The following is a 57671-nucleotide window of genomic DNA, read 5'->3' as shown; positions in this document are numbered from 1 at the left end:
ACGCTGCCGCATGAGGGAGGATCCGCGGCGGTCGTACGAGCGGCGTTCAAAGAGGTCGGTGTCGACGTTAGCATCGAATTCATGCCGTGGACCCGCGCGCTCAAGACCGGCAGCTACGGCAAGGGTTATGCCGGTTACTTTCCGGCCTACCGCGGTGATGAACGCTCTAAAGTGTCGTTGATCTCCGAACCCATCGGTTCCAGCCCGCTCGGCATGGCGCGACGTGCGGATCGATCGATCACCTGGCGTAACCTCGATGAGCTCGGTTCGTTTCGGTTAGGTGTGGTCTCGGGCTATATCAACACCGCCGAGTTCGATCGGCGCGTCAGCGAAGGATTGCTGCAAACCGATATCGCGCCATCGGACGAAAGCAATTTGAAAAAGCTAATCGTCGGCCGCATCGATCTGGCAGTAATCGATCGCAATGTGTTCGATTATTTGCTCCGCACCCAACCGACACTGACGACGCACCGCGAGGAGCTGTTGTTCGACGGGCCGCTGTTGGAAGACAAGCCGCTGTTCGTCTACTTCCAGCGCAACGCCGACGGCGAACGGCTGCGCCAGCTATTTCACCAAGGACTGACGCGCATCAACGCGAATAAAGTGTTCTACAGTGCCGTTGCCGAGATTCACTGACCGGCAACCAACGGACGCCCGGCGGGCCCACGGATAAGCGTCCAAAGGTCCGAGGTATCGGTAAGCCGTAACAATTCGCTAAAGTCGTCGGCCGAAACCGCCTGCGAAAAGTAAAAGCCCTGCGCCGCCGAGCAACCGTGCGACCGCAGGAACACCGCCTGCTCCACCGTCTGTACGCCCTCGGCGACCACGTTCAACCGTAAACTATCGGCCATGGCAATTACGGTAGTGACGATGGCGGTGTCGTTACTGTCCTGACCGATGCCATCGACGAACGACTGGTCGATCTTGAGCGCATGAATCGGGAAACGCTGCAGATAGCTCAAGCTCGAATAACCCGTACCGAAGTCGTCGACCGACAGCCGCACACCCATCGCCGCGAGTTGTTGCAACGTCGCAATGTTCTCCGGGCTCTGCATCATCAATACGCCCTCGGTAATCTCCAGATTCAACGACGACGGCGGCACACCAGTCTCGTCGAGGATACGCGCCGTCAGATCCGACAGATCGGCATGGCGGAACTGGTGCGGCGACAGATTGACCGAAATACAAAGATCCGGGAAGCCGGCATCGTGCCAACGCTTGAGCTGCAGACACGCCTCGCGCAACACCCACGCCCCTATCGCCAGGATCAAGCCGCTCTCTTCGGCGATCTTGACGAACTCGCTAGTGCTAATGACCTCGTCATCGGGTTGACGCCAGCGCAGCAACGCTTCGGCGGCGAAAATGCGGCCGCTGCGCAGATCCACCTGCGGCTGAAAGTGCAGAAAAAGTTCATGGCGGTCGAGCGCGTGATACAACCGGTTGGCGATGATGAGCCGGCGCTGCGCCGCTTCGTTCAGGCGCGGCGTGAAGAATTGGTAATTATTTCGGCCGTGTTCCTTGGCGTGGTACATGGCGGTATCGGCGGCGCGCATCAACGCCTCCACGTCCTCGCCGTCGTTCGGATAAAGACTGATACCGATACTGCCGGTCACGTGTAGCTCTTGCTTGTCGACCAGGAACGGTCGGCGCAAAGATTCCAAAATCTTGCCGGCAATCAACACCACGTCGTCGTCATTGACGAGGTCGGGCAAGCTGATGACGAACTCATCGCCGCCGAGGCGGGCGACGCTGTCGCCCTGGCGCAAACAACGTTGTAAACGCCGCGCGGTAATGCGCAATAACCGGTCGCCGACCGGGTGACCGAGCGAATCGTTGATGTCTTTGAAACGATCGAGATCGACGAACATCACCGCGACCGCGCGCCCCGCGCGTCGCGCCTGCACGATCGCCTGACTGACGCGATCGCGGAACAATAAGCGATTGGGCAAACCGGTCAGCGCATCGTGCTGCGCCAGATAACGAATACGCTCCTCGGCGTGCTTGCGCTCGGTGAGATCGAGCACAAACGCTACCGCCTGTTTTCTCGACCCTTCGAGCAGCGCCATACCCATCAACACCGGCACGCGCGTACCGTCCTCACAGATATATTCCTTTTCGTACGGCGTACAGCTGCCGGTGCGCAACGTCTCCTGGATGCCGAACTCGTCGGCCGCGCGATACTCCGGCGGCGTCAACGCCGACCAATGGATCTTCTGCGCCAACAGATCGTCGCGGCTGTAGCGCAGCAACTGCAGAAACGCATCATTGGCGTCCGAGATCAGTCCGCCGAGATCGAAGAAAAATACGCCGATGATGTTGGATTCGATTAAGCGGTGGATGCGCGCCTCACGCTCGCGCAGCGCCGATTCGGCGCGCTTACGCTGATCGACGTCTTGCACCGCCCAAATCACACCCTTCGACATATCGGCGCAATCGACCGCGGTTAACGTACTGGTGGTCCAAAAAAAAGTGCGATCGCGCCGGCGCAACTCCTCGTCCACCACGTGCGAGCCGCCGCGCTCGACAGCGGCATAAACTTCAGCACCGATCACCTCGTACTGTACTTCCGACTGATACAACATTTGCGTCGACGCGCCGACGAGCTGCTCGGTTCGGTAACCGAACATGGCGGCGAAGGTTTGATTGCAACGAACGATCCGGCGCTGCTTGAGGAAAGCGATACCGACGCCGGCGTTTTCGAAAATGCTTTGTTGTTCCGCGGTTAGCGATTCGAGGGCACGGTTATTCGTTTCGAGCTCATTGAACAATGTCTGTAACGACTGGCGCGTACGCTCGAGACTGTCGCCGAGCATGCCGAGCTCGTCGTTACGGTACCAAACAAACGGCTCCATCAGCTCACGTCGCGCCAAGCGTCCGGACTCCTGCATCAACCGCCGGATCGGCGCGAGCAAGCGTACCTGGAACACGACTAGGATTAGAAACAAGCTCAGCAATAATTGGCCGAGCACGGTCGCCAAAAATATTTGCCGGTTGCTGACGATCGCGGCATCGAGTTGGCCGGTGTCGATCTCGACCGACACGTGCCCGACCACTTTATTATCGCGAAAGATATCGCGATCGATTTTGAGCTGGTGTCCCAGCCGCCGCTCGGGATGCTGTTGCAGCAGGAATACGTTTTCTTTCTCGTCGCGCACGACGACGCCGATCACACGCTCGTCCTCCAACGCCGATTCGATCAACGAATTACCCGTATCGGCATCGAAATTCCACAACGGCTCGCGCATGCCGAGCGCCAGGCTCTCGGCCAAGCGCTCGTGGTCGGACGATAACTGGCGAATGAGTGCCGCTTCCTGCTGACTTAATGTCAGCCAGATGCCGACGACAGCGGGAATCAACAGTCCGCCGATAACGGCGAGGACGATGGACGAACGCAGCTTGAGACGTATCACTAATCGCTCCGCTGCTGGTTACCGATACGAACCCGGTACATTCATGACTATCGGTCGCCTAGGTGATGCGAGCATCCCATCGTTGCCGTCTTATGGGCCACTACGTTTAGGCCGTCCTTGGTATGAATACCGCTCAAAAATACACCTATTTGCTGCGGAGCGTCCGCAGCAAAATCGACAAAAGTAGACTACAGAATTTAGATACGACGCAACAAATTTAGTCAATAAAGGTACAAGATTGGGCTTATGAAAGTGATGTATTGCCAGATACTGGCCGTCGCATACCCACAATAAACGTGGCACAAAAATCGCCTTGGTCAATGTCGATCCCGGATTTTGGTGGAGGATAGATCTGTCCAGGTCGCCTTTGAATAACTGGACCGACCGTCTATCGCTGCCATCCACCCGGCTATAACGCCGAATATCGCCGCTACTTTCTGCGCGGCGGCAATAAATCGGTACAAGTTCCCGCAAATACCTCGGCCGCAAGACCGACTGACTCGCATAACGTTGGATGCGGGTGAATCGTCTTGGCAATATCCACCGGATCGCAACCCATTTCGACCGCCAACGCCAGCTCGCCGATCAAATCGCCGGCGTGCGTACCGACGATGCCGGCGCCGACGATCCAATGGGTCTCTTCGTCGAACAGCAGCTTAGTGAAACCCTCGTCGCGACCATTTGCGATCGCGCGGCCGGAGGCGGCCCACGGAAACACCGCCTTACCGATTTTGCGTCCGCTTTTCTGCGCTTCATCCTCAGTCACGCCGACCCAAGCGATCTCCGGATCGGTGTAAGCCACCGCCGGAATGACGCGCGCATCGCAGAACGATTTGTGGCCGGCGGCGACTTCGGCGGCGACATGGCCTTCGTGCGTCGCCTTGTGCGCCAGCATCGGTTGGCCGGCGATATCGCCGATGGCGAAAATGTGCGGAACATTGGTGCGCATCTGTTTATCGACGGTGATGAAACCACGATCGTCGACGGCGACACCGGCATTCTTGGCACCAACGCGCTTGCCATTGGGCGCACGCCCGGCGGACACCAACACCAAATCATAAAGTTGCGGCTCGGCCGGCGCTTGCTCGCCTTCGAACCAAACCTTAATGCCCTGCTCGTGCGCCTCGACTTTGACTGTCTTGGTTTTGAGCATGACGCGATCGAAGCGCTTCGCGTTCATCTTGTTCCAAACCTTAACCAAGTCGCGATCGGCACCGGCCATTAGACTGTCTAGCATCTCGACGACGTCAACGCGCGTACCGAGCGCTGAGTAAACCGTGGCCATCTCCATGCCGATAATGCCGCCGCCGATAACGAGCAACTTCGCCGGCAGCCGCGGCAACTCGAGCGCGCCGGTGGAATCGACGATGCGCGGATCGTCGGGCAGGAATTTCAGCTTCACCGGCTGCGAACCGGCGGCAACGATCGCTTTGGCGAAACGAATAATCTTTTTCTCACCGGTCGGCTGCGCCCCGTTACCGGACGTGAGTGCAACTTCTAGGTGCTGCGGATCGAGAAACCAACCGACGCCGCGCACGACGTCCACTTTGCGCCCCTTCGCCATCGCCGAGATACCGCTGGTGAGCTTACCGACAACTTTGGATTTCCAGCCGCGGAGCTTGTCGAGATCGAACGTCGGCTTGCCGAAGCTGACGCCGTGATCGCCCAAGCGTTGCGCTTCCTCGGCGACGGCGGCGACATGTAGCAACGCCTTCGACGGAATGCAGCCGACGTTCAGACAGACACCGCCGAGCACGCCGTAGCGCTCGACTAATACTGTCTTCATACCGAGATCAGCGGCACGGAACGCCGCTGCATAACCACCCGGGCCGGAACCGAGCACGAGCACTTCGCATTCCATATCGAACTTGCCGGTGTGCTTGGCGGCTGGAGTCATTGGAACCGTCGTGCCCTCTGCTGTTTCCTGCGCCGCTGCGCGCGCCGGGGTTGGCGTGGGGGCCGCGGACTTTTCAGCGGTGGCATCGGCACCTTCTAGCACCAACACCAAGCTGCCTTGCGACACCTTGTCGCCAACTTTGACCTTGATCTGCTGCACCGTGCCCGCCGCCGGCGACGGCACGTCGATCGTCGCCTTGTCGGACTCGAGTGTGATCAGCGCATCTTCAGCGTTGACGCTATCGCCGGGTTTGACCAGGACCTCGATCACCGGCACGTCTTTGAAGTCGCCGATGTCGGGGATTTTGACTTCGATCGGGTTGGACATGTTGTTCGCTTTCCTATGACCGACTGAATAACGCGAATTAAAAAACGCGTGGGCAGAAAAACGCTGCCCACCCTACATTTTTATAAATTCAGAAATTCGCCAACGAGACCGGACGCATCGCTTACAACATCGCCCGGCGCATATCGGCCAGCACTTCCGCTAAATGAGCGATGAAGCGCGCGGCGGTGGCGCCGTCGATCACGCGATGGTCATATGACAGCGACAGCGGCAACATCAACCGCGGCCGAAATTCTTTGCCGTTCCAGCGTGGTTTGATCTCGTTCTTCGATACACCGAGGATGGCGACCTCGGGAGCGTTGATGATCGGCGTGAAAGCGGTGCCGCCGATACCGCCGAGACTCGAAATCGAGAAACAACCACCCTGCATCTCGGTCGGCGCCAATTTGCCGTCGCGTGCTTTCTTAGCGAGTTCGGCGGTCTCGCGCGCGATCTCGACCACCGATTTCTTGTCGACATCGCGGATCACCGGCACGACCAAACCATTTGGTGTATCGGCGGCGAAACCGATGTGGAAGTACTGCTTATAAATGAGATTGTCGCCGTCGAGCGAGCTGTTGAACTCGGGGAATTTTTTGAGCGCGGCGACGCTCGCCTTGATCAGGAACGCAAGGATCGTGACTTTGACGCCGGTGTCAGCCATCTCCTTGTTGATCGACACGCGGAACTGCTCGAGATCGGTGACATCGGCTTCGTCGAACTGCGTGACGTGCGGAATCAATACCCAATTGCGAGCGAGATTGGCGCCGGCAATTTTTTTGATGCGCGCCAACGGCTTCGCTTCGATCGGACCGAACTTGGCGAAGTCGACCTTCGGCCACGGCAATAAATCGAGCCCGCCGCCGCTGCTGGCAGCCGGTGCTGCGCCGGTGAGCACACCCTTCACATACGCCTGCACGTCTTCTTTGAGAATGCGACCCTTCGGACCGGAGCCTTGCACCTTGGCGATATCGACGCCAAGTTGGCGCGCGTACTGACGCACCGCCGGGCTTGCATGCGACTTGTAACCGCCGACGACCTGGAACACGAGATCTTCCGGCGTCGGCAACGGAATCACCGGCGGCGCTTCGGTCAACTCGGCCATCGGCAACGGCGGCGCCGAAAGATCCGCCCGGGTTGCATGACTCCCGTCCTTGTTCTGTCCCGCTTCGCGGGCCGGGGTTGGGGCACGTGTGGCGGCCGGTGCCGCAGGCGCCGCCGTGATTACGCTTGGCTTGACGGCCGGTGCGGTCGCGCCGTTGGTGGCATCGCCCGTTTCGAGTAACAACACCAGCGCGCCTTCGGAAATTTTGTCGCCCACCTTCACGTTGACTTGCTTCACCTTGCCGGCGGCCGGTGACGGCACGTCAATCGTCGCCTTATCGGATTCGAGCGTGATCAGCGAGTCTTCGGTGTTGACGGTGTCGCCGGGTTTAACCAAGACTTCGATGACCGGCACATCTTTGAAGTCACCGATGTCGGGGATTTTGACTTCGATCGTTTTTGACATGTTGTTCTCGTTAAATCCTGACCTTCCTTAATTTCCTCTCGCCATTCGGCGAGAGGAAATGCTCAGAGAGAAGCTCTCAAACCTTTGTCGGGTTCGGCTTCTCTGGATCGAGCTTGTACTTCTTGATTACCTCGCCCACCTTAGCGCGATCCACTTGGCCTTCGTCGGCCAATGCCTTCAATGCCGCCAACACGATCCAGCGGCGATCCACTTCGAAGAAATGACGCAGCTTCTCGCGCGTATCGGAGCGACCGTAACCGTCGGTACCGAGCACCGAATAACGCCGTGGCACGAACGGACGGATCTGCTCAGCGAAGGCACGCACATAATCGGTCGAGGCGATCACCGGGCCGTTGGTGTCCTTCAGGTTCTGCTCGACGTACGTCAACCGCGGTTCCGCCGTCGGATGCAGCAGGTTCCAGCGCGCGACGTCGTTACCGTCGCGCGCGAGCAACGTGAAGCTCGGGCAGCTCCAGATGTCGGCATCGACGTTCCAATCCTTCTTGAGCAACTCGGCGGCGGCGATCACTTCACGCAGAATCACGCCGCTACCAAGCAACTGTACGCGCGCACCCTTACCGGCGGCGCCCTTCTTCAGCAGGTACATCCCCTTCAAGATGCCCGGCTCGACACCCTCCGGCATCGCCGGATGCTCATAGTTCTCGTTCATCACGGTGATGTAGTAATAAACGTCTTCTTGCTGCTGCAACATGCGGCGCAAGCCGTCGTGCATGATCACCGCCAACTCATAGGCGTAAGTCGGATCGTACGGAATACAGTTAGGAATCGACGCCGCCCACACGTGCGAGTGACCGTCTTCATGCTGCAAGCCTTCGCCATTCAACGTCGTCCGGCCGGAAGTGCCGCCAAGCAGGAAGCCGCGTGCGCGCGAGTCGCCCGCCGCCCACCACAAATCGCCGACACGCTGCACGCCGAACATCGAATAGAAAATAAAGAACGGAATCATTTGCACGCCGTGCATCGAGTACGACGTCGCCGCCGCCAACCACGAACAGGTCGCGCCGGCTTCATTGATGCCTTCCTGCAAAATCTGACCGGTCTTTTCTTCCTTGTAGAACATCAGCTGGTCTTTATCTTGCGGCGTGTACAGCTGGCCGACGTGCGACCAGATGCCGAGCTGACGGAACATGCCTTCCATGCCGAAGGTGCGCGATTCGTCGGCCACGATCGGCACGACATGCTTGCCGATTTTTTTGTCTTTCACTAACACGCTGAGCAAGCGCACGAACGCCATGGTCGTGGAAAATTCGCGGCCTTCGCCGGACGCCTTGAGCAATGCGTCGAATGCCGACAATGCCGGCACTTCGAGCGCCGGTGCTTGCGGCCGGCGTACCGGCAGGTTGCCGCCGAGCGCCTGGCGGCGGTCATGCATGTATTTCATTTCCGGCGAATCATCGGCCGGCTTGATGTAATCGAGGTTTTCCAATTGCGCGTCGCTGAGCGGTAACTTAAAGCGGTCGCGGAACGTCTTGAGCGAAATCGTGCCCATCTTCTTCTGTTGATGGGTGATGTTTTGCGCCTCGCCCGACTCGCCCATGCCGTAGCCTTTGATGGTCTTCGCCAGGATGACCGTAGGCTGGCCGGTATGATTCATTGCCGCGTAATAAGCCGCGTACACTTTGTGCGGATCGTGGCCGCCGCGGTTCAAACGCCAGATGTCGTCGTCCGACCAGTTGGCGACCATCGCCTTCAACTCGGGATACTTGCCGAAGAAGTGTTCGCGCACATAAGCGCCGTCTTTCGACTTGAACGTTTGATAATCGCCGTCGACGCACTCTTCCATGCGCTTGCGCAGCAAGCCTTGCGTGTCGCGCGCTAGTAGCGGATCCCAATAGCTGCCCCAAATGAGCTTGATGACATTCCAACCGGCGCCGCGGAATTCGCCTTCGAGCTCTTGAATGATCTTGCCGTTGCCGCGCACCGGACCGTCGAGCCGCTGCAAGTTGCAATTGATGACGAAGATCAAGTTGTCGAGACTCTCGCGACCGGCGAGACCGATGGCACCGAGCGACTCGGGTTCGTCGGTTTCGCCGTCGCCGACGAAGCACCAGACTTTGCGGTTCTCGGTGTTGGCGAGACCGCGATCGTGCAGATACTTCATGAAGCGCGCTTGGTAAATCGCTTGAATCGGTCCGAGGCCCATCGACACCGTCGGCATCTGCCAGAAGTTCGGCATCAACCACGGGTGCGGATACGACGATAAACCTTTGCCGTCGACCTCGCGTCGGAACTGATCCATCTGCTCGGCCGTTAGCTGGCCCTGCAAAAACGAACGGGCATAGATGCCCGGCGCCGAATGACCTTGATACAAAATCAAATCGCCGCCGTGCTCCGCCTTCGGTGCGCGCCAAAAATGATTGAAGCCGACGTCATAGAGCGTCGCCGCCGACGCGAAGCTGGCGATGTGTCCGCCCAAACCGGAATCGTCTTTGTTGGCCTTGAGCACCATGGCGAGCGCGTTCCAGCGCACGTACGAGCGGATGGTGTGCTCGAGCTCATGGTTGCCGGGTGAACGAACTTCTCGTTCCGGCGGGATAGTGTTGACGTAGGCGGTGTTCGCGGAATACGGAAAATTGATGCCGGCGGCGCGCGCCAATTCGATTTGCTTCTCGATCAGATAATGCGCGCGCTCGGCGCCTTCCTGCTGAATGACCGCGCCGAGGGCGTCGAGCCATTCCTGGGTCTCTTGCGCGTCCGCATCGGCATGCAACGGAATACGGGGAACAGCGGCCATACCTCTTCTCCTGTTCTAATAACTGATCGGGTCGTTACTGCTAACTATATATAGAATGCGTGCCAAATGGGCAGATCCAATATTGCGGTTTACCGCGGCGAAGTTAGGTTTGCACGGTATGATTGTCTCCATCGGCGAGTGACAGTTTCTTGAAAGCTTTACGACGGCGAACCCGCCTCCTTCAATCTTCAGATCGAACCATCGACACCTATGCAAATAAGAGTCCCGAAAATTCGCCCCGCCGCCGGCGCTATTCGCGTCGACGATTACGAAAGCTGCACCCATTTGGCGCTGCTGGTGGCCGCTGATGGTGCAAACCTACGCACCCTGCCCTGGGGAGATTTGATCGCCGAACGTATGCGCCGCGCCGGCCATAAGCTCGGCGATGCCAAGCCCTTTCTCATCGATCTACCTAACCCGGCCGGCACGCGGTTGGCGATCGCCGGCCTGCCGGCGGATACCAACGCGTTCGACCGATTAACGCTCGCGCGCAAACTCGTCGGTGCCCAACTCGAACAAAACCCGGCGAAGCTAATGCTCGCTAGTCATGCGCTCGGTGACGATGAAACGAATGCGCTCGAAGCGCTCGTCGCCGCCGCGCTGGCGGCCGACTTCGAGTTGCCGCATTTCAAAAGCGGCGACCGCAAACCGCGCGCGCTGCGCGAGCTGATCGTGCGCGGCACGCTGCCGGCGGCGACACTAGCGCGGACTATTGCCGGCGCGCGCGGCAACAATCTGGCACGCTACCTGACGGTACTGCCGCCGAACGAATTGACGCCCGGCAACTATCGACGCCGCACTGAACAACTGGCGCGGGCGAATCGCTGGCAGAGTGAGTTCATCGATCTCAAAAAATTACGTCGGCTGGGCGCCGGCGCATTCATCGCCGTTGCCCAAGGCAGTCCAGAAGCGGATGCCGGTATCTTGCGCTTGCGCTATACGCCGCGCAAACGCACAAGGCATGCGGGCATTGCACTTGTCGGTAAAGGTATTTGTTTCGACACCGGCGGCACCAATCTGAAAAGTGCCAAGCACATGCAAGGCATGCACGAAGACATGGAAGGCAGCGCGGTTGCGCTCGGTACCTTGCTCGCGCTCAGCGAATTGAAAGTCGATTTCCCGGTCGAGTGCTGGTTGGCGTTAGCGCAAAACCATATCGGCCCGAAGGCTTATCGCCAAAACGAAGTGGTGAAAGCCGCCAACGGCACGACCATCGAGATCGTGCACACCGACGCCGAAGGTCGCATGGTGTTGGCCGATACACTGACGTTAGCGACGCGCGCAAAACCGAAGCTCGTCATCGACTATGCGACGCTCACCGGTTCCTGCGTCGGTGCGCTCAGCACGCGCCTGTCCGGCGTGCTGACCAACCGACCGGCGTTGATTGCGAAATTAATACAAGCCGGCGACGCGTCGGGCGAACGCGTGTGGCCGTTTCCGTTGCCGGCGGATTTCGCCGAGGTGTTGAAAAGCGATGTCGCCGATGTGAAGCAGTGCACCATCGATAGCGAGGCCGATCATATTCTCGCGGCGTTGTTCTTGAAACGCTTCTTGAACCACGATCCCGATTGGATACACGTCGACCTCGCCGCCGGCAATCACAAAGGCGGGTTAGCGCATATCCCCACCGATACCACCGGCTTCGGCGTGCGCTTCACGCTGAATCTGTTGCTCGATCAGAAACTCGCTAGCTAATTAATGTAGGGTGGGCAACAAATTGCCCACCCTACATTTTTAGAATGGATTCTTTCCGAGTAACATCCGCCGATGCCAACTAAATTCAACGGCGTCCGCCGGATCGGCGTTATCTCGGACACGCACGGTCTGCTGCGGCCCGAAGCCGTCACCGCCCTCGCCGGCGTCGATCTCATCATTCATGCGGGCGATATCGGCGCAGCGGAAGTACTCGAACAGTTACGCTCAATCGCCCCACTCGTGGCGATACGCGGCAACAACGACACCGAGAAATGGGCACGCGACATTCCGGAAACGGAAGCCGTCGAAGTCAACGACTCCCTCATTTACGTGCTGCACAACATCCGCGATCTCGACATAGATGTGGAGGCCGCCGGCTTTCACCTCGTCATCGCCGGCCACTCGCACCAGCCGTCGATTGAACGACGCGGATCTGTGATGTTTTTAAATCCGGGCAGCGCCGGACCGCGGCGATTTACCTTGCCGATCGCGCTGGCGCTACTGCATATGAATACCGAACCGTTCGGTGCCGAGATCGTCGAGTTAGTGCGGTAGGATTTTCGACAGAAACTGCTGCGCCCGCTCCGAGCGCGGCGAGTTGAAGAACGCTTCCTTGGCATCGTCTTCGACGATGCGGCCCTGGTCCATAAAGATCACACGCTGCGCCACCTTCTTGGCAAAGCCCATTTCGTGCGTCACGACCATCATCGTCATACCGTCTTTGGCGAGCTGCACCATGACGTCGAGCACTTCGTTGATCATCTCCGGGTCGAGCGCCGACGTCGGCTCGTCGAACAGCATACAGATCGGGTCCATGGCGAGCGCGCGGGCGATGGCGACGCGTTGTTGTTGGCCACCGGAAAGTTGACCGGGAAATTTTTCCGCCTGCGTTATCAAACCGACGCGATCGAGCAGCTTGATCGCTTTGGCGTGCGCTTCGTCGGCGCTGCGACCGAGCACGCGAGTTTGGGCAATGGTCAGGTTGTCGATCACCCGCATATGCGGGAACAGCTCGAAGTTCTGAAACACCATGCCCAAGCGCGCACGCAATGTCGGCAAGTCGGTCGCTTTGCTGCCGACGGAAATACCGTCGACAATGATCTCGCCTTTCTGGAATGGCTCAAGGCCGTTGACACATTTGATCAATGTCGACTTGCCGGAACCCGACGGTCCGCAGACGACGATGACCTCACCGCTCTCCACTTCGGTCGAACAATCGGTCAGTACCTGAAAGCTGCCGTAAAGCTTGCTGACGTTTTTTATCGATATCATGCACCCGCCCTCTTCTGCAGCCACCGCACCAGCAGCGACGCGCTGTAACAAATCACGAAATAGACGGCACCGGCGAACAGCAACAACTCGACGATACGACCGTCGCGTTCGCCGACTTTATAAGCCGCACCGAAGAAATCGGCGAGCGCGCTTACATACACCAGCGACGTGTCCTGGAACAGAATGATTCCCTGCGTAAGCAATAGCGGCACCATATTGCGCAACGCCTGCGGCAATACCACCAGCCGCATGGCTTGGCCGTAAGTCATGCCCAACGCGTAGGCGGCGCTGACTTGGTCCTTGCCGACGCTTTGGATTCCGGCGCGAATGATTTCGGAATAGTAAGCCGCTTCGAACAACGAGAAACCGACCAGGGCCGACGCCAAGCGCACATCGGTGGTCGGCCCCAGGTGGAGCGTCGATTGCAACAGCTGCGGTACAAGCAGGAAGAACCACAACAACACCATCACCAGCGGTATCGACCGAAATAAATTCACGTACGTCACCGCGAACCACGACAGTGGCGACATGCTCGACAACCGCATCATCGCCAACAGTGTGCCCCAGACGATGCCGACAACCACCGCAATCGCGGTGATCTGCAGCGTAACCTTCATGCCGGTCCAGAGATACGGCAGCGCTCCGGGTATCGAGCTCCAGTCGAAGCTTTGCATCATCGGCCGCCGATGTAACCGGGCACGCGCGCCCACTGCTCGACCCAGCGCGCCAACACCATGACAACCACGTTGATCAACAAATACAGCACGGTTACGGCGATGAACGACTCGTACGGCTGTGAGGTGTAATCGACCAGCTGCCGACTCTGCGCCGCCAGCTCGAGCAGGCCGATGGTCGAGCACACTGCCGAGTTCTTGAACAAGCCCATGAACTCCGACGTCATCGGCGGAACGATGATGCGAAACGCCATCGGCAACAGCACGTAGCGATAGGTCTGCGGCAAGGTAAAGCCAAGCGCCAAGCCGGCGTTCTTCTGACCGCCGCCGAGCGAATGGATACCGGCATGCACTTGCTCGGCAACACGGGCGCCGGTGAAGCAACCGAGCGCGATGGTGGCGGCGATGAATTGCTGCACCATCGGATTGGATTGCTTGATCGCGTTGCCCAACGTCTCGGGCAAGAGCTCAGGAAAGACGAAGTACCAAATGAATAATTGAATCAGTAACGGGATGTTGCGAAAGACTTCGACGTACACCGCAGAGCTACTACGTAGCCAACGGTTCGGCACGGTCCGCAACACGCCCATGAGCGAACCTAAGATCAGCGCCAAGATCCAGGCGCTGAGTGACAACACGACTGTGACCGTCAGGCCCGACAACATCCAGTCGAGATAGGTGGCGTTGCCGGATGGAGCCTGTTGTAAGAAGACGTTCCAGTTCCAGTGGTAGCTCACGGAAAGCACCTCTCCTACAACCTGGCTCGCGGCAACTCCCTCCCCCTGGGGGGTAGGGTCGGGGTGGGGGTGGGTTTAGCGTCACTGCGAAAACCCATCCCCATCCTGCCCTTCCCCTTGAAGGGGAAGGAACCTGCTAATCAGCTTTAGTGCTGGTATTACGTTGGCGACATAAAAACTACTCGAACGCCTTATCGTTCGGATTTTTATAAAGCGCCTTCACGTCGTCGCTCATCGGATAGTTGAGGTTCAAACCCTTCGGCGGCACCGCCGACAGGAACCACTTCTTGTAAATCTTCTCGGCCTCGCCGGAGGTCTGCACCTTAGCAATGGTCTTATCGACCACTTGTTTGAATGGCGCATCATCCTTGCGCATCATGCAGCCGTAAGCCTCACGCGATTGCGGTGTACCGACCACCGCCCAATCGCCGGGATTGCGCGCCTTCGCAATCTCGCCGTACAAAATTGCGTCGTCCATCATGAATGCCACCGCGCGGCCGCTCTCCAGCGTCAGAAACGATTCGCCGTGGTCTTTGGCGCTGATGATGTTCATGCCCATTTTCTTTTCGTCGTTCAACTTGCGAATCAGACGCTCGGACGTCGTGCCGGCAGTGGTGACGACGTTCTTGCCGGCGAGATTGGCAAAATCGGTGACGCCGGAATCCTTCTTCGTCAGCAGCCGCGTGCCGATGACGAAGATGGAATTGGAGAACGCCACCTGTTGTTGGCGCTCGGTGTTATTCGTGGTCGAGCCGCATTCGAGATCGACCGTGCCGTTTTGCACGAGCGAGATGCGATTCTGCGACGTGACGGGCACCAGCTTGACTTGCAGATTCGGCAGGTTCAGTTGCTTCTTGATCTCATCGACCGCCTTGAGCTGGATCTCCTGCGAGTAGCCGATCACTTGCTGCTTATCGTCGTAGTAGGAAAACGGAATCGACGATTCGCGGTGACCGAGCGAAATGGTGTTGGTCTCTTTGATCTTCTTCAGCGTGCCGGTGAGGTCTGCGGCCGCTACCGGTCCGGTAGTGACGATACAGGCGAGGAATATTCCGAGGGCGTGCCTTGCGTACATACGGTGTCTCCTTTCAGTGGGTCTTATGTGATTTGATTTAAAGCAGTGGCCAGCTGCTGCTGGCAACACGCTAAAGTAACACGTTACAAACACTTACCGTCTCGCTGACGCTATCCCTATACCGACCTATGCTTGCGTCGTGCAACTCGATCGCTATTATCAGTGACCCGGCCGAAGAATTTAGAACGGACCATAATCATAAGTCAGCAATACCCATACTTCTCACCGGAAACATGCGCGACAAAAAACGGAAACCCTCATGAAAGTGCTTGTCCTCGGCAGTGGCACCATCGGCGTGTCGACCGCGTACTACCTGACGAAGGCCGGCCACGAAGTCACGGTACTCGAACGGCAAAACGGGGCGGCGCTGGAAACCAGTTTCGCCAACGCCGGTGAAGTATCGCCCGGTTACTCGGCGCCGTGGGCCGGGCCGGCGTTGCCGCTGAAAGCCATCACCTGGTTGTTCATGAAACACCGGCCGCTCGTTATTTGGCCGAAGCTCGATCCGGCGATGTGGCGCTGGATCGCCAGCCTGCTACGCAACTGCACAACCGCCCGCTACGAGCTCAACAAGAGCCGCATGCTGCGACTCGCCGGATACAGCCGTGATTGTTTACGCGAGTTGCGCGCACAGACCGGCATTCAGTACGACCAGCGCACGCAGGGAACGCTGCAGCTATTCCGCACGCAGAGGCAATTCGACAGCGTGCAGACCGACATGAGCATTCTCGATCGTTTCGGCGTGGCGTATGAAAAACTCGATCGCGATTCCTGCATTCGCGTCGAGCCGGCATTATCGTTAGTCAAAGAAAAATTCGTCGGCGGCCTGCGGCTACCGGGCGACGAGACCGGCGATTGTTTTAAGTTCACGCACAACTTGGCGGCATTGGCGGAAGAACTCGGCGCAACGTTTCGCTTCAACACACGCATTCGATATATCCGCAGCGATGGTGCGCGCATTACCGGCGTCGTTACCGATGTCGGCGAATTCGTCGCCGATGCTTATGTGGTTGCGCTCGGCAGCTACTCGCCGCTGTTGCTGCAGTCGCTCGGCTTGCGGCTACCGGTCTTTCCTATTAAGGGGTATTCGATCACCGTGCCCATCGCCGATGCCAGCGGTGCACCGGAATCCACGGTGATGGATGAGACATATAAGGTAGCGGTCACGCGCCTGGGCGATCGCATCCGCGTCGGCGGCACGGCGGAGCTCGCCGGCTACAGTCTCAAGTTGCGCGACGCACGGCGGCAAACGCTGAACTACGTGGTTAACGATCTGTTCCCGCGCGGCGGCGATCTGTCGCGGTCCACTTTTTGGACCGGGCTGCGGCCGATGACACCGGACGGTACGCCGCTCGTGGGCAAGACACGCTACGCCAACCTATTTCTCAATACCGGCCACGGCACATTGGGCTGGACCATGAGCGCGGGCTCGGGACGTGTGTTGGCCGATGTGATATCGGGGCGGCCGGCGGACATCGACCTCAGTGGGCTGACGTTAGAACGCTACCGCGCCTCGGCATAAATAATATTTCCACCTTCGGTCGCTTGTATCGACGGCGGCCACGGATGCATCCGGCAGAGGTGCTTTTGGTAGTACTGCCGCTCTGCGTCGCGATAGACCGTCGGATCGTATGCCTGACCGGCGGCGTGTTGTGCCATCGACTGCTGTAGCGTCAGCGGCAGTTCCTTAATATATGCCTGACTATCCTGCTATCTATCGATTTTAACCGACTCTCGTGCATCCGACGCGGTGGGTTCGTTACCGCAGGCTTCACATCACATGACGGACGATCTCGTCGATACCGGCAAAGTCGCCTTGAAATAGAGGCAGTTTGTGCCGTACCCTAACGCCGCCTTGAAAGACTCAAGCACCGTATAACAACCTTCATACCACGCACTTGAGGAAATCTATCAATGAAGACACCGTTGGATTCACTCTGTGGCACCATTATTTCGGGATTGGTCCTCACCGTCGTTCTGTACGTGATCGTCGTCAATTTCTTGCAGCACTAATCGCTGACGCTCACCAATAACCGCTTAATGGGGGAAACATGGAATTAATTCTCGATCGTTGGTTGCACATTTGGGCCGGCATTACCTGGATCGGCTTGCTGTACTACTTCAATGCCGTGCAAATACCCGGCGTCGCCGCCGCTAAGGCCGACGGTACCGCTGCTGGCATCACCAAGCATATCGCCCCGCGCGCGCTGTTCTGGTTTCGTTACGCGGCGTTAGTCACCTGGCTAACCGGCGCCTTCTATTTAATGAGAGATCCCGATCGCCTAGGCTTCGTGAACGCGTTCTTGCTCAAAGGTTCGGCCGCCCCGATCGGCATCGGCGCCTGGCTCGGCACGATCATGCTGTTCAACGTCTGGTGCCTGATCTGGCCAAATCAGAAAAAGGTGCTCGGTATCACGCCGGCCGACGACGCCACTAAGGCCAAGTCCGCCCGTATCGCCTTCTTGGCCTCGCGCACGAACACCATGCTGTCGATGCCGATGTTGTTCTTCATGGTCGCCAGCGGCCACGGCTTGCCTGTCTTTTAAGCAGCTGACACACTGTTGTCTGACCGAGCCCGGCACTCCGCCGGGCTTTGTCTTTGGTGCCCGCGGCGCTTGCGTTGCTAAGCTAAAGGGCTAAAATCGTTTCCATTCAACGGATGGCGCCTCGCGCCGGAACGGTCAGGTTCAACGACCTGTCGTGATTGTTCCAGCGGGGGTGCCTTTATTATTTTGTATGACACACTTAATGCAAACATATGGGCGGCTACCGGTCGCCTTTGTCCGTGGTGAAGGGGCCTGGCTCTGGGATACTCAGGGCCGCAAGTACCTCGATGCGCTCGCCGGTGTCGCCGTGTGCAGCCTCGGGCACGCGCATCCGGGCGTGACCGAAGCGATCCGCGAGCAAGCGGGCCAGCTGCTGCACACCTCCAACTGGTACGGCATCCCACTGCAAGAACAGCTGGGTGACAAGCTTTGCCAACTCGCCGGCATGGAGTCAGCGTTCTTCGGCAACTCCGGTGCCGAAGCGAACGAAGCCGCCATCAAGCTCGCGCGCCTCTACGGCAACAAACGCGAGCGCCGCAATCCGACGATCATCGTCATGGAAGGCAGTTTCCACGGCCGCACACTCGCTACCCTTTCCGCCAGCGGCAACCGCCGCATTCAAGCCGGCTTCGAGCCGCTGGTGTCGGGCTTCAATCGCGTGCCCTACAACGATCTCGCCGCCGTTCGCCAAGTCGCCGAACATAATCCGGACGTGGTCGCGGTGCTGGTCGAACCGGTACTCGGCGAAGGCGGCATCGTCATACCCGAGCGCGGTTATTTAGAAGGATTGCGCGCACTGTGCGATCAACACGGCTGGTTGTTGATGCTCGACGAAATCCAGACCGGTCTGTGCCGTACCGGCCGCTGGTTCGCCTATCAACACGAACGTATACAACCCGATGTCATTACCGTCGCCAAAGCGCTCGGTAACGGCGTGCCGATCGGCGCCTGCCTCGCGCGCGGTGAAGCGGCGCGGCTGTTCCAGCCCGGCAACCACGGCTCTACCTACGGCGGCAATCCATTCGCCTGTCGCGCGGCGCTGGCGGTGTTGCAAGCGCTTCAGTCGGGCAAGCTGCAGGAACGTGCCGCCCTGCTCGGTCAGCGCATGCTCAACGGTTTGAAGCAACAGCTCGACGGCGTGAAGGGAATCAAACAGATTCGCGGTCTCGGCCTGATGATCGGCATCGAGCTCGATCGTCCGTGCAAAGAAATTTTGACACGCGCGTTGGAGCGCGGTGTATTGATCAACGTCACCGCCGACAAAGTCGTGCGGTTACTGCCGCCGCTCACTATCAGCGACGCCGAAGCCGATCAAATCGTTACGGTGGTTGCCGACAGCGTGCGCACCTTCGCGGGGTCGGCGTGACTACGCGGCACGTGCTGACGCTCGCGGATTTTTCCACCGCCGAGCTCAAGCGGCTGATCGCCCGCGCCATCGAGCTCAAACGTCTGCAGCAACGCGGCGAACGCCATGCATCGCTCGTTGGCAAAACCATGGCAATGATCTTCGATAAGCCATCGACCCGCACCCGCGTGTCGTTCGAAGCCGGCTTCGCCCAGCTCGGTGGCACCAGCCTGTTCCTTGCGCCGCGCGACCTGCAGCTCGATCGCGGCGAACCGATCGAAGACACCGCGCGCGTGCTATCGCGCATGGTTGACGTCGTCGTCATCCGCGCCGGCCATCACGCCATGGTCGAGCGTTTCGCCGCGCACTCGCGGGTGCCGGTTATCAACGCGCTCACCGACTTACATCATCCCTGCCAGCTGCTGGCCGATATGCAAACTTGGATCGAACAGCGCGGCGATATCAGCGGCCGCACTGCCGCTTGGGTCGGCGACGGCAACAATGTTTGTCATTCGTGGATGCAAGCGGCCAAGCATTTCGGTTTTAGCTTGCGCATCGCCACACCGGCCGGCTACGCGCCGAACGCCGATATCGTCAAAGCTTGCGGCAAGAGCGTTGTGCTATCGAACGATGCCGCGACGACCGTACGCGGCGCCGACCTAGTCGTTACCGACACTTGGGCGAGCATGGGCCAAGAGGCGGAAAAAACTAAACGCCAACAAGACTTCGGCGGCTTCGAAGTGACCGCCGGCTTGATGCAACAGGCCAAAGCCGATGCACTGTTCATGCATTGCCTACCGGCCTACCGCGGTTACGAAGTCACTGCCGATGTCATTGACGGCGCGCAAAGCGTCGTCTGGGACGAGGCGGAAAATCGCCTACACGCGCAGAAGGCATTGCTCGAGTTTCTGCTCACCCCTTAATCCCCCTGTTACGCCCAGCCGGGAACACGTCGTCGCTACGTGCCACCCGTGACAATATCGGGCACTTCGCCCGCTGGCAGGAAGATAGATGAAAAGGCTAATTTCGGGCCGAATTAGTCACTTACCCCTCGTCACTCGCGCATGCCAGAAGATTAAATTTGGTAGGTCCTAGCCTTTGGCCTAAAATGGCTACCGCTCAACTTCCCTAGTCGATTCGCCGTGGAAAAAAAGATCCTGCGCCTGTTGATCGTGGATGACTCGCCAGACGATGCCGAAATCGTTACAACGGCATTGAGCAAGGGCAATTACATGCTCAAGTCGCTGCGGGTACACGACCTCACCGGCCTGCAGGCAGCCATCGAGAAAGGCGAATGGGACGCGGTAGTCGCCGAGTATCAGTTACCGCATTTCGGCGCCGCACTGGTACTCGAATGGTTGCGTCGCGCCCAGCTCGATATTCCGCTACTGGTCCTGACGCGCGCAATCCGCGACGCCGATCTGCTCAAGATCATGCGCGCCGGTGCCCGCGACGTCGTCCTCAAAAGCCAACCGGCACGTTTGTTACCTGCGATCGAACGCGAGCTCGCCGTCGCCCACGAACGAGCGCTATACCGGCAAGCCACTAAATCGCTTAAGGAAATGGAAGACAAGCACCGCGCCGTCATTGAAAGCGCGCGCGAAGCGATCTGTTATAGCCAGGATGGCATGCACATCAACGCCAACAAACCGTACCTCGACATGTTCGAGTACGAAGATCAGAGCGAGCTCGAAGGCGTGCCGCTGATGAACCTGATCGACAAAGCCGACCAAACGCGCTTCAAAGAGTACGTGCGCAAAACCGGCAACAAGGCCGGCGCCGCGCAAGAGTTTCTGGCCGTGCGCAAGGGTGGCGCGTGCTTCCACGTCGAGGTTACCTTGTCGCCGATCATGATCAGCGGCGAGGCCTGCACCCAGGTGTTGGTGACCGACGTCTCCAAGCGTCGCGCGGTCGAGACCAAGTTGCGTTATCTCAACGAACACGACCCGCTGACCGGCCTCTACAATCGCCACTACTTCCTGCAAGAGCTAACGCGCACGATCGAACGCGCCAAAAGCGACGGCGGTACCAGCGGCGGCATTGTCTATGTCGACTTTCATGACCTGCGGCGAGTTAGCAAAACCCATGGTCACACCGCCGCCGACCGCTTCTTATTGGCGGCGGCGCGCATTTTGCGCGAGATCTTCGGCGAGCGGGCGGTGCTGACGCGCTGCGGCGATCATGAGTTCGCCGCGCTGTTGGCGAGCACGCAAACCGCACTATTGCGCGATCTGGCGCACCGCGCCGAGCAAGCGCTCAATGCCACGTCGTTCGACGACGACGGCACGCAGACCAAGTGCAACTGTCGGTTGGCTAGCGCACTAATCGATCGAACCGCCGACAACGGTCAAAAAATCCTGGCCAATCTTTATCACACGCTCGAGCTACAGAGCGGTACTTCGACCGCGGCAGCGCCGACACCGGCCGCAACCGCAGCACCGACAACTGCAGCGCCATCGCCGACGAAAGCCGCAACCGTGCCGAGCAAACCGACAACTAAGCCGGCGGTGACGGCGGCGCCAAAACCGGCAACGGCGCCAGCAGCCGCCACATCGACGCCGGCGGCTCCTTCGGCACCGCCGATTCTCACCACGCCGTCGGCGTCGGCAACCGCGGTACCGACCGAAGGACTCGAACGCCTGCAGTGGGCGATTCAGCAAGAAGCGTTCGAGCTGAACTATCAGCCGATTATCAACCTGCACGGCGACCCCGCCGAATATTTCGAAGTGCTGGTGCGCATGATCGATCCCAACGAACAACGCATCCCGCCCGGCCAGTTCATGCCGCTGGCCGAACAAACCGGCTTGGCAAACACTATCGACCGCTGGGTCCTGCGTCATGCGATCCGCGCGCTCGCCGACTTGCATCGACAAGATCGGCGCGCGACCTTCTTTATCAACTTATCGGCGAACGCGCTCAACGACGTGGAAATGGTGGTAATGCTGCAGCGCTGGTTGAACGAAAATGTTGTGCGCGGTCAACATCTGATTCTCGAGCTCGAAGAAGCAGCGATGCTGGCGCACGCCGGACCGGCGGCGGCGTTCATGCGCGCCGCCAAGCGCGTCGGCTGCGGCTTCTGCCTCGATAATTTCGGGCGCAACTTGGCGACGCTCAACCAGTGGCAAGAGCTGCCGATCGATTATTTCAAGATCGACAGCGGCCTCGTCAGCAACGTCCACAGCGACAACGCGATTCACGCCGCGCTCAAGCGCGCGGTCGAGGCCGTCAAGAAATTGGACCGCAAAACCGTCGCCAAGGGCGTGGAGTCGGCCGGTGCGCTCTCGGTGTTATGGACGCTCGGCGTCGATTATGCGCAGGGACACTATTTCCAACAGGCGGAATCCGCACCGGACTACGAGTTCGAAAACGAGACGACGCTGTCCTCCGAAGATAGTCCGCACTGGGCGACCACGAAAACCAAGAGCCGCTGATTCTTTTTCCGTTTCACCTCTTCTAACGTTTCATACGGGTCTTTAAACCATATGTCCGGTCAATATATTTACACGATGCACCGCGTTTCGAAGGTGGTCCCGCCGAAACGCGAAATTCTCAAAGACATTTCCTTGTCGTTCTTCCCCGGCGCCAAGATCGGCGTGCTCGGCTTGAACGGTTCCGGTAAATCGACACTGCTGCGGATTATGGCCGGCGTCGATCAGGACATCGACGGCGACGCGCGGCCGATGCCGAATATCCACATCGGTTACCTACCGCAGGAACCACAACTCGATCCGACTAAAACCGTGCGCGGCAACGTCGAAGAAGCGGTCGCTGAAACCAAAGCGCTGCTCGACAAGTTCAACGACATCAGCACCAAGTTCGGTGAGCCGATGTCGGATGACGAGATGAACAAGCTGCTCGAGGACCAAGCGAAACTGCAGGAAAAAATCGACGCCGCCGGTGCTTGGGAACTCGACCGCAAGCTCGACATTGCCGCCGATGCGCTGCGGCTGCCGCCGTGGGACGCTGACGTCACTAAACTATCCGGCGGCGAACGCCGCCGCGTCGCGCTGTGCCGGCTGTTGTTGTCGCAACCCGATATGCTGCTGCTCGACGAGCCGACCAACCATTTGGACGCCGAGTCGGTCGCCTGGCTCGAACGCTTCCTGCAGGATTATCCAGGTACCGTCGTCGCCGTCACCCACGATCGCTACTTCCTCGACAACGTCGCCGGCTGGATTCTCGAGCTCGACCGCGGCCACGGCATTCCGTGGAAAGGCAACTATTCCTCCTGGCTCGAACAAAAAGAAAAACGCCTAGAGATGGAAGAAAAGCAGGAAACGGCGCGCATGCGCACCATGAAGGTCGAGCTCGAATGGGTGCGCACCAATCCCAAAGGCCGGCACGCCAAGAGTAAGGCGCGTATCGCCCGCTACGAAGAAATGGCGTCGCAGGAATACCAGAAGCGTAACGAGACGAAAGAGCTGTTCATCCCACCGGGCGGACGCTTGGGCGATCTCGTGGTCGAGGCCAAAGGTTTGAGCAAAGGTTTCGGCGACCACGCGCTGATCGACAATCTCAATTTCAGTCTGCCGCGCGGCGGCATCGTCGGCATCATCGGCCCGAACGGCGCTGGTAAGACGACGCTGTTCCGCATGATCGCCGGCCAAGAGAAGCCGGATACCGGTGAGCTGCGTATCGGCCCGACCGTGCAGCTGGCTTACGTCGATCAATCGCGCGATTCGTTAGAAGGATCGAAGACCGTCTGGGAAGAAATCTCCGGCGGCCACGACAATATTTTGCTCGGCAAGCTCGAGGTGCCGTCGCGCGCCTATTGCGGCCGCTTCAACTTCCGCGGCACTGACCAACAGAAGTTCGTCAAAGATCTGTCCGGCGGCGAACGTAACCGCGTGCATCTGGCCAAGCTATTGAAGAGCGGCGGCAATCTGCTGCTGCTCGACGAACCGACCAACGATCTCGATGTCGATACACTGCGCGCGCTCGAAGACGCGTTACTCGAGTTCGCTGGCTGTGCCGTCGTGATCTCGCATGATCGCTGGTTCCTCGACCGCATCGCTACGCACATCCTCGCGTTCGAAGGCGACAGCCAAGTGGTCTGGTTCGAAGGCAATTACGCCGACTACGAGGCCGACCGCAAACGGCGCTTGGGTACCGACGCCGATCAGCCACATCGTATTAAGTACAAAAGGCTGGTCCACTAAAAAAGGTAAATCGCCAGGACGCATCCGCGTCCTGGCGATCAACACAACCCTTCACGAATTATTCACACCCACTGATTATTTTCGCCGATCAACGGCGACGCACAGCGGCGACTACGGATCGTGTTCATCGCGCGCATGCGTTACCATGCCGCGCCGAGATTGAACCCATACTGCCGAGGACTGGTACTCGCCTCGGACTTGGGCGCTAATCCGCCGCGGCGGTCGGGTCGACTGCATCCGACAGCCGCGCTAATGCGTATATATCAACCCAAACACTGTAGTGGAGATAACAAATGTTGAACGCTAAGAAAATTGCTGGTTTCGCTCTCGCCACCGCCGCTGCCGGCCTGTTCGCCACCTCGGCGATGGCTGACACCACCACCACCGCCGACGCCGGCAAAGTCGCTTGCACGGGCATCAACGCCTGCAAAGGCAAGAGCGAGTGCAAAACCGCGTCCAACTCCTGCAAGGGCCAGAACTCTTGCAAGGGCAAGGGCATGATGCACACCAAGACCGACAAGGAATGCACCGACAAGGGTGGCAAGGCCGAGAAGCAGAGCTAAGCTGCACTCGCAGGGCGCTCTCTTCGAGAGCGCCCTGCTTTATCTATGGTGACCATAGCAACAAAACCCCCCTACCTCGGCTTCGGTCTCGGCCTGCGCATTCCGCATTACGAAACCATTCTCGAGACGCAACCAGCGGTCGACTGGTTCGAAATCCTGTCGGAGAACTACATGGTTCCCGGCGGCAAGCCGCTCCATTATCTAGACCGCATTCGCAGTCGTTACCCACTGGTCATGCACGGCGTATCGTTGTCGATCGGCTCGACCGATCCGCTCGATCGCAATTACTTGCGGGAACTCAAAGCACTGGCGCAACGGGTTGAGCCGGCGTGGATTTCCGATCATCTCTGCTGGACCGGTGTGCACGGTAAGAACATGCACGATTTGCTGCCACTGCCTTACACCGAAGAGGCGATCGCGCACGTGGCCGATCGTATCGCCCAAGTTCAGGACACACTCGGCCGCCGTATCTTGATCGAAAATGTATCGAGCTACGTCAGCTACCGCGATTCGGCCATGAGCGAATGGGAATTTCTGACGAACGTAGTCGAACGTGCCGACTGTTTGATGCTGCTCGATATTAATAATATTTACGTCAGTGCCTTCAATCACGGTTTCGATGCGCAGGCGTATCTCGACGGCGTACCGCGCGAGCGCGTGCAACAGTTTCATCTCGCCGGTCATCGCCATCTTGGAACTCATATCATCGACACGCACGACGAGCCGGTGGTGGACGACGTATGGTCGTTGTACGAAACGGCGGTGCGCCGCTTCGGTCCGATATCGACCATGATCGAGCGCGACGACAATGTCCCCGAACTGGCTGAGCTGCTGGCTGAGCTCGATCAGGCGCGCCAACTGGCCGCCGGAATTATGGCGCGCAGCAACGCACCCACTTCCCCCTCTCCCTCCGGGAGAGGGATGGGGTGAGGGATGCGAATGATCGCCGCGATATCTCAAACCTCCCTCACCCCCATCCCCTCTGCCGAAGGGAGAGGGGATCGAGCCGTTGCGCGCTCGACGCACGCGATCTTGTAAGACATGCCGGCGCTGCACGATCTACAAAAGGATTTTCAAGAATACTTACTCGGCGCATCGAGCTCGGTCGTCAGCAAGATCAGTGACGCCGACGATATGACCGCCGCCGAGCGCTTACAAGTTTACGGCGAGGCTTATCGGTTACGGCTGCTCGAAGCATTGGCAACCGATTTCGTTGCGCTGCAGGCATACCTCGGCGCCGACGATTTTGCGGCGCTCGGCGAGGCATACATACAAGCGTATCCGTCGGCGCATTACTCGCTGCGCTACTTCGGCCAGTACATGGCGCGCTTTCTCGCCGCCACCGCGCCCTTCACAGCGACGCCGCTGCTGGCGGAGCTGGCAGCGTTCGATTGGGCGCTGACGTCGGCATTCGATGCCAGCGACGATCCGCTGCTGACGATCGACGACGTCGGCACGGTCGCGCCGGCCGACTGGCCCAACCTCTCGTTCCGCGCGCACGCGTCGGTCATTCGCCTGGATCTCCATTGGAACGCGCCGGCCATCTGGAAAGCGGCGGAAACAAAGCAAGAAGCATTGCCGACGCCGGAACAGACCGAGGTGCCGGTCGCTTGGCTAATCTGGCGCCACGATCTCAACAGCTACTTCCGCTCGCTCGCGGTCGATGAGACGTACGCGCTCGATGCATTACTGCGCGGCGACTGCTTCGCCGCCATCTGCGAAGGCTTGTGCGAATGGATCGATCCGGCCAACGTCGCCGCTCATGCCGCCGGTTTCCTCAAACAGTGGCTCGCTGACGGTATGCTGCGGGAACTGACCGTTGCCTAAGTCCGCGGACGCGCGATTCGCGCGCGCCTTGCCGCTCGGCTAGAATTCGAGCTGATACTCAACGGACATCGGTACCCCTGTGCGCTTCAGCCACCACGGCAAACCCCCAAGTAATCGCGACGACTGGTTCACTATCCGCAGCCTGCTGCCGTACCTGATGGAGTTCCGCGGGCGCGTGTTGTTGGCGCTGATATTCCTGGCGGCGGCCAAAGTCGCGAATGTGACGGTGCCGTTAGTACTGAAGCAGATCGTCGATACCTTCCAGCAGCCGCAGGCGTTGCTGACGATTCCGGTATTTCTGTTCGCCGCCTACGGCTTGCTGCGCTTAGGCAACGGCGTATTCGGCGAGCTACGCGACATTGTCTTCGTCAAAGTGACGCAACGCTCGATCCGGCGCGTAGCGCTGAAGGTGTTCGAACATCTCCATCAATTGAGCCTGCGGTTTCACCTCGAACGCCAAACCGGCGGCGTGTCGCGCGACATCGAACGCGGCGCCGCCGGCATCCGCTTCCTGCTCAACTTCATGCTGTTCAATATTTTACCGACGATCCTCGAGATCGCCTTCGTCGCCGGCATTCTGTTCTTCAAGTACGACCCGTGGTTCGGCATCGTCACGCTCGCCACGCTCGTGGTGTACGTGATTTTCACGCTTTGGGTGACCGAGTGGCGCATGGTGTTCCGTCGTACCATGAACGACATGGACTCGAAGGCCAACACCCGCGCTATCGACAGCCTCATCAACTACGAGACCGTAAAGTACTTCAACAACGAAGCCTACGAGACCAAACGTTACGACGAGACGCTGACGTTGTGGGAAACGGCGGCGGTGCGGAACCAAACATCGCTGTCATACCTCAACATGGGTCAAGGCGCGATTATCGCCGTCGGCGTCACCATCCTCATGGCGCTCGCTGGCATCGGTGTGGTCCGCGGCACAATGACGCTCGGCGACATGGTGTTGGTCAATGCCTTTTTGATCCAGCTGTATACGCCGCTCAACTTCCTGGGCTTCGTCTATCGCGAGATCCGCCATTCGCTCGCCGACATGGAGCGCATGTTCGGCCTGCTCGGACGCGACCCAGAAGTGTGCGACCCGTCGGATCAACGGGCGCTGACGATTCGCGAGGCCGAAGTGCGCTTCGAGCACGTCGACTTCGCCTACGAGCCCGATCGACAGATTTTATTCGACGTCAATTTCGAAATCCCGGCGGGCCAGAAGGTCGCGGTCGTCGGTTCCAGCGGCGGCGGGAAGTCCACCCTCGCCCGGTTGCTGTTCCGGTTTTACGACGTTACCAACGGCCGCATTCTGATCGACGGTCAAGACATTCGTAGCGTCACCCAGAAGAGCCTGCGGGCGCACATCGGCATCGTTCCGCAGGACACGGTGCTGTTCAACGACAGCATCTACTACAACATTGCCTACGGCCGCCCGGATGCCAGCCGTGATGAAATTATCCAAGCGGCCACGCACGCCCATATCCATCACTTCATCGAGTCGTTGCCACAAGGCTACGACTCGATGGTCGGCGAGCGTGGCCTGAAACTATCCGGCGGTGAAAAGCAGCGCGTTGCCATCGCCCGCACGATTCTGAAACGGCCACGCATTCTCGTGTTCGACGAAGCAACGTCGGCGCTCGATTCGCATTCGGAAAAAGTTATTCAAGAAGCGTTACGCGAAATCGCCGCCAAACATACGACGCTGGTCATCGCCCATCGACTGTCGACCATCATGGACGCGCACCAGATTCTGGTCATGGAAGGCGGACGCATCGCTGAGCGAGGTACCCACAACGAACTGCTCGCCACTAACGGCGTGTACGCGCATCTGTGGGCGCTGCAATTGAAGGAAGAAGAGGAACAACCGAACCGCGCGATCGCCGCCTCGTAGCGGCGATCGCTTCAGCTCCCGCGAAATTCGCGACGATACGCCGACGGCGAGATCTTGAATGCCGTCGCAAAGCGTTGCCGAAGCGATACCGACGATCCAAATCCGGCAAGCTGGGCGATGCGCTCGACCGGTTTGTCGGTGGTCTCGAGTAAGCGTTGCGCCATCGACAACCGCTGATTTAGCAGCCACTTACCAACCGTCGTGCCGGTCACCTGGCGAAAGCGCCGGGTGAACGTGCGCCGGCTCATCAACGCCCGCTTCGCTAGACCATCCAGGCGGTGCGGCCGTTCTAAATGCTTTGCCATCCCCGTCAGTACCTCCGAAAACCGATCGATGGTTTCCGTCTTCGGCAGCGGCTGCTCGATATATTGCGCTTGTCCACCCTGCCGATGCGGCGGCACTACTAAGCGCCGGGCCACACGGCTCGCCGCCTCGGCGCCGTATTGCCGGCGCAGCAAGTGTAAGCAACAGTCGATACCGGCGGCGGTCCCGGCCGACGTGAGCACGTCGCCGTCGTCGACATACAGCACGTCCGGCTTCACCTGCACCTGCGGGTAGCGCTTGGCAAACGCCGGCGCCCACAACCAATGCGTCGTCGCCGGCCGGCGATCGAGAATGCCGGCGGCGGCCAACACGAACGCGCCGAGGCACAAACCGACCAGCCGCGCGCCGCGCGCGTGCGCCTTGCGCAACGCCGTCAATAAATCCGCGGGTGGGAGCTCATCCGGGTTACGCCAACTCGGCACGATGATAGTTTTGGCCTTTGCCAAATCGCGCAAACCGTACGACACATTAATCGAAAATCCGCCGCTGGTTTGCAATGCGCCTCTTTCCGCGGCGCATACCAATAATTCGAACTTCGGTACACCGGCATCACACCGATCCTCGGCGAAAACGGCGATCGGCACGGCCAAATGAAACGGGCAGATATTGTTGAAGGCGATAACGGCAATCGTATTGGCGCGCATTGACCGAGCTCGGCACGTTAGCGAATGACCCGATTCTATCGGTGAATGTCATTCGGGTCACTGGTCGAAGCAGCGGCGACGATCATAATGTCGGCGTGGATTCAGTGGGGAGATAACCATGAAAGATATTCTGATTCGTAACGCCGAGCCGACGGATTATTCATTTCTGATTTCCGTGGTTAATGACTGGTGGGGCGGCCGTCACATGGCCGACATGTTGCCGAAATTATTCCTGGTTCATTTTCGCCCAACCAGTTTTGTCGCCGAGCACGAGCGTGAGATCGTCGGCTTCGTCGTCGGCTTTGTTTCGCAAACTTTCAAGAATGAGGCGTACATACATTTTGTGAGCACGCACCCGGAATTTCGAAAACGAGGTCTCGGACGCTTGCTGTACGAGCGATTCTTCGCCGCCGCGCAAACCTCCGGTCGCAACGTTATTCGTTGTGTTGCCGCACCGATCAACAAGGCGTCGATATCGTTTCATCTGCGCATGGGCTTTTCGATTGAACCGAGTGAAAAAACGATCGACGGAATTTCATTCGTAGGAGATTACGACGGTAACGGCGCGGATCGCGTGCTGTTCAGCAAAAGGCTGGATCTTGCCGAATCACCGAAACATCCTTGCTAGTCACAACTCAAGCTCAGGAGAATCGATATGCCGCGCCGCGCGCTCGTCGTTATCGACGTTCAGAACGAATATGTCACCGGCAATTTAGCCATCGAGTTCCCCGACGTTCGTCGTTCGTTGTCTAATATCAGTAAGGCGATGGACGCCGCCGACGCAGCGGCGATTCCGATCGTCGTCGTGCAACATACGTCACCGACCGGATCACCGGCGTTCGCCAGAGGAACGGCCGGCTGGGAGCTGCACGACATCGTCAACGCCCGACCGCGCACGCATTACATTGAGAAAAAACTTCCGAGTGCGTTCGTCGGCACCGATCTCGCCGAATGGATCGGCACGCATCGGATCGACACGCTCGTGGTCGTTGGTTACATGACTCAGCATTGCGACGACTCGACGGTAAAACATGCCGTGCACGCCGGGCTTGCCGTGGAGCTATTGGCCGACGCCACCGGTTCGCTGTCGTATGCCAATCGCGCCGGCACGGCCAGCGCCGAAGAAATTCACCGTGTGTTGACGGTGGTGATGCAGTCATCTTTTGCAGCGGTAATGCGCACGGAGGAATGGATTACCGCCATACGAACGGGCAAAGCGCCTGAGCGCGATAATATTCTTGAATCGAACCGACGTGCCCGGGCGGTTACGTCGATCTAAAAAGCGATCGTGGTAGTTATTAAGCGGTCGACTCGTTCGGTAGGTCGCGCACGACGATACGATTGCGGCCGTTCTGTTTGGCGATGTAGAGACGCTTATCGGCAACGAGGATAAGATCGTCTAGGCTCTCGCCGCCGTCGGCGCCATAGGACGAGACGCCGCCGCTGACGGTCAACGACATCGCCTGTCCGCCGACCAAGAACGGCGTCTTCTCGATCGTCTCGCGCAACCGCTCAGCGAACAGCGCCGCACCAAGGCGGTTGATATTCGGCAGCAGGATCGCAAACTCTTCGCCACCGATACGCGCCGGTGTGTCCTCGGTACGCGAATTCGCCACCAGCACGTTGGCCAAGCCGACTAACGCATCGTCACCGGCCATATGACCAAAGGTATCGTTGACCTTTTTGAAATGATCGATATCGATCACGACCAGCGACAAATCTTGACCATGGCGGCGCGCCAACGCGAAGTGGCGCGTGCCGGTTTCGGTGAAGGCACGGCGGTTTTTAAGCAGCGTCAGCGGATCGGTGGTCGCTTGTTCTTGTAACCGCTGCTGGCTTGCCTCCAATTGGCGAATAGTACGAGCGAGCTTGTGGTGCACACCGACACGGGCCTGTAGCTCGATGGCATCGACCGGCTTAACGATGAAATCGTTGGCGCCGTTGGCGAATGCCTTATCACGCTCGGACTTGTCATCGGCGGTGGTCATAACGATCACCGGCAAGCTATGCAGCCAACGGTGCTCGGAGCTACGAATTTTGCGTAACAGCTCGTGGCCGCTCATGTTCGGCATTTGGATGTCGGTGACAACCAGGTCGATTTGGGGATCGCTCGCCAAGATATCCCACGCTTCTTGGCCGTCGCGCGCGTGCCGGACCTGGTAACGTCCGTTGAGATAACGATGCAACAACGTCGCCGAGGTTTCGGAATCTTCCACCAGCAGCAATTGCGGCAACTCATCCGGCGCCGGTGTACGGTTTGACATGGAAGGACAGCTCGTTCGGGCGTTTAGTTTAAGAGAAATATAGCCGAGGCGGTGCGCGGCGTCTGCACGAGCGAATTCCAGCCGTTTATAAGCCGATTCCACCGCAGCAAATTACACCGTTTCCAACCGCGCCGTCGGAATTTCGGCGTGGTGAGCGGCAAGCGCATGCGTAGTTCGCTCAGCGGGTGCCGATGCCGAACCAGCGCCGCCGGCAGCGCCGACCAATCGCCGCGTATCTCGGTCGCCACCAATCCGCCGGCAGCACCGTGATCGACGTAATCGCGCGAGGCGATGTAGTAATGCGCCGTAATCGGATAAAGCGGTGTTTGGAACGTATGGCCGCCGGCAGCGGGCTCCGGGCCGCTGCCGGCGGCCTGCCACAGAGCAATGCCGAAACCGTCGCGCAACCGGCCGGTAAACTCGATACTCAGCGGCCCTGCCATTCAGCGCGCCCGCCGCTGCTGGCCAGCGGTTAACGCGATCGGCGGCCGTTCCAACAAGTAACCGAGACAATCCTCGCGAATCGCCCGCACGTTGACGGTAAACATCGCCGGCATTAGCGGCACCGCCGTCCGAATCTCGCCATCGCTGATGCGCAGGAATTTGATCGATCAAGCTCGGTCCTGCCGGCAACACCCGATGTTCGATCCGCAAATGCGGGCAACCGTCGTCGCCGAAGCCGATCAATGGCCGGTTCCAGCGTCAGATGGTGTCATTGTGCAACCGCACATGTGCGAACGTGTCCGGTCGGTCGTCCTTCAAGATCGGCAGCAACACGACGTGCCGCGCTACATTTTCATGGAAGCACTCGATCAGCGACTCTTGCACATAACCGTCGCCCAATGTCACGCGCGGTGCGCTACCGGCCGGTGTCAGATCTACCGACTGTTCGAACAGCGGGATCCGCGTCTCGTCCCACAGATCGCGGCCGAACAGGAACGGCGAGTTTGCCGCTACCGCCACCATTGGTGCCGACAAAATCACCGCAAGGTTATAGAGGCGCGCCGCACGTTCCGGCGCGACTTGCAGATGGATCTGAAACGAGGTTGCCGCGGCCTCCAGCATCACGTCACGATGGATAGTACGCAGCTGCTCGCGACCGCTGATATGGAGCGCGATCGGCTCGCCGCGGCGCAAGCGAAAAACCTGCTCGTTGAGCGCGCGATAACGTTCCTGGGCCGACATGCGCTCGAGCGTGAGGTGATCGTCGGTTAGCGTCGGCAGAATACCGACCGCTAGTAATTCAGTGTCGAACTCACGGGCGACGGCGTTACATTGTTGCCAGAGTCGATCGATGTCCTGTTGCATCGCGCGCAACGCGCCACCACACAGACGTTGCGGCGGCCCGTTGATCTCGATATCGAACCGCGCCAGCTCAGTAACGACAGCGGGACTACAAAGTCGGTCGAGCAAGGCGGCGTTGACGGCACATGGCTGCCCGGCAGCATCCACTAGACAAGCTTCGACCTCGTAACCGCCGGTCGGCTCGACCGGCGGAAATACGGCACTCTGCAGGCACTCTTCCAACAACGCCGTCTCGTGCAACAAACGACAGCGGTATTCCGCAAAATCCTCGGACCGAAAACGGTGCGTCCCTATCTCCTCGCCCATAAACGTTTCCCTCCGTCAGTCTTGCTTACACCTGACAAATGGACGGTCTTCCGAGGCCATCTTATACTTCAAGCAATATTAACCCCATCAGCAAACTACCTCCCCCTCTCCTCCGGAAGAGGGACGGGGTGAGGGAATCAAGCACGACCCTATGCGCCCCGCTCATATCTTGGCCATCCTCGACCGTGAATACCAAAGCGCCCGTCACGGGCACCACACGCCGGTAATGCTGTGGGGACCGCCGGGTGTCGGCAAATCGCAAATGGTGGCGCTGGTGGCAGCGCGGCACGGCATACCGGTCATCGATCTGCGCTTATCGCAGATGGAACCAACCGATCTGCGCGGCATTCCGTTTCGTATTAACGAGGTCGTCGAGTGGGCGATTCCGGCGATGTTGCCGGATGCGGTACGGCATGGGCCGTTCGGGATTTTGTTTCTCGACGAAATCACCTCGGCCGCACCGACCGTATCGGCCGCGGCTTATCAATTGATCCTCGACCGCGCCCTCGGTAACTACGAGGTCCCGCCCGGTTGGGCGATCTTCGCCGCCGGCAATCGCCAAGGCGATCGCGGCGTCACTTACAGCATGCCGGCGCCGCTCGCCAACCGCTTCTCGCACTTCGAAGTCGAAACCCATCTCGACGACTGGGTCGCCTGGGCGCACGAGCACAAACTCGATCAACGCTTGATCGGCTTCCTGCGCTTCCGCCCGGAGTTATTGTTCCAATTCGATCCGGCGCACAACCCAGTCGCCTTTCCGAGCCCACGCTCGTGGGAATTCGCCCATCGAGCGCTCGCTAAGTTCGGCGATCAACCGCAGCTCCTGCTCGGCGCACTGCAAGCATGCGTCGGCCCAGCCGCCGGCGTCGAGCTCAAGGCGTTCATCGACAACATCGAGCGCCTGCCGGACGTCGAGGCCATCGTCAACGGCCAAGCGGCGCCAGTGCCGAAAGAGATGGATCTGCAATACGCCGTCGCCTCGGCGCTGGTCGCCCGCGCCATGCGCGCCCGCGGCACACCGGACGAGACCAAGGTCTACGGCCATATCCTCAGCTACGCCAATACCTTCCCGACACGCGAGATGGGCGTGATGCTGGTGTCCGACCTGCAACGCGCGGTCGGCGAGCAATTGTTCAAGCTGCCGCAGTTCGGACAATGGGCGAAGAACATCGCCGATGTGATGCTCTACGACCTTTGGCGAAAACCGGCCGGCCGCACCAATTAATAATTACCGGCGCCGATGGACCCGCAAGACGATATCGAACGCAAGCTGACCGCCGCCCGCGCGCAGCTCGTCACCGAAAAACCCTTCCTCGGCGCATTGGTCTTGCGCCTGCCGCTGGTGAAGGCGGATCCCGATTGGTGCCAAACAACCGCGACCGACGCGCGCTCGCTCTATTACAACCGCGCTTATATCGAGGCGCTTAATCTCGAGCAAACCAAATTCATGTTGGCGCACGAGGCGCTGCACTGCGCGCTGTCGCATTTTCATCGACGACAACACCGCGCGAAGCAACGTTGGGATGTCGCCTGCGACTACGCGATCAATTCGTTGCTAGTCGCCGACGGTCTGCAACCGCCGTCGGGCGCGTTACTGCAGACGGTGTTTCAAGGTATGCCCGCCGAACAAATTTATCCGTATATCAAAGAAAACCCCGACGAGCATACCCTCGACAAACATCTCTACGACGACGCCAACGACGGATCGAGCAAGGGCGCGCATAGCAGTAGTGGTACCGACGAGGCACCGCCGCCGAGTGACGCCTCGACTGGCGGTGACCGAACCCCGGATAACAACGAGCCGCAACGCGGTGCACCGAAACCGCCGCCGCTGGGCGGCGCCGAGCGCGAGCAACTGGCGGCGCAGTGGCAACTTAGCCTGGCCGGTACCGCACAAGCGGCGCTACGGGCCGGCAAGCTGAGCGAATCGATGGCGCGGCTCATCGGCGATTTACTGCAACCGCAACTTCCCTGGCGCATGCTGCTCGCGCGCTACATGACTAACGTCGCCCGCACTGACTACAGCTTCGCCCGCCCGAACCGTCGCGAAGGCAAGGCGCTGTTACCGGGATTGCGCTCCGGCTGCGTCGACATTGTCGTAATCGTCGACACTAGCGGCTCGATCGAGTCGGACGAGTTGCGCGAGTTTCTCACCGAAATCAATGCCATCAAAGGCAACATCAACGCCCGCATCACACTGCACGCGTGCGACGCAATGCTGGCAACCCACGGACCGTGGATCTTCGAACCCTGGGAAGAGGCGCGCCTACCGTCAGAGCTACATGGCGGAGGCGGTACGCGCTTTACACCGGCGATTGCATGGGCCGAGCAGCTGGATCGATCGCCCGATTTGTTGCTCTACTTTACCGATGCCGACGGCGAGTTTCCGGAACGCGAGCCGACGTTCCCGGTGTTGTGGTTAGTAAAAGGCAAAAAGCCGGTGCCGTGGGGACAGCGCGTCCAGCTTAATTAATCGAGCGATTTCTGATTAGAGACGGTAACAAAATGAACGTTGGCACGTTAACTCCCTCCCCTGAGGGGGAGGGGACGGCTACGTTAAAGCTATTTCATTTTGTTACCGTCTCTTAGAAGAAACTTTCCGGCGCCACGGAACAAATGCTTCGCATCGGTTTGATCGATGACATCACCTAGAAAATACAGCTCAGGATTACGTCGGGTGAATAACAAGCTGACTGGCGAAACTTCGCGGAATACCAGAGCGCTTTAGGAAGACCGGCTGTACTGCTTCTGATAGTGCATGACTTTGCGCACGTATTCCTGTGTCTCCGGATACGGCGGCACGCCGCGATGGCGAATCACGGCTTGCTCACCGGCGTTGTAAGCGGCGAGCGCGAGCTTGTGCTTGTTGTTAAACATACCCAGCAGATAGCGCAAATGTTTAACACCGGCGGCGATGTTCTGCATCGGGTCGTAGATGTCGTTGATGCCGTAGCGCTGTGCGGTTTGCGGTAACAGCTGCATCAAACCGAGTGCGCCTTTATTCGAGCGGGCATACGGATTGAACGCCGATTCGACATGCATCACCGCTTTTACCAAGGCAAAGTCCACCTTGTTTTCCGATGCTAGCCGATGAATCATGCGATCGTACGCCGATGGGTCAGCGCGGAAGAACTGCGGGTTCTGATGCGCCACCAATTGACCCATGCCCTTCGCGACGTCGCCGCTGCGAACCAACTTATACAGCGGATTAGCCATGGCATGATCGGTCACCACGCGCGACCCGTCCGGCAGCTCGTAAACGTAAATCCCCGCTTGCGCTACCGGTGTCGCCACCAGATAGCCCATGATGATCGCCCATCCCAACCGTTGACTGATCGACATAGCGGTAAACCTCGCATTCGCTTTCCCTGACACAAAGCACAGGCTGTGCCAAATAAGCAGAAATTAGAGGTTTTTCGCCTAAGTATCGGTTTTTGTTGGGCCGACAATCGGACGAGCCACCATTGAATGATCAGACCTGCGGGACAAACGGCACGGTACCGTTCATCCCGCGCCTGCGTTTTATATTTCCGGGAACACGTGCAACTCTTCGCGCAGAATAGCCAACCCAGGATGGGCGCTGATACCCAGACGAACGTAGGTATCTTCGATACACGCCACCACCACACGAATCGGCCCGCGCGCGAAGATCTCGCCGATTGGCGTTTTTGGATCGATCGTAGGATCGAGCGCGATGCACAAACTCTGCTTAACCTTGCGACTCACAATTAACATCGTCAACGCTCCTTCCGTTTATCGCTTGATCGCAATGCGCTGAGCAGCTCCTCACCGAACGTTGCCGCGTCGGGCATCGCCAGCAGTTGATGCAATCCCAACCCAAAAGCATCCGCGAGTTTTTCCAAGTTATCCAAGCTGATGTTACAAGCCGACCGCTCGACAAGACTGATGTATGTCCGATGCAATCCGCTTGCCGTGCCAAGCTGTTCCTGTGACCAGCCACGCATCAACCGTAAGATCCGTAAATTCTGCGCGAGCAGAGCCCTTGCCCTCTTTCCCATGGCGTTCATTATGTTGTTGCTTATGTCGCCGTCTACAGCGGTTGATTCTCGCTGTGACGTGTTTATGTATCGATTCGCAGAAGATAATTTCCAATCCGCGTCGCCCTTTATGCATTGGCGCAACCCCACACCCATAAACTCTCCCACTGAACTACGTGCAACAAATAGCACGATATCGTGCTATAGTAAAGAAATGCAAATAGTGCGTTTGCGTAAGTCAGGGGACATTCACTGAATAAGGCGCGGCCAACCCATGAGGGAAATATTGGCGATGCAATGCATCGTTCGCTCGACGTTAACAACTTTCACCGCAGGTCGATGCTTTGTATGGCACCAAGAAAACTTGGTCTCGCTGTCGCTTCCGAAGACGGAAACTATTTTTGGCAGAGTAAAATTTAATTTGGGCGTTTGCCGGAAAGACAATGCTGACTTAAACTCCTATTTTTTTTTGCGCGGCGTACGCGGATTTTTTTTATAAACGCCGCGCTGCTCGCGACTCTCGATAAACGTTTCAACGTCGTCGGACGTGGTCAGCCAATTGCGGCCAAACTTGCGCGCGCGCAGCCGACCGTTCTCCGCTAGCCGGCGCAGATAGTCGCCCGAATAGCCGTAGGTCTCGGCCGCCTGCGATAGCGTAATGAGGTCGTCTTTCTTTTTTGCCATGACTTAACCTACTGGTCGTTTGTACCTACGCCATCCCATCCGGCCAGGCAGTCGCATCGACCAAAATCTCAACACCTAAAGCTGGCACGATTCCGGCCGCCGGAATCGCGTCGCCACGGCGCCACGCCGCCATCGCCTCGCGCTTGTGCGCGCCGGCGACGACAAACAATACCTGCTGCGCCCGGCTCAGTCGGCGCGCACTCAATGTTACCCGCTCCGACGGCGGCTTCGGCGCCTCGCGCACGGGCAACACATCAACGGTATCGCTCGGATTCCACAGGCCGGGGAATAAACTCGCGGTATGGCCATCCTCACCGAGACCGAGCAACACGAGATCGAATAACTCGACCGGCGCCAACCGATCGGCATACAGCGTCGCCGCTTTTTCCGGTCCAAATTCGGCCGAAATCGGCCGGATCTGCGCACCGGGAATCGCTACATGGTTCAACCATACCTGGCGGGCGCGCTGGTCGTTGCGATCGGTGTGACCGGCCGGCAGACAGCGCTCGTCGCCAAAATAAATATGCCAACGACCCCAATCGGACACCGCCCCTGCCAACTGAGCGTACAGCCGCTGTGGCGTGTCGCCGCCGGCGAGAACGATGGAAAAATGGCCGCGTAGCTCGATCGCTTGCGCCGCCGCCCGCAGAATGGCGCGGACCGCGTGCAGCTCAAGATCTTCGATATTGGGATAAATATGCCAGCGACGGATTTGTTGCATGCGTTTTAGCCCTCGTTACGCCAAGCCTGATCCTTGTGATCGAACAGACGGTTCGCCTCTTCCGGACCGCTGGTGCCCGCGGGATAAGTATGGACGAAATCTTTATTTTTCGCCCAATATTGCAGAATTGGGTCGACCACCCGCCACGACCATTCGACCTCGTCGAATCGTAAAAACAGGCTGCGATCGCCTTCGATGACGTCGAGCAGCAGCGTCTGGTAAGCCTCCATCGACACCACTTGGGTCGTGCGGTACGAGGCATTCAACGACAAGGGACGCGAGCGCAGGACGAGCCCGGGCTGTTTGGCTTGGATCTCCAGGCGCATGCCCTCGTCCGGCTGGATCGACAAAATAATCCCGTTGGGATCGATGCGGTCGCCGGCGCTACCGTCGAACAATAATTGCGGCGGCTGCCGGCAACGAATGGCAATGAACGAGGTCTGCCGCGCCAGGCGCTTACCCGTGCGCAGATAGAACGGCACGCCGTGCCAACGCCAGTTGTCGATATAAAACTTGGCAGCGACGAAGGTCTCGGTGGCGGAATCACGCGGCACGTTCGGCTCGTCGCAATAACCGGGCAGCCCATTGCCGGCGACGTACTGCCCACGCACCGCGTAAGAATCGACGGCGTCCAGCGGAATCGGTCGGATCGAACGCAGTACCTTCACCTTTTCATCCCGTAGCGCGTCGGCCTCGAGCTGTGCCGGCGGTTCCATGGCGACGACCGCCAGCAGTTGCAACAAATGATTCTGCACCATATCGCGCAACGCACCGGCACGATCGTAATAGTCGGCACGATTGCCAATGCCGCCGGCCTCGGCGACGGTAATCTGCACGTGGTCGATAACCTGACGATTCCAGATCGGCTCAATTAACGTATTGGCAAAGCGGAACACAAACAGGTTCTGCACCGCTTCCTTGCCGAGGAAATGGTCGATGCGATAAATCTGCTCTTCGTCGAAATACCGATGGAGTTTGGCGTTCAGTTGACGCGCGCTGTCGATATCCTCGCCGAACGGTTTCTCGACGACGATGCGGTGGCGACCACGCTGGCGGTTGATGCCGGCGCGATTGAGATGCTCCACGACATCGTCGAAATCGGCCGGCTTGATAGCTAGATAAAATATTATGTTCTCGCAATTCGCGTGCACGCGACCGAGCCGTTGCAGCAATCGTTGGTACATCGCGGCATCGTGCAAATCGCCGCTGACATAATCGAACCGCTGCGCGAACGATGCGGCGGCATCCGACCGGTAATGCTCCGGCAACCGTTCCTGTAGTACACCCTGCAGATACGACAACCACTGCTCGCGCGGCATCTCCCGGCGCGCACAAGCGACAAAACGCAGTTTCGGCGGTAAGTGGCCGTTGACATCGAGCTGATACAACGCCGGCAACAACAGCAGGCTGGCGAGATTGCCGGTCGCGCCGAAAATAACGAAGGTACAGGGTTCGCCGGTTGCCATGTCAAACCTTCGGCTTCAGTCCGTGGCCACCGAAACCCTGGCGCATCAACGCCAACAACCGCGCGGCGTAATCCGATTTTCCCTGGCTGGCAAAACGCATCATGAGCGCCAGGCTCATCACCGGCGCCGGCACGCCCTGCTCGACCGCCTCGATCGCCGCCCAACGGCCTTCACCAGAGTCGGCCACATACGGCGCGACATTGTCGCGGCTCGCATCTTCGGCCAAGAACTCGGCCGTAAGGTCGAGCAACCAACTGCGGACGACGCTACCGTGGCGCCACATCTCGGTGATTGCCGCCAGATCAAACGAAAAATCGTCCCGCGCTTCCAACAACGCCAGCCCTTCGGCATACGACTGCATCATGCCGTACTCGATGCCGTTATGAACCATCTTCACGAAATGACCGGCGCCGACCGGCCCGCAATGTAACCAACCGCGATCCGGTGCCGGCGCCAACGCCTTTAGCACCGGCTCAATTTGGCGTACCGCCGGCGCCGCCCCGCCGACCATCAACGCGTAACCTTCTGCCAAGCCCCAGATACCGCCGGAGACGCCGGCGTCGATGAAAGGCAGACCGCGCGCACTGAGGGTCGCTGCCCGGCGCATCGAATCTTTGTAATGCGAGTTAGCACCATCGATGACGATATCGCCGGGTGTCAGTAATCCCGCCAACGAGACGATTTGCCGTTCGGTAATTTCACCGGCCGGCAACATCAACCACAGCGCGCGCGGTGTGGCGAGTTGCTCGACCATGTGTTCCAGCGTATCCGCCGGCACGCAGCCGGTCTCGTCAGCCAATGCGCGCGTGATCGCCGTGTCGCGATCGTAAGCAACGACGTGGATATCGGTGCGCCGCAACCGCCGCACCATATTGCCGCCCATGCGGCCTAAACCGATCATACCGAGTTGCATGCGACGTTCGTCCAAGTGATTACATCAGAGCTGAGTAAAATCGGATGGCTCGATCGAGGTCGAGCACCGGAATATCGAACCAGACGACGGGATTAGCCATGCACTCCCTCCAGGATCACGTGACGAGCTCGAACATTATCGCTCGCGCTGGCCGGATCGTCAGCCATTTCACACTAACGCTCGCGCAATGCCCACGCGCATTACCCGGTACTGTCACTGCATCCAGAAACACACGACCCACGTAGTAACTTTCATGACTCCCGTCGATGAGCTGGCGACACTGCTTGCGCGTTGTGCGCAGCGCGACCGCGCGGCACTCAAGCCACTCTATCGGCTGACCGCACCGCAACTATTCGCCATCGCCCTACGTATATTGAAGGTCAGTCATCGCGCCGAAGAGGCATTGCAGGACGGATTCATGCGTATCTGGCAACACGCCGCCGACTATCGACCCGAACGCGCCCCGCCGATGGCGTGGATGGCGACCGTCGTGCGCTATCAGGCGTTAGATCTGCGTCCACACGACGCCATCATCGATGTCATCCGTCCGCCGTCGATGGACAGCGACATCGATCACCCATCCGGCCCATTGCCGCATACCGAACGCCAGCACCGGGCCCAAGGGTTACAGCGCTGTCTGGAACGACTCGATGCCAAGCAGCGGCAAACAATTCAGCTGGCGTTTTACCAAGGCTTAACCCACTCGGCGCTGGCGGTACACCTCAACGAAAAACTCGGTCCCGTCAAAAGCCGGGTACGACGCGGTCTCGACCGCCTGAAGATCTGCTTCGACGAATGAACTACCGCGACCCCACATTGCGCGAAAGACTGGCGGCCGAATTCGTGCTCGGCACGCTGCACGGTGCCGCCCGCCAGCGCTTCCTGCGCTTGTTACGTACGGACGCTGCCCTGCGCGCCGATGTCACCGCTTGGGAACGTCGTTTAAGCGAGTTATTGCTACAAGCGGCAGCACCACCGGTCGCGCCGCCGGCACGGGTTTGGCGAGCGATCGAGCGCCGGCTCGATAACCAGCCGCATTTGCCCGGATGGCGCCAGCGGTTATCGTTCTGGCGAACGTTCGCCATCGGCGCCGTGGCGGCAGCGTTACTGCTTTACATCGGCGTCACGCCGCTAACGTCGCCACCAGCAGCACCATCGTTCATGGCGATGCTACAAGACCGCCAAGCGCAATCGACTTGGTTGATCAACACGACTCGTACCACCGGCGAAATCGTCATCAAACCACTGCAACCGCAAACGCTGGCGCAGCAGCGTGCGCTCGAGCTTTGGTTGATCCCCGCAGACGGTACCCCACGATCGCTCGGCTTGATTGCGCCCACCGACGCCACCACCCTGGTCGTCGCCCAGGCACTGCAACCGATGTTGATTCCAGGCGCGCTATTAGCGATCAGTCTCGAACCCGCCGGTGGCTCGCCAACCGGCTCACCGACTGGGCCAGTGTTGTTCAAAGGCGCCTGGCATTCATTGAGCTAACTATCGCCAACCATCAGTGCTCCTGCGCTTTTGCTGCTCGCCGTCTATCTGCGACTGACCGACGATTGTCTAACGACGACTCACACCGAGTTCCCATTGAATCATAGTGGTCGGGGATGGAACCCACAGGAGCACCAATGTATTCACCAGCGCACGTCGTCGCCGCTGTTGTAGCAGCGCTAATCGCCGGCTGCGGCAATTCGACCAGCGGATCCACGGCCGGAGAAGCAGCAGCAGGTAAAGCCAAGTTGTCAGCAACACAACTTGATCTCAAGTGGAACCCAAACACCGATACGATCACCGGCTATTTGGTTTATTACGGACGGAGCAGCGACGACACTCCGACGTTACTTTCCGACATCAGCCTCGACAGTCCCGGCTTCAATCCAAAAACCCCCAGCGTGAGCTACATCGCTGAGCGCGACCTTAGTCTTACGACCGGCGATTTTGTTTGTTTTCGGTTAAAGGCGTACGCGCGAGGTCTTGAATCGGCGTTTTCCGAATCGACCTGCGGAACGATCATCTAAGGAGGGACAAATAGTTCGGTGACTCGCTCGCAAAAGCGCAGCAAAAAAATTCTGCGCTTTTGCGTCTCCGCCTAAAAATTAATTCAGAACGCCATGGCACTACCTTAAATGAATATCCCCTCTCCCCGCTTGCGGGGAGAGGGCGAGGGAGAGGGGTACGTGAAGTATCGATGGTTTTACTTTCACCCCCTCTCCCTAACCCTCTCCCCCGAAAAGCACGGGGGAGAGGGAATAAGAGGCAATGGGGCGTTACTTGAAAATCGTTAAGGTAGCGCCAACGAATTCAGAACGCCTACCCGACCCATACGCGCGCATTGCGGAACATACGCAGCCACGGGCCGTCTTCGCCCCATTCGTCCGGGTGCCAGGAATTCGCCACGGTGCGGAACACGCGTTCCGGATGCGGCATGAGGATGGTGAAGCGGCCGTCCGCCGTGGTCACGCCGGTGATGCCGTGTGGCGAGCCGTTCGGATTGTAGGGATAGCTCGCCGCCAGATCGCCGCGGTTGTCGACGTAACACAACGCCACTTGCCGATCGAGGATCAGCCGTTGCATCTGCTCTTCCGAGCGGAATTCGGCGCGACCCTCGCCGTGCGCCACCGCGATCGGCAACATCGAGCCGGTCATGCCACGGAAAAATAGCGATGGATTATTCGGAATCTGCACGCGGCAGACGCGCGCTTCGAACTGCTCGGACAAATTGCGCACGAAGTGCGGCCATTGCTCTGAGCCCGGGATCAGCTCGCGCAAGTTCGACATCATCTGACAACCGTTGCACACGCCGAGCGCGAACGTGTCGCTGCGTTGGAAGAACGCGCCAAACTCGTCGCGCGCACGCGCGTTGAACAAAATCGATTTGGCCCAACCCTCGCCGGCGCCGAGCACATCGCCGTACGAGAAACCGCCGCAGGCAACGAAACCCTTGAAATCTTGCAAGCCGATGCGGCCGTCGATGATGTCGCTCATGGTCACGTCGACCGCGCTAAAGCCGACGCGCTCGAACGCCGCCGCCATTTCCAATTGGCCGTTGACGCCCTGCTCGCGCAGGATCGCCATACGCGGCCGCGCACCGCGACCGATGAAAGGCGCGGCAACTTTTTCGCTCGGATCGAACGTCAGATCGGCCGATAATCCCGGGTCTTTGTTGTCGAGCAACCGATCGTATTCCTCTTGCGCGCATTGCGGATTGTCGCGCAGCCGCTGCAAGTGATAGCTGGTCTCGGACCAGGCGCGGTGCAAGTTCACGCGCGAATCGTAAAAAATATCTTTGCCGTTGTGGCGGAAGCTGACGAGGTCGTCGTCGCTGACCGAACCGATGATGAACGATTGGCGCCCGAGTCCGGCCTTCTTCAAGGCGCCGAGAATACCGTCGCGACGCGCGCGCGGCACTTGCAACACTGCACCCAATTCTTCGCTGAACAGCGCCGCCACCGGATCGCGCCCGAGCGCCGTGAGATCGATGCTGACACCGGTGTGGCCGGCGAATGCCATTTCGCAAATCGTCGTGAACAAGCCGCCGTCGGAGCGATCGTGGTACGCCAACGCGAAGCCGAGCTCGTTCAATGCCTGGATCACATGGAAGAACAAGCGCAGCGTGCGCGGATCGTCGACATCCGGCGCTTCATCGCCGATTTGGCGATAAACCTGCGCCAGCGCCGAGCCACCGAGGCGATTCTGGCCTTTGCCGAGATCGACCAGAATCAAATCGGTCGCACCCTTATCGGTCCGTAGTTGCGGCGTCAGCGTCTTGCGTACATCCGTCACCGGCGCGAACGCCGAGATAATGAGCGACAGCGGCGCGGTGACGGCGCGTTGCTCCGCGCCTTCTTGCCACACCGTCTTCATCGACATCGAATCTTTGCCGACCGGAATCGCAATGCCGAGCGCCGGACACAGCTCAAGTGCTACTGCGCGCACGGTGTCGTATAGCGCCGCATCTTCGCCCGGGTGGCCGGCGGCCGCCATCCAATTGGCCGATAGCTTCACCTCGGGCAACGCCCGGATACGGGCGGCGGCGATGTTCGTTAACGCTTCGCCGATCGCCATGCGGCCGCTAGCGGCCGCATCGATCAACGCGATCGGTGTGCGCTCGCCCATAGCCATGGCTTCGCCGCTGTAACTTTGATAACCGCTCGCCGTCACCGCGACATCGGCGACCGGCACCTGCCACGGACCGACCATCTGATCGCGCGCGGTAAGACCGCCGACGCTGCGATCGCCGATGCTAATGAGAAAGGTCTTGTCGGCCACGGTCGGTAGACGCAACAGGCGATAGACCGCATCTTTGACGTCGATCTCTTTGGTGTTGAATCCGACGAGCTTACGCTTAGTACGCTTCACCTCGCGCTTCATGCGCGGCGGCTTGCCGAGAATAACGCCGAGGTCGACGTCGATCGGCCGCGCGCGCCGTTCCGACTCGGGCGACGCGTCCATGTCGTTGTCGAAATAACTGTCATGCACCAGCAGATGCGTCTCGGCAGTGGCCTCGCCGATAACGGCGTACGGGCAACGCTCGCGCTCGCACAAACGCACGAACGCCTCGATCTGATCGGCAACGATCGCGAGCACGTAGCGCTCCTGCGATTCGTTGCACCAGACTTGCATCGGCGACATACCCGGCTGATCGTTCGGGATTGCGCGTAGCTCGAAGCGACCGCCGCGGTCGCTGCCGTGCACGATCTCCGGTACGGCGTTCGACAAACCGCCGGCGCCGACGTCGTGGATCGACAGAATCGGATTTTCGTCGCCGAGCGCCCAGCACTGGTCGATGACTTCCTGGCAACGTCGTTGCATTTCCGCGTTCGAGCGCTGCACCGAGGCAAAATCGAGATCGGCGGCGCTCGTGCCGGTGGCGACACTCGACGCGGCACCGCCGCCGAGACCGATCAACATCGACGGACCGCCCAGCACGACGATCTTGGCACCCGCTGGGATCGATAATTTCTCGACGTGGTCACCGCGGATGTTGCCGAGACCGCCGGCGATCATGATCGGCTTGTGGTAACCACGCACTTCGCCGGCGACGGTTTCTTCGAACGTACGGAAGTAACCCGCTAGGTTCGGTCGGCCGAATTCGTTGTTGAACGACGCTCCACCGATCGGGCCTTCGAGCATGATCGATAGCGCCGAGGCGATACGTTCCGGCTTGCCGTTGTCACCCTCCCACGGCCGCACGGCACCGGGCAGACGCAAATTGGACACCGAGAACCCGGCGAGCCCCGCCTTCGGCTTGGCGCCGCGGCCGGTCGCACCTTCGTCGCGGATCTCGCCGCCGGAACCGGTAGCGGCACCCGGGAACGGCGAAATCGCCGTCGGGTGATTATGCGTCTCGACCTTCAGCAGGATGTGCGTGTCATCCTCGTGATAGCCGTACTCGCCGGTCGACGGATCGGCGAAGAAACGGCCGATGCGCCCGCCTTCGATAACGGCGGCGTTGTCCTTGTACGCCGACAACGTGCCTTTCGGATTTTGCGCATGGGTCTCGCGAATCATGCCGAACAGCGAATGCGTCTGGCGCTTGCCGTCGATCACCCAGTCGGCATTGAAAATCTTGTGTCGGCAATGCTCCGAGTTCGCCTGCGCGAACATCATGAGCTCGACGTCGGTCGGATTGCGTTTGAGGCGCGCGTAGTAATCGAGCAGATAATCGATTTCGTCCGGCGCTAAGGCCAAGCCGAGTTGCTGGTCGGCGGCTTCCAACGCCGTGCGGCCGTTACCGAGCAAATCGACCAATGCCAACGGTGTCGGCGCCGATCGCTCGAACAGCGCCGCCACCTGGTCGACTTCGACGAACACTGTCTCGGTCATGCGGTCGTGCAACAACGCGGCGATGCGCTCGCGCTCGTCGCTACTCAGCGCCACGCCCTGCTCGTGGGTAACATGCCAAGCGATGCCGCGCTCGAGACGATCGATCTTGGTAAGGCCGCAGCGTCGGGCAATATCAGTCGCTTTGCTCGACCACGGCGAGATCGTGCCGACCCGCGGCACTACCAACAACAATTCGCCGGTAGCAGCGAACTCGACCGCTTGCGACTGCGGGCCATAACGCAGCAAGCGATTGAGCACGGCATTCTCGGCCGTATCCAAGGTCTCGCGCAGCAAGACGAAATGCCAGTAACGCGCTTCGACGCCGGTTAGCGCCGGTACCCGTTTTTGCAATTCAGCGAGCAACCGTTCGCGCCGAAACGCCGATAGCGCGCGGCTAGCGGGTAGACACAACAACGGTGGCTGGTCGATCGAAGCGGTCTTTGCGACTTTGTGATCACCCGAGGTCATGCGCTAACTCCTCATGAACCATCGGCCGTACTTTAACTGTCCCCATTCCCCGGCAACGGCGAGTGAGAATCGAGTTCCTCACGTGGATCCTTAATCGCGGCACTACTTAAGCTGCTCTTGCAGCAGGCTCAAAATACGCTCGCCGATCTTGGTCGCCTCCGGCGCACCGTCCTTATTCAGCACGGCGACCGTCGTGCCGGTTTCTATCGGCTGCAAATGAACCTGGTATTGATTCTTCGCTGGCTCTTCCGATCCGAGCCATCCCGAGAACCAACCCTTCTTGGTCTGCGTGTCGGGATCGATGTAGCGCACGTAATACACGCCCTTCGAGCGGTCGCGATCCTCAACGGTAAAGCCAACGCGATCCAACGACAGACCGACGCGACGCCAAGCGCGATCGAGGCTGTCTTGCAACGTCAGCAACGGCGCTCCGTTATTGTCGTGTCCGAGACTCGCGTTCGGCGGCGGCACCTCGGCTTTGATGGCGGCCGTCACTGCTTTGGTCGCTGGCTTTTCCATGCCGCCGGCGATGTGCGCTGCCAGATGTTGCAACAACTGCGCTTCCAACGCCGGGTCGTTCGGGCGCGAATGCCAATACACTTCTTTTGCCGAGGCACCGCGGCCGGTGCCTTGCACATCTTGCTCCAGGCCACGCTGGCTGACATAGATCTCGGTCGTACCCGGCGTCAGGCCGTGCTCCAAACGCAGCCGATATTTATCGCGCATGCTGCTCGACGTCAGACTCGAGAAAAACTTCGCAATGTTATTCGTCAAACTGCTCTTGACCAGCAAGTCGCGGCTCTCGGCCCATTCGGTTTCGATCGTGCCAGCCGTTTGGTCTTCCGCCTCAATCAGCAGACCGCTTTGCAGAACAAATTCGCGCACCGAATCCCATAACTGTTCCGGTTTCGCTTGCACGATCAAGAAACGAGTCTGCCCTTCGCGGCCGAGCTTTACTTCGGGGTATTGCGGCAACACCGTGGCGTCGGCCGCTGGCGCCGTCGTTTTCTGATCGCCGGCATAGTTAGAATAAGTCGCGGCATTAGCGCCAGTCGATTGGTCCGGGCCGGACATACCGGGTGGAACGTCGAGCGGCGGCAACGTTTGCGTGTTGCCGTAATCGATGTGGCGCTTTTCGTTGATCGTTTCGCAGCCACTCGCCAACAGCGCCGCTAACAAGCACGCGCTGACTTTAAGAAAAGAATGTTTCACCGGTATACCTCGTTAGGCAATGACACCCGCGGTGCGCATCGCCGACCGCACCCTTTCATGGTGCTTCTCCGACAGCGATGTGAGTGGAAGGCGGATACCGCCTTCAATCAAACCCATTTCCTGCAGGGCCCACTTCACGGGGATTGGATTAGATTCGACGAACAGTCCGTTGTGCAGTCCCATAAGCCGTTCGTTAATGGCGCGTGCCTGCGCTTCGTTACCGGCGCGAGCGGCAGCACACATCTCATGCATCAGGCGCGGCGCGACGTTGGCCGTCACCGAAATATCGCCCTTGGCGCCGAGCAGAATCAGGTCAAGCGCGGTCGCGTCGTCGCCGGAATAGACATCCAGCTTGTCGCCGCAACGACGCAGGATTTCGCGGCTGCGATCCAGGTTACCGGTCGCCTCTTTGATACCCACTATATTAGGTATGGCCGCGAGCCGTTCGACGGTCTCGGGTAGCATGTCGACGGCGGTGCGACCGGGGACGTTATAAAGGATCTGCGGGATCGGCACTGCCTCGGCGATAAGCTTGTGATGCCGGTACAAACCTTCTTGGGTCGGCTTGTTGTAATACGGGGTCACGAGCAAGCAAGCGTCGGCGCCGGCCTTCTCGGCACAGCGAGTGAGCTCAAGTGCCTCGGCGGTGGAATTCGCGCCAGTGCCAGCGATCACCGGCACGCGATCGGCGACATAGTCGACGACCAACCGAATCACTTCGCAATGTTCTTCCATATCGAGCGTCGGCGATTCGCCGGTGGTGCCGGCTGGCACGATCGCATCGGTGCCTTGCTCGATATGAAAATCCACCAACCGCTTGAGCGCCGCGCGATCAAGCGAACCGTCTTCCCGCATCGGCGTTACGAGCGCCACTAAACTGCCATGAAACATAAAGGCTTGACCTGCTGAGGTAAAACCGGAGAAACCGGCATGGTACTTGCCCATCCGGGCGCTGACAAGCCAACAGAACCGCCAAACGCGTTACTTAACGTCATTCCTACAATGACGGGAATAACACCGGAGAAGTTCCGACCCGCTCGTGGTTTATTCGCGGCGCCCACTACGTTATAAGACCGTCATGTCACGCTATTGGTGGATCGCTCTAGTGTTGTTGACGCCGACCGCGGCCATGGCGGCCAGCGCCTGCCCGGAACCGGTCGCTAACGCTGTCATTCCCAGTATTGCGCTCAAGGAGATAGCAACCGGTCTGCACCAACCCGTGCACATCACCGGCAGCGGCGACGGCAGCCATCGGCTTTACGTCGTCGAGCAAGCCGGGACGATCCGGGTAATCGACAACGGCCATCTACAAGCCACGCCGTTTCTCGACTTGTCGTCCAACGTCGAGAGCGGCGGTGAAAAGGGTCTGTTCAGCGTCGCGTTTCATCCGCGTTACCGCGCTAACGGCGCACTGTTTATCGACTACACCGCGCGCGTTGGCGGCAAGCTGGTGACGCATGTCTCGCGGTTGCAACGCGGCGCTGACGGCCGTGCCGACGCCACCAGCGAGCAGGTGTTGCTGGAAATCGAGCAGCCGTACGCCAACCACAACGGCGGGCAACTCGCCTTCGGTCCCGATGGCATGCTTTATATCGGCATGGGCGACGGCGGCTCGGCCAACGATCCGCACGGCAACGGCCAAAAGAAAAACGCGCTGCTCGGCAAACTCCTGCGTATCGACGTCGATCGCACCGATCCCGGCAAGCCCTACGCCATTCCGACGGATAATCCGTTTCGCGGCCAAGCCGCTTATCGTCCGGAGATTTGGGCGCTCGGCCTGCGCAATCCGTGGCGCTTTTCGTTCGACGCCGGCAACGGCTGGTTGTACCTGGCCGACGTCGGTCAAAGCGCGCGCGAAGAAATCGACGTCATCGATAAAGGCGGTAATTACGGCTGGAACATCATGGAAGGTGACATCTGCACGCCCGGCGTGAACCCGAAATGCGATGCCACCGGGCTAAAACCACCGATCCATACATACCACTACAGCGAGTTCGGCTTTTCCATCACCGGCGGTTTTGTCTATCGCGGTCGCGCCGTGCCCGGACTGTGCGGCACCTATTTGTACGGCGATTATGTGAGCAAACGCCTCGCCGGTCTGCGTTACGACGGTCATAAGGTGACACGGCAGCAAGAACTCATCGGTCCGTCGCTGACCGACAAGATCGCCGGCAAGCTCGGCATCACTACCCTCCCTAACATCAGCAGCTTTGGTCAAGACGACGAGCTCGAACTTTACGTCGCCGACCACAGCGGCGGTCGCGTTCTCAAAATCGTCGCACCGTAGTGCACTTCATCCTCGGCCGACGGATCTCTGCTCGGTTGTGCGCGGCATATACTTACAAAGCGCTGGCCTATGACGTTGCGCGTCGCACCGGAAATCCGCCGGATGATCGATGGCGGCCGACCAGCGTCGGAAATTCGCGAGCAAGCTAACCTCGAAGGCATGACTGATCTAACACAGCATGCGGTACAGTTGGCGAAAGAAGGAAAAATTACCTTGGAAAAAATGTACTTGGTCAAACAGAGTTAGCGTATTTAACCGGCAGCCCGGGGTTGCCGCTGCGAGACAACAATGAACGACATGGTTAATTGGATTCACACCCTCGTCAGCGACTTTTTGTATTGGTTCGCGCCCACCATCGACTACCTGCCAAACATTCTCGGTGGTCTCGGTCTGTTAATGCTTGGATGGATCGTCGCCCGCTTATTGAGCGGCGGTGCGGTACGTCTGGTCAATTTGCTGGAGCATGCGATCCTGCAACTGGTTAAACGCCCGTTGCCACCCGGAACATCGCTGACACCGACGTGGGGTCGCGCGCTCGGCAGCATCGTCTTCTGGGCGACGATCCTGTTCTTCCTGGCGCTGGCGACGCAAGTGCTCGAGCTCGATGCTTTTACCGCCTGGGTCAACCGCGTCGTGTTCTACTTGCCGACGCTGTTCGTCGGTGCGCTTATCGTCCTTGCCGGCTTTCTGGTCAGCACGCTAGCGCGCGATGTCGTCATCGCCACCGCTCCGCTCGAGGAACATCAACGGCTACTGCTCGGCCGCCTTGCCCAACTCGTCATTCTCGTCACCGCCGTCGTCATCGGTGCCGAGCAGATCGGCGTCAACACCACCTTCCTCGTCATCTTGGCGTCGGTGGTACTCGGGACTTTCCTCGGCGGCGTCGCCTTGGCGGTGAGCTTAGGCAGCAAGACTTTCGTCGCCAATCTCATCAGCGGCCAGTCGGTGCGCACGCTCTACCGTGTCGGTCAACGAATTCGTATCGCCAACTACGAAGGCCGGATCCTCGCGCTCACGCCGACGGCCGTCATCCTCGAAACCGCCGAGGGTCGCGTTACATTGCCCGCCAAATTTTTCAGCGAACAACCGACCGTGCTGCTGATGGGCAACGACCCGAATGGCTAAGGTCAACGGCCTGACACGCGCCTTCCTCGAAGCCCATCCGGCCGAGGCAGCGCGCGTGCTCGAGCACGTACCACCGGCCAATTGCGCCGCGCTGCTCAATTCGATTTCCGGCCAACTGGCGATCGATATCTTGAAGCACTTGTTGCCGGCACACGCCGCGCGCTGTCTGGAAAATCTGAAACCGCGATTGGTGATCGTGCTATTGCGGCGGTTCGCGCCGCAGGCCGGCGCCGATCTGCTACGACATTTACCGGATGAAGCGCGCGAACGCTTACTCGCCCAGTTGCCCGCCGGTATTGCGCTGACGCTGCGCTTACTGCTGAGCTATCCCGACGACACCGTCGGCGCCTGGATCGATTCGCGCGCACCGGCATTGCCGCCCGATGCCACCGTCAAAGAAGCCTTGGAGCGCTTACGCCGCGCGCATCACGACCTCGGCGATTATTTTTATGTCGTCAACATCGATCAACGCCTGCAGGGCATTGCTCGGTTGGCCGATGTCGTGCGTGTGCCCAACAAGACGCCGATCGCCGAAGTCATGAAACAACCGGCACCGACGCTGTCCGCACGCGCGCCGTTGTCGGCGGCGCAGGATCATCCGGCATGGCGCGATTTTCACGCGCTGGCGGTGGTCGATCACCACGGCCGTTTCATCGGCGCGTTGCCGTACGGCGCGCTGGTGCGCGCTTGCGCGCAGCAATCGTCGACATCGACACCGCAACTGGTTGGCGACACGCTCAATACCGTCGTCAACACGTACTGGTTCGGTGTCGCCAGTGTCATCCGCGCTGCCATCTCCTTCTTCAACGTTCGCAACCGCCATGAGCACTAGCGCCGTTTCCGCCATCGTTGCGCTCAACCGCCGCTTCCTGCTCGGTCATCCGACCGAAGCCGCCAAGCACTTAGAGGCGATGCCGACGCGTGCCGCCGCCGAAGTGCTGACGGCACAACCGGCAACCGTCACCGTGTCGATCTGGCCGCACTTGGTGGCCGACGTCGCCGACGCCCTGTTCGCGCAACTTCCGGATGCCACCGCGCGCCATCTGCTCACCGGCCTCGAACCGACCGCGGCTACGGCGCTGCTCAACCGCCAGGATGTCGACAAGCGCGCGCACTACCTGGCGATCCTCGACACGCGCGTCGCCACCGAATTGCGATCGATGTTGCAGTATCCAATAGATACCGCCGGCCGCTTAATGAACCCGCACATCCTGCCGTTCCGCGGCGACATGACCGCGCGCGAGGCGCTGAATCGATTACGCGCGTTGAAGTCACACGCCCGCGGCGAGCTGCTGTTGATCGACGACGACGGTTTACTCAGCGGCCGCGTCGAAATTCACGACGTGGCGTTAGCCGACCCGCGACAAAAATTGCAGTCGATTGCTAAACCGGTGTTGGCGGCCGTAACCGACACCGCACCGCGCGAAGAAGTCGTCGAAAAACTGGAACAGTACAAACTCGCCGGCCTACCCGTGGTCGACTTCGCCGGTCGCCTGATCGGCATGATTCATCAATCGGCGTTGGTAACCGCCCTGCAAGAAGAGGCCAGCCTCGACATTCAAACCATGGTCGGTGTCAGCAAAGACGAGCGCGCGTTGTCGGGCGTCACGTTTTCGGTCGGCAAGCGCTTGCCGTGGCTGCACATCAATTTGCTAACCGCATTCATCGCCGCCTCGGTCGTCGGTCTATTCGAAGACACCATCGCTAAATTCACCGCCCTAGCAGTGCTGATGCCGGTCGTCGCCGGCCAAGCCGGCAACACCGGCGCGCAAGCACTAGCAGTGACGATGCGCGGCTTGGCGCTACGCGAAATCGGCGTGCGTCATTGGCCGAAGGTGGTCTTCAAGGAAATCAACGTCGCACTATTGAACGGCTTGGCGATAGCCGTGACGACAAGCGCCGCCGTTTATCTCTGGAGCCGCTCGTACGGTTTGGCGTTGGTGATGGGCATCGCCATGGTGCTGTCGCTTTCCACTGCGGGTCTAACCGGTGCGTTAATTCCGATCATACTCACTCGTCTCGGTCAGGATCCGGCACAGGCATCGTCGATTTTGCTGACGACGGTTACGGATGTGGTTGGCTTCTCGTCGTTCTTGGGGATTGCGACGTTGTTGTCGATGTTGTTGTAGGAGTTGAATCGCCCCTACGGGGCGATTCAACCTACCGAACAAAATCCCCCACCTCCCCCCGCCGCCACTTCGCCCGCAGCACGCGCCACTCACCCTCTTCCTCCGCCAACTCAAAATCGAACCGAAAAAGGTCCGCCTCGAGCCGCGCCAACTCTTCGGCACTCGCCACCGGCCGCCCCGCCATGCCGACAAACAACACCACCTGCGCCTGCCCTGGTTGCGGCAACGTCACCTCGTCGATACGCGTATAAAGATGAATCGTTTGTTGCCGCAAAAAATAAAACCGCAACACACCCTCGATCGCGCGCCGATCGTTGCCGTCGTCATCGCGATAACGTTCTGAAATATAGCCGCGCAACGCGGCAAGATCCTTCTTCTCGGCCGCCTGCTCAGCCTGCTCCAATAACGAACGCACGCGCGCCTCCGGCGACTCGCGTTTCGTGCAATCGGCTATCCCCAAAAACAAAAACGCCGCCGCGAACCAGAAGAGGATTCGACGGCGGCGCTTAGGCATAGCGACTAGTGGTCGTTTTGCTTCTTGCCATGCGATGTACCTTCGGCAATGCGGTCCATGACCGTGAACAATACGCCGGAGACAATCAGCACGACGTGGATCAACACCTTCCAGGCGATCGGCCCGCTCCAGGACAACTGTTCCGGCTCGAGTCCTTCGACTTTCACGAACGTCTTCAACAACTCGATCGCCGAAATTGCAACGATCGAGGCGATCAATTTCACCTTGAGGCCGGAGAAATCGACCTTGCCCATCCAGGCCGGACGATCTTCGTGATCACCGGTATTGATCTTCGAAACGAAGTTCTCGTAACCGCTGAAAATGATCATCAATAATAAATTCGCCACCAGCGACATATCGACCAACGTCAGTACCGACAGAATGAGATCGCTTTCGCTGCTGCTGAATAAGTGCGGCACAATATGGAAAAATTCTTGCACGAACTTCACCAGCAACATACCGATGCCGACGACCAGGCCGATATAAAACGGCGCCAATAACCAGCGACTGTTGAACATCAAGATTTCGAGAGCGTGTTCGATTTTTTTCATGGCATCAATGAACGACGATTGGAAATTGCGGGGCATTATTCGAGGGAACAAATGTAGATGCAAGCGCAAAAAAACAGCGCGGATGCGAAGATCGCGTCCGCGCCGATATGACAGTACCAAATTGATTTACGCGGCTTTCGGCATACCACTACGCAATAGCTTTGCCAGCTCGGCAGCAGCGCGCTTGCCTTCGGACGCACCGCCTTCCATGTATCCCTGAAAGTCGCCCGAGGTATGCTCGCCGCAGAACAGCACGCCGCCTTGGCGCACCTTCTCGTAACCGCCGAATTGCGTGTACTGCCCGGCGCGATAATACGCATACGAGCAACGCGCCAGCGGATTCAAGTGCCACAACGACTGCGTCGCCTTACCGCTCCAAAGCGCGGTCAACCCGGGAAATACGATCTCCGCTTGCTTCAACGTACGTTCGGCGTCGGTAACCACCTGCGGTTGGCGTGCTGTGCCGAACGGTGTATCGGTTACCATCGCATCGACCGGCTTGCCACCGAGGAAAAACGTGAGAATGCCGTTCTTTCCGGGCTGCGCTCGCGTCACTTCCCAAGTCGCTTGATAACCGGTGTCGGCGTAACTCGAACCGTTGCCGCGACCGGGCCAGGGGCCGCGGCCGCGCCACAAACGCTGACTGAACTGCAATTGCAGCTTGGCACTATGACCGGCGCCGAGCTCGCGAATCGCCTGCACTTTGCGCTCGTCGAAATCGGCTTGCGCAAAATCAAGCTCGCGCAACACGGTGAACGGCAACGCCAATACGACGAAATCTGTTTCAACGTCGTTCGCGCCATCGAATGCCAAACGATAGGTATTGCCGGTTTTGCTGACGCTCTTCAGCGCCATGTTGTGGCGCACCGTCTGCTCGCCGAGAGCCTTCGCGATCGCCTTTGGCAGTTGATCGTTACCGCCGCGGATGTGGAAACGCTCGTCGGATTCGCCGAAGACCGACAAGCTCTTGCCGCTTGCGTCCGGTTGCGAGCCTAGCAAATAAATCAAATTGAGCGCCGATTGATCGATGGTGTCAGCGCCGTACTCGATAGCGTAAGCCACATCGAGCAACTGACCGAGCGGCGAGCTATGTCTACCGGCTACACGCGAGTCGATCCACTCGTGCACGGTCATGCGATCCAGTGCTTGTGACGCCGGCGTAAACGAATCCCAACTCACGTCACCCGCCGTTTTGGTATCGTCGGTCAGCGCTGCAAAGATCTGCGAGAAATCCCGATCGGCGTCTTTCTTCGAATAGTAGCGGCCAAAGAAATGATAGACCTCATCCGAACCTTTCGGCTGCGCATCGAGCAGATTATCGAGCGGTAGATTGAAACGCTTCGTGAGCGATCGAATCGTCGTGTGATCGGAATCGATCAACTCACCACCCCACTCGCTCACCTGGTTGCCATCCCACGTGTCGGCGCGGCTGGAAAACATACGGCCACCTACGCGATCGGACGCCTCATAGACTGTCGCCTGAATGCCGCGACGACGCAGTTCGTACGCGCACGTCAAACCGGCAATGCCAGCACCGACGATGGCAATACGTGGCGCGGTTTTGGCGAAGCTCGGCCGCGCCAACGGCAACGTCAGCGCGACGGCACCGACAACGCTGTAGCGCAGAAAGTCACGCCGCGTCTCGGTCTGCACGGCACGCGCCTGGCGCCGCAACTCCTGCAACTGCTCGACCTCGATACCGAGACTACGTGCCGTACGATGATCGGCAAATAATTTCTTCAGGGCAGACAACAGCGGGGTTTTGGCCATAGAAATTCCTCGTGTTCTTCGTTCGTCCGTTGGATAAGCCAGCGCTAAACGCCAGCGCGATGACGCCGCGAAAGTTATCTCAATTTGCACGAGGTTGCACCGTGCGCCGGTCACACGATCAAGACAACAACTGGGTAAGCTAAATGGAATTGAATGGCGCGGACCCTGCAAGCCCGCGAACAACAAGCCGCCCGCTGCATGCGTGGCTTTCATCGAAAATCGCAAGTAAGCGCGCAGCACCCTGCTGCGCGCTCGCTGTCGACTTAGGTATCGATGATGCCCACCGGACAGGTAACGCCGGTACCGCCGAGACCGCAGTAGCCGTCGGGATTCTTGGCGAGATATTGCTGGTGATACTCCTCGGCGTAATAAAACTCCGGCGCATCGATAATCTCGGTGGTAATGCGCCCGAAGCCAGCGCTGTTCAGCCGTTGCTCAAACGCAGTACGGGCGGCATTCGCCAGTTGCTTCTGGGCATCGTTGT

General features: G+C 59.2%; 52 protein-coding genes (2 of these 52 running past the window's edge). 25 read left to right on the top strand and 27 right to left on the bottom strand.

Annotated elements, in window-relative coordinates; all coding sequences use genetic code 11:
- Positions 1-636 carry the 3' portion of a transporter substrate-binding domain-containing protein gene (locus HY308_05470; GenBank protein ID MBI3897733.1) on the top strand. Its footprint begins 117 nt before the window's first position, so the window shows 636 of its 753 coding nt (coding positions 118-753); its start codon lies off the left edge, out of view; its stop codon occupies positions 634-636.
- Here the strand turns inward: HY308_05470 and HY308_05465 are convergent.
- The 4 genes from HY308_05465 to aceE all read right to left on the bottom strand — a co-directional run bounded on the left by HY308_05465 (position 630) and on the right by aceE (position 9896).
- Positions 630-3410: an EAL domain-containing protein gene (locus HY308_05465; protein ID MBI3897732.1), complete on the bottom strand. Its 2781-nt coding sequence runs from the start codon at positions 3408-3410 to the stop codon at positions 630-632. The two genes, HY308_05470 and HY308_05465, sit on opposite strands and share 7 nt — an antisense overlap.
- 430 nt (positions 3411-3840) lie before the next feature.
- The gene (gene lpdA / locus HY308_05460; GenBank protein ID MBI3897731.1) at positions 3841-5634 is read right to left on the bottom strand and encodes a dihydrolipoyl dehydrogenase; all 1794 of its coding nucleotides are present in this window, start codon (positions 5632-5634) and stop codon (positions 3841-3843) included.
- Between the two features lie 121 nt (positions 5635-5755).
- The gene (gene aceF / locus HY308_05455) at positions 5756-7141 is read right to left on the bottom strand and encodes a dihydrolipoyllysine-residue acetyltransferase (GenBank protein ID MBI3897730.1); all 1386 of its coding nucleotides are present in this window, start codon (positions 7139-7141) and stop codon (positions 5756-5758) included.
- A 76-nt stretch (positions 7142-7217) separates the two neighbouring features.
- A complete protein-coding gene (gene aceE, locus HY308_05450; protein MBI3897729.1) occupies positions 7218-9896 on the bottom strand; it encodes a pyruvate dehydrogenase (acetyl-transferring), homodimeric type in 2679 nt (892 codons plus the stop codon).
- 210 nt (positions 9897-10106) lie between these two features.
- On the opposite strand from aceE, the gene HY308_05445 reads away from it, so the two are divergent.
- Together HY308_05445 and HY308_05440 are read left to right on the top strand one after the other, a co-directional pair.
- A complete protein-coding gene (locus HY308_05445; GenBank protein ID MBI3897728.1) occupies positions 10107-11591 on the top strand; it encodes a leucyl aminopeptidase family protein in 1485 nt (494 codons plus the stop codon).
- Positions 11592-11663: 72 nt separating this feature from the next.
- On the top strand, positions 11664-12146 hold the full coding sequence (locus tag HY308_05440) for a metallophosphoesterase family protein (protein MBI3897727.1): 483 nt from the start codon (positions 11664-11666) through the stop codon (positions 12144-12146).
- Here HY308_05440 and HY308_05435 read toward each other — a convergent pair.
- The 4 genes from HY308_05435 to HY308_05420 form a co-directional block, all read right to left on the bottom strand.
- Positions 12135-12863 (bottom strand): amino acid ABC transporter ATP-binding protein, encoded by a 729-nt coding sequence (locus HY308_05435; protein MBI3897726.1) that lies wholly within the window; start codon positions 12861-12863, stop codon positions 12135-12137. The genes HY308_05440 and HY308_05435 overlap by 12 nt on opposite strands.
- On the bottom strand, positions 12860-13540 hold the full coding sequence (gene gltK, locus HY308_05430) for a glutamate/aspartate ABC transporter permease GltK (GenBank protein ID MBI3897725.1): 681 nt from the start codon (positions 13538-13540) through the stop codon (positions 12860-12862). The genes HY308_05435 and gltK overlap by 4 nt, the downstream gene beginning before the upstream one ends.
- On the bottom strand, positions 13537-14274 hold the full coding sequence (locus HY308_05425; protein MBI3897724.1) for an amino acid ABC transporter permease: 738 nt from the start codon (positions 14272-14274) through the stop codon (positions 13537-13539). Before HY308_05425 ends, gltK begins: the two co-directional genes overlap by 4 nt.
- A 178-nt stretch (positions 14275-14452) precedes the next feature.
- Positions 14453-15349, bottom strand: coding sequence for a glutamate/aspartate ABC transporter substrate-binding protein (locus HY308_05420; GenBank protein ID MBI3897723.1), 897 nt, complete (start codon positions 15347-15349; stop codon positions 14453-14455).
- A 259-nt stretch (positions 15350-15608) separates the two neighbouring features.
- Between HY308_05420 and HY308_05415 the strand changes: the two genes are divergently transcribed.
- Entirely contained in the window at positions 15609-16871 is a 1263-nt protein-coding gene (locus HY308_05415; GenBank protein MBI3897722.1) for a D-amino acid dehydrogenase, read from the top strand.
- Here the strand turns inward: HY308_05415 and HY308_05410 are convergent.
- Entirely contained in the window at positions 16853-17008 is a 156-nt protein-coding gene (locus HY308_05410; GenBank protein MBI3897721.1) for a hypothetical protein, read from the bottom strand. The two genes, HY308_05415 and HY308_05410, sit on opposite strands and share 19 nt — an antisense overlap.
- A gap of 392 nt (positions 17009-17400) precedes the next feature.
- On the opposite strand from HY308_05410, the gene HY308_05405 reads away from it, so the two are divergent.
- From HY308_05405 to HY308_05365, 9 genes are all read left to right on the top strand, one after another.
- Positions 17401-17895, top strand: coding sequence for a urate hydroxylase PuuD (locus tag HY308_05405; protein MBI3897720.1), 495 nt, complete (start codon positions 17401-17403; stop codon positions 17893-17895).
- Between the two features lie 190 nt (positions 17896-18085).
- Positions 18086-19261 (top strand): aspartate aminotransferase family protein, encoded by a 1176-nt coding sequence (locus HY308_05400; GenBank protein ID MBI3897719.1) that lies wholly within the window; start codon positions 18086-18088, stop codon positions 19259-19261.
- Entirely contained in the window at positions 19258-20163 is a 906-nt protein-coding gene (argF, locus tag HY308_05395) for an ornithine carbamoyltransferase (GenBank protein MBI3897718.1), read from the top strand. Before HY308_05400 ends, argF begins: the two co-directional genes overlap by 4 nt.
- 219 nt (positions 20164-20382) lie before the next feature.
- Positions 20383-22671, top strand: coding sequence for an EAL domain-containing protein (locus HY308_05390; GenBank protein MBI3897717.1), 2289 nt, complete (start codon positions 20383-20385; stop codon positions 22669-22671).
- Between the two features lie 51 nt (positions 22672-22722).
- Complete coding sequence (ettA, locus tag HY308_05385; GenBank protein ID MBI3897716.1) at positions 22723-24399, top strand: energy-dependent translational throttle protein EttA; 1677 nt, start codon at positions 22723-22725, stop codon at positions 24397-24399.
- 293 nt (positions 24400-24692) lie between these two features.
- Positions 24693-24962 carry a hypothetical protein gene (locus tag HY308_05380; protein ID MBI3897715.1) on the top strand — a complete coding sequence of 90 codons (270 nt, stop codon included), beginning with the start codon at positions 24693-24695 and terminating at the stop codon, positions 24960-24962.
- Positions 24963-25007: 45 nt separating this feature from the next.
- A complete protein-coding gene (locus HY308_05375) occupies positions 25008-25892 on the top strand; it encodes a DUF692 domain-containing protein (protein MBI3897714.1) in 885 nt (294 codons plus the stop codon).
- Positions 25893-26003: 111 nt separating this feature from the next.
- Entirely contained in the window at positions 26004-26789 is a 786-nt protein-coding gene (locus HY308_05370) for a putative DNA-binding domain-containing protein (GenBank protein MBI3897713.1), read from the top strand.
- 157 nt (positions 26790-26946) lie between these two features.
- Entirely contained in the window at positions 26947-28677 is a 1731-nt protein-coding gene (locus HY308_05365) for an ABC transporter ATP-binding protein/permease (protein ID MBI3897712.1), read from the top strand.
- Between the two features lie 11 nt (positions 28678-28688).
- Here HY308_05365 and HY308_05360 read toward each other — a convergent pair whose 3' ends face one another.
- Positions 28689-29645 carry a helix-turn-helix domain-containing protein gene (locus HY308_05360; GenBank protein ID MBI3897711.1) on the bottom strand — a complete coding sequence of 319 codons (957 nt, stop codon included), beginning with the start codon at positions 29643-29645 and terminating at the stop codon, positions 28689-28691.
- 127 nt (positions 29646-29772) lie between these two features.
- On the opposite strand from HY308_05360, the gene HY308_05355 reads away from it, so the two are divergent.
- Positions 29773-30273, top strand: coding sequence for a GNAT family N-acetyltransferase (locus tag HY308_05355; protein ID MBI3897710.1), 501 nt, complete (start codon positions 29773-29775; stop codon positions 30271-30273).
- 27 nt (positions 30274-30300) lie between these two features.
- The gene (locus HY308_05350) at positions 30301-30924 is read left to right on the top strand and encodes a cysteine hydrolase (protein ID MBI3897709.1); all 624 of its coding nucleotides are present in this window, start codon (positions 30301-30303) and stop codon (positions 30922-30924) included.
- Between the two features lie 19 nt (positions 30925-30943).
- Here HY308_05350 and HY308_05345 read toward each other — a convergent pair whose 3' ends face one another.
- The 3 genes from HY308_05345 to HY308_05335 form a co-directional block, all read right to left on the bottom strand.
- Positions 30944-31909, bottom strand: coding sequence for a diguanylate cyclase (locus HY308_05345; protein MBI3897708.1), 966 nt, complete (start codon positions 31907-31909; stop codon positions 30944-30946).
- Between the two features lie 23 nt (positions 31910-31932).
- Positions 31933-32352: a hypothetical protein gene (locus HY308_05340; GenBank protein MBI3897707.1), complete on the bottom strand. Its 420-nt coding sequence runs from the start codon at positions 32350-32352 to the stop codon at positions 31933-31935.
- A 259-nt stretch (positions 32353-32611) separates the two neighbouring features.
- Positions 32612-33520, bottom strand: coding sequence for a hypothetical protein (locus tag HY308_05335; GenBank protein MBI3897706.1), 909 nt, complete (start codon positions 33518-33520; stop codon positions 32612-32614).
- A gap of 151 nt (positions 33521-33671) precedes the next feature.
- Here HY308_05335 and HY308_05330 point away from each other — a divergent pair, with 151 nt between their 5' ends.
- Positions 33672-34745 carry an AAA family ATPase gene (locus HY308_05330; GenBank protein ID MBI3897705.1) on the top strand — a complete coding sequence of 358 codons (1074 nt, stop codon included), beginning with the start codon at positions 33672-33674 and terminating at the stop codon, positions 34743-34745.
- Between the two features lie 15 nt (positions 34746-34760).
- Positions 34761-35993 (top strand): hypothetical protein, encoded by a 1233-nt coding sequence (locus tag HY308_05325; protein ID MBI3897704.1) that lies wholly within the window; start codon positions 34761-34763, stop codon positions 35991-35993.
- A 251-nt stretch (positions 35994-36244) separates the two neighbouring features.
- Here the strand turns inward: HY308_05325 and HY308_05320 are convergent, their stop codons facing one another.
- From HY308_05320 to gnd, 7 genes are all read right to left on the bottom strand, one after another.
- On the bottom strand, positions 36245-36862 hold the full coding sequence (locus HY308_05320) for a lytic transglycosylase domain-containing protein (GenBank protein MBI3897703.1): 618 nt from the start codon (positions 36860-36862) through the stop codon (positions 36245-36247).
- A gap of 180 nt (positions 36863-37042) precedes the next feature.
- On the bottom strand, positions 37043-37255 hold the full coding sequence (locus tag HY308_05315) for a carbon storage regulator (GenBank protein ID MBI3897702.1): 213 nt from the start codon (positions 37253-37255) through the stop codon (positions 37043-37045).
- A gap of 2 nt (positions 37256-37257) precedes the next feature.
- Entirely contained in the window at positions 37258-37548 is a 291-nt protein-coding gene (locus HY308_05310; protein MBI3897701.1) for a helix-turn-helix transcriptional regulator, read from the bottom strand.
- A gap of 429 nt (positions 37549-37977) precedes the next feature.
- Positions 37978-38202 (bottom strand): helix-turn-helix domain-containing protein, encoded by a 225-nt coding sequence (locus tag HY308_05305; protein ID MBI3897700.1) that lies wholly within the window; start codon positions 38200-38202, stop codon positions 37978-37980.
- 25 nt (positions 38203-38227) lie between these two features.
- On the bottom strand, positions 38228-38923 hold the full coding sequence (pgl, locus tag HY308_05300) for a 6-phosphogluconolactonase (protein ID MBI3897699.1): 696 nt from the start codon (positions 38921-38923) through the stop codon (positions 38228-38230).
- A gap of 5 nt (positions 38924-38928) precedes the next feature.
- Positions 38929-40389 (bottom strand): glucose-6-phosphate dehydrogenase, encoded by a 1461-nt coding sequence (locus tag HY308_05295; protein ID MBI3897698.1) that lies wholly within the window; start codon positions 40387-40389, stop codon positions 38929-38931.
- A 1-nt stretch (position 40390) separates the two neighbouring features.
- On the bottom strand, positions 40391-41302 hold the full coding sequence (gene gnd, locus HY308_05290) for a decarboxylating 6-phosphogluconate dehydrogenase (protein MBI3897697.1): 912 nt from the start codon (positions 41300-41302) through the stop codon (positions 40391-40393).
- Positions 41303-41555: 253 nt separating this feature from the next.
- Between gnd and HY308_05285 the strand changes: the two genes are divergently transcribed.
- The 3 genes from HY308_05285 (at position 41556) to HY308_05275 (ending at position 43323) form a co-directional block, all read left to right on the top strand.
- Positions 41556-42101, top strand: a complete 546-nt coding sequence (locus HY308_05285) for a sigma-70 family RNA polymerase sigma factor (GenBank protein MBI3897696.1) — start codon at positions 41556-41558, stop codon at positions 42099-42101.
- Entirely contained in the window at positions 42098-42796 is a 699-nt protein-coding gene (locus HY308_05280) for an anti-sigma factor (protein MBI3897695.1), read from the top strand. The genes HY308_05285 and HY308_05280 overlap by 4 nt, the downstream gene beginning before the upstream one ends.
- A 137-nt stretch (positions 42797-42933) precedes the next feature.
- The gene (locus HY308_05275; protein MBI3897694.1) at positions 42934-43323 is read left to right on the top strand and encodes a hypothetical protein; all 390 of its coding nucleotides are present in this window, start codon (positions 42934-42936) and stop codon (positions 43321-43323) included.
- A 292-nt stretch (positions 43324-43615) separates the two neighbouring features.
- On the opposite strand, the gene purL is transcribed toward HY308_05275, so the two are convergent.
- The 3 genes from purL to HY308_05260 form a co-directional block, all read right to left on the bottom strand.
- Positions 43616-47545 (bottom strand): phosphoribosylformylglycinamidine synthase, encoded by a 3930-nt coding sequence (gene purL / locus HY308_05270; protein MBI3897693.1) that lies wholly within the window; start codon positions 47543-47545, stop codon positions 43616-43618.
- Positions 47546-47701: 156 nt separating this feature from the next.
- Positions 47702-48811 carry an outer membrane protein assembly factor BamC gene (gene bamC / locus HY308_05265; GenBank protein MBI3897692.1) on the bottom strand — a complete coding sequence of 370 codons (1110 nt, stop codon included), beginning with the start codon at positions 48809-48811 and terminating at the stop codon, positions 47702-47704.
- Positions 48812-48823: 12 nt separating this feature from the next.
- Positions 48824-49702 carry a 4-hydroxy-tetrahydrodipicolinate synthase gene (locus HY308_05260; GenBank protein MBI3897691.1) on the bottom strand — a complete coding sequence of 293 codons (879 nt, stop codon included), beginning with the start codon at positions 49700-49702 and terminating at the stop codon, positions 48824-48826.
- A 238-nt stretch (positions 49703-49940) separates the two neighbouring features.
- On the opposite strand from HY308_05260, the gene HY308_05255 reads away from it, so the two are divergent.
- The 5 genes from HY308_05255 (at position 49941) to HY308_05235 (ending at position 54352) form a co-directional block, all read left to right on the top strand.
- Positions 49941-51098, top strand: coding sequence for a PQQ-dependent sugar dehydrogenase (locus HY308_05255; protein MBI3897690.1), 1158 nt, complete (start codon positions 49941-49943; stop codon positions 51096-51098).
- 69 nt (positions 51099-51167) lie between these two features.
- Positions 51168-51344 (top strand): hypothetical protein, encoded by a 177-nt coding sequence (locus tag HY308_05250; GenBank protein ID MBI3897689.1) that lies wholly within the window; start codon positions 51168-51170, stop codon positions 51342-51344.
- A gap of 42 nt (positions 51345-51386) precedes the next feature.
- Positions 51387-52223: a mechanosensitive ion channel gene (locus HY308_05245; GenBank protein ID MBI3897688.1), complete on the top strand. Its 837-nt coding sequence runs from the start codon at positions 51387-51389 to the stop codon at positions 52221-52223.
- Entirely contained in the window at positions 52216-53055 is an 840-nt protein-coding gene (locus tag HY308_05240) for a magnesium transporter (GenBank protein MBI3897687.1), read from the top strand. The genes HY308_05245 and HY308_05240 overlap by 8 nt, the downstream gene beginning before the upstream one ends.
- The gene (locus HY308_05235; GenBank protein MBI3897686.1) at positions 53045-54352 is read left to right on the top strand and encodes a magnesium transporter; all 1308 of its coding nucleotides are present in this window, start codon (positions 53045-53047) and stop codon (positions 54350-54352) included. Before HY308_05240 ends, HY308_05235 begins: the two co-directional genes overlap by 11 nt.
- 31 nt (positions 54353-54383) lie before the next feature.
- Here the strand turns inward: HY308_05235 and HY308_05230 are convergent, their stop codons facing one another.
- The 4 genes from HY308_05230 to msrA form a co-directional block, all read right to left on the bottom strand.
- Positions 54384-54866: a hypothetical protein gene (locus HY308_05230; GenBank protein ID MBI3897685.1), complete on the bottom strand. Its 483-nt coding sequence runs from the start codon at positions 54864-54866 to the stop codon at positions 54384-54386.
- A 5-nt stretch (positions 54867-54871) separates the two neighbouring features.
- Entirely contained in the window at positions 54872-55417 is a 546-nt protein-coding gene (locus HY308_05225) for a TIGR00645 family protein (protein ID MBI3897684.1), read from the bottom strand.
- 126 nt (positions 55418-55543) lie between these two features.
- Complete coding sequence (locus tag HY308_05220; protein ID MBI3897683.1) at positions 55544-57187, bottom strand: FAD-dependent oxidoreductase; 1644 nt, start codon at positions 57185-57187, stop codon at positions 55544-55546.
- Between the two features lie 263 nt (positions 57188-57450).
- On the bottom strand, positions 57451-57671 hold the final stretch of the coding sequence (gene msrA, locus HY308_05215; protein ID MBI3897682.1) for a peptide-methionine (S)-S-oxide reductase MsrA. 430 nt of this gene lie beyond the right edge of the window; 221 of the gene's 651 nt are visible here — the last part of the coding sequence; the start codon falls outside the window, past its right edge; its stop codon occupies positions 57451-57453.

It is taken from the genome of Gammaproteobacteria bacterium (assembly GCA_016199745.1).
Taxonomy (GTDB): Bacteria; Pseudomonadota; Gammaproteobacteria; order Acidiferrobacterales; family Sulfurifustaceae; genus JACQFZ01.
The sequence above is the reverse complement of the archived record's forward strand: the minus strand, read 5'-3'. Positions and strand labels throughout refer to the sequence as shown.

Excerpts from the sequence above, each read along its gene's own strand:
- lpdA (MBI3897731.1), bottom strand. The coding sequence starts at position 5,634 with ATGTCCAACCCGATCGAAGTCAAAATCCCCGACATCGGCGACTTCAAA.
- aceF (MBI3897730.1), bottom strand. The coding sequence starts at position 7,141 with ATGTCAAAAACGATCGAAGTCAAAATCCCCGACATCGGTGACTTCAAA.
- aceE (MBI3897729.1), bottom strand. The coding sequence starts at position 9,896 with ATGGCCGCTGTTCCCCGTATTCCGTTGCATGCCGATGCGGACGCGCAA.
- HY308_05445 (MBI3897728.1), top strand. The coding sequence starts at position 10,107 with ATGCAAATAAGAGTCCCGAAAATTCGCCCCGCCGCCGGCGCTATTCGC.
- HY308_05440 (MBI3897727.1), top strand. The coding sequence starts at position 11,664 with ATGCCAACTAAATTCAACGGCGTCCGCCGGATCGGCGTTATCTCGGAC.
- HY308_05435 (MBI3897726.1), bottom strand. The coding sequence starts at position 12,863 with ATGATATCGATAAAAAACGTCAGCAAGCTTTACGGCAGCTTTCAGGTA.
- gltK (MBI3897725.1), bottom strand. The coding sequence starts at position 13,540 with ATGATGCAAAGCTTCGACTGGAGCTCGATACCCGGAGCGCTGCCGTAT.
- HY308_05420 (MBI3897723.1), bottom strand. The coding sequence starts at position 15,349 with ATGTACGCAAGGCACGCCCTCGGAATATTCCTCGCCTGTATCGTCACT.
- HY308_05415 (MBI3897722.1), top strand. The coding sequence starts at position 15,609 with ATGAAAGTGCTTGTCCTCGGCAGTGGCACCATCGGCGTGTCGACCGCG.
- HY308_05410 (MBI3897721.1), bottom strand. The coding sequence starts at position 17,008 with ATGGCACAACACGCCGCCGGTCAGGCATACGATCCGACGGTCTATCGC.
- HY308_05405 (MBI3897720.1), top strand. The coding sequence starts at position 17,401 with ATGGAATTAATTCTCGATCGTTGGTTGCACATTTGGGCCGGCATTACC.
- HY308_05400 (MBI3897719.1), top strand. The coding sequence starts at position 18,086 with ATGACACACTTAATGCAAACATATGGGCGGCTACCGGTCGCCTTTGTC.
- ettA (MBI3897716.1), top strand. The coding sequence starts at position 22,723 with ATGTCCGGTCAATATATTTACACGATGCACCGCGTTTCGAAGGTGGTC.
- HY308_05380 (MBI3897715.1), top strand. The coding sequence starts at position 24,693 with ATGTTGAACGCTAAGAAAATTGCTGGTTTCGCTCTCGCCACCGCCGCT.
- HY308_05375 (MBI3897714.1), top strand. The coding sequence starts at position 25,008 with ATGGTGACCATAGCAACAAAACCCCCCTACCTCGGCTTCGGTCTCGGC.
- HY308_05370 (MBI3897713.1), top strand. The coding sequence starts at position 26,004 with ATGCCGGCGCTGCACGATCTACAAAAGGATTTTCAAGAATACTTACTC.
- HY308_05365 (MBI3897712.1), top strand. The coding sequence starts at position 26,947 with ATGGAGTTCCGCGGGCGCGTGTTGTTGGCGCTGATATTCCTGGCGGCG.
- HY308_05360 (MBI3897711.1), bottom strand. The coding sequence starts at position 29,645 with ATGCGCGCCAATACGATTGCCGTTATCGCCTTCAACAATATCTGCCCG.
- HY308_05350 (MBI3897709.1), top strand. The coding sequence starts at position 30,301 with ATGCCGCGCCGCGCGCTCGTCGTTATCGACGTTCAGAACGAATATGTC.
- HY308_05345 (MBI3897708.1), bottom strand. The coding sequence starts at position 31,909 with ATGTCAAACCGTACACCGGCGCCGGATGAGTTGCCGCAATTGCTGCTG.
- HY308_05340 (MBI3897707.1), bottom strand. The coding sequence starts at position 32,352 with ATGGCAGGGCCGCTGAGTATCGAGTTTACCGGCCGGTTGCGCGACGGT.
- HY308_05335 (MBI3897706.1), bottom strand. The coding sequence starts at position 33,520 with ATGGGCGAGGAGATAGGGACGCACCGTTTTCGGTCCGAGGATTTTGCG.
- HY308_05330 (MBI3897705.1), top strand. The coding sequence starts at position 33,672 with ATGCGCCCCGCTCATATCTTGGCCATCCTCGACCGTGAATACCAAAGC.
- HY308_05325 (MBI3897704.1), top strand. The coding sequence starts at position 34,761 with ATGGACCCGCAAGACGATATCGAACGCAAGCTGACCGCCGCCCGCGCG.
- HY308_05320 (MBI3897703.1), bottom strand. The coding sequence starts at position 36,862 with ATGTCGATCAGTCAACGGTTGGGATGGGCGATCATCATGGGCTATCTG.
- HY308_05315 (MBI3897702.1), bottom strand. The coding sequence starts at position 37,255 with ATGTTAATTGTGAGTCGCAAGGTTAAGCAGAGTTTGTGCATCGCGCTC.
- HY308_05310 (MBI3897701.1), bottom strand. The coding sequence starts at position 37,548 with ATGAACGCCATGGGAAAGAGGGCAAGGGCTCTGCTCGCGCAGAATTTA.
- HY308_05305 (MBI3897700.1), bottom strand. The coding sequence starts at position 38,202 with ATGGCAAAAAAGAAAGACGACCTCATTACGCTATCGCAGGCGGCCGAG.
- pgl (MBI3897699.1), bottom strand. The coding sequence starts at position 38,923 with ATGCAACAAATCCGTCGCTGGCATATTTATCCCAATATCGAAGATCTT.
- HY308_05295 (MBI3897698.1), bottom strand. The coding sequence starts at position 40,389 with ATGGCAACCGGCGAACCCTGTACCTTCGTTATTTTCGGCGCGACCGGC.
- gnd (MBI3897697.1), bottom strand. The coding sequence starts at position 41,302 with ATGCAACTCGGTATGATCGGTTTAGGCCGCATGGGCGGCAATATGGTG.
- HY308_05285 (MBI3897696.1), top strand. The coding sequence starts at position 41,556 with ATGACTCCCGTCGATGAGCTGGCGACACTGCTTGCGCGTTGTGCGCAG.
- HY308_05280 (MBI3897695.1), top strand. The coding sequence starts at position 42,098 with ATGAACTACCGCGACCCCACATTGCGCGAAAGACTGGCGGCCGAATTC.
- HY308_05275 (MBI3897694.1), top strand. The coding sequence starts at position 42,934 with ATGTATTCACCAGCGCACGTCGTCGCCGCTGTTGTAGCAGCGCTAATC.
- HY308_05260 (MBI3897691.1), bottom strand. The coding sequence starts at position 49,702 with ATGTTTCATGGCAGTTTAGTGGCGCTCGTAACGCCGATGCGGGAAGAC.
- HY308_05255 (MBI3897690.1), top strand. The coding sequence starts at position 49,941 with ATGGCGGCCAGCGCCTGCCCGGAACCGGTCGCTAACGCTGTCATTCCC.
- HY308_05250 (MBI3897689.1), top strand. The coding sequence starts at position 51,168 with ATGACGTTGCGCGTCGCACCGGAAATCCGCCGGATGATCGATGGCGGC.
- HY308_05245 (MBI3897688.1), top strand. The coding sequence starts at position 51,387 with ATGAACGACATGGTTAATTGGATTCACACCCTCGTCAGCGACTTTTTG.
- HY308_05240 (MBI3897687.1), top strand. The coding sequence starts at position 52,216 with ATGGCTAAGGTCAACGGCCTGACACGCGCCTTCCTCGAAGCCCATCCG.
- HY308_05235 (MBI3897686.1), top strand. The coding sequence starts at position 53,045 with ATGAGCACTAGCGCCGTTTCCGCCATCGTTGCGCTCAACCGCCGCTTC.
- HY308_05230 (MBI3897685.1), bottom strand. The coding sequence starts at position 54,866 with ATGCCTAAGCGCCGCCGTCGAATCCTCTTCTGGTTCGCGGCGGCGTTT.
- HY308_05225 (MBI3897684.1), bottom strand. The coding sequence starts at position 55,417 with ATGAAAAAAATCGAACACGCTCTCGAAATCTTGATGTTCAACAGTCGC.
- HY308_05220 (MBI3897683.1), bottom strand. The coding sequence starts at position 57,187 with ATGGCCAAAACCCCGCTGTTGTCTGCCCTGAAGAAATTATTTGCCGAT.